The sequence below is a fragment of the Vitreoscilla stercoraria DSM 513 genome (assembly GCF_000382305.1).
GTDB lineage: Bacteria > Pseudomonadota > Gammaproteobacteria > Burkholderiales > Neisseriaceae > Vitreoscilla > Vitreoscilla stercoraria.
The window spans coordinates 115,343-165,146 of the sequence record NZ_KB908022.1; the positions used below are offsets into that span (position 1 = coordinate 115,343).

Consider the following 49,804-nt stretch of genomic DNA (forward strand, 5'->3'; position numbering starts at 1 on the left):
TTTTGGATTGGAATACCATAAAAATGGTTTACAGGCCGCTTGATAGCGTTTTGGGTATCTACTTGACGCGCATCTTGATAACAGATGTTATAAGTTGATTTTGTATTGGATGAAGTTGGTTTGAGTGGCCAATTGGTCATACACAATTTGTGCATGGTGATTGTCTTTGGCGGTGACCCAATACAGGCGACAACAATTTTGTTCGATGGCAATTTGTTGCGCGGCTTTAATTAAGGTTTTCCCTAAGCCTTGGGAGCGATGGTCAGGGCTGACAAATAAATCTTCTAAATAGCAACAAGGTTGGGTGCTCCAAGTATTCGGATGCAACACCAAATGCGTAAAACCTTGTAACACGCCATCGACAAATACGCCCAAGCCTAACATGGCTGTATTTGAATTTTCTGTCAGACGCTGCCAAGTATGTAGCGTCACTTCTTCTGGCAATGACGTTTCGTAAAATACCAAATATTGTTGCCACAAATTGTTCCACATTGCAAAATCATTGGCTTGTAAAACTCGGATGGTGACCATATTCAAAGCGTCCTGTAAAAAGATTTTGGGATAAAAAAAGCGTCCTGTAAAGGTTTACAGGACGCTTTTTTAGGCTTAAACCATCCATTGCCAAATCATTAAAATGGCGGCTACGGCAAAGCAATAATAAGAAAAATACAGCAATTTGCCTTTTTGCATGATGCCCATGAACCATTGCAAAGCATAATAAGTGGTGATGGTGGTGACGACAAAAGTGACTGCGTAATAAAACATTTGCTCACCGCTCACGCTCATGTCGAGCAATTTTTTAGCGCCTAAAACCAAGCCACCAATGCTGACAGGAATGTACAACATGAACGAATATTTTAAAGCAGCCGCAGGATTGAGTTGACGCGCCAAACCTGCAACCACCGTCGCACCAGAACGGCTGATGCCGGGAGTTAAAGCCACTGCTTGAGCCAAACCAATGATGATTGCATCTTTAATAGTCATGGAGTCCGTTTGGCGTTGACCACGTTGGCGGCTGATAATCAATAAGGCAATGCCTGTGATGGTTAAAGTCACGGCAATGACGCTCAGGGTGATGTCGGTTTCCAATGCATCTTTGAATAAAATGCCCAGCACGCCCGCAGGAATGGTGCCGATGATGACCCACAACACAAAGCGAAAGCTATGACGGTCTTCAGGACGCTTGTGGCTGATATAGCGTGCGCTTTCTTGGGTGATGGTCAATAAATCTTTGCGGTAAAAAAACAAAATCGCCACCAAAGAAGCGGTATTGGTTAACAAAGCAAAGAAAAAGCTGCTGTCGGCAAAGCCTAAAATATGGCTGGCAATCATCACATGACCGCTAGATGAAACGGGAATTGGCTCGGTCAGACCTTGTACCAAACCAATGATGATGTATTTCAAACTCTCTAACAAAATATCCAAAACTGCTCCTTCATACAGTCAATGCGTGTTTGACCAATGGGTTTTGGTCAAACAAAGCAGGTTGGTTTCTAGTTGAAACAGTGGCTGTATGGTGTTTGTTTTAAAAGTGCAAGTATCAGTCTTGCTGTTTTCGTGGATGACAAAGCTTTTGGTGTGAGGCACAACTGGCTCTATGCCAAGAGGAATTTGTCGATGGGTCGATATTGTAGCGGCAGGGTTGGTGAATTGAAAATATTTTGCACAGAAATAACATGACATGTGCTGAAAAATGTTTTGGGAAATGCTGCATAAAAGAGTGTATTTCCATGAAAAACCAAGCGTCCTGTAAAGATGGATTGTATTTTTTGTTTCTGGTATTGGCTATAATGAAGTATTAAATGAGCACTTAAGCAATTGATAAAAGATATTAAACATGAGTTTTGATACAGATTAACTCTGACAGAAACTTAAGTTTGGCGTAAAATAAAGCCCATTTTATTTGCGAAATTTGGGTCCATGATTTACCCCACAGTTTATGATGTGATCGTCGTTGGTGGCGGTCATGCAGGTACAGAAGCGGCTTTGGCGGCTGCTCGTATGGGTGCCAAAACCTTATTGTTAAGCCATAATATTGAAACTTTAGGTGCCATGTCGTGCAATCCGTCTATTGGCGGGATAGGCAAAGGACATTTGGTGCGTGAAGTGGATGCTTTAGGCGGCGCGATGGCCTTAGCAACCGACAAAAGCGGCATTCAATTTCGCCGCTTAAATGCATCCAAAGGTCCTGCGGTACGAGCCACTCGTGCACAAGCGGACCGAGTGCTTTATAAAGCTGCGATACGCTATATGTTGGAAAACCAAGAAAACTTGGATTTGTTTCAACAGCAAGTGGAAGATGTGACGCTAGATGGCGACCGTATTGATGGCGTGATCACGTCTATGGGCGTGATTTTCAAAGCGCGTTCAGTGGTGTTGACTGCGGGCACATTCTTGTCAGGTAAAATTCACATTGGTTTGGAAAACTACCAAGGTGGTCGTGCAGGGGATCCTGCTGCAATGGGTTTGGGCAGCCGTTTGCGTGAATTGCAATTGCCACAAGGCCGCCTGAAAACAGGTACGCCACCTCGCATTGATGGTCGCACGATTGATTTTTCACAATTGACCGAACAACCGGGTGACACGCCAACGCCGATTTTCTCGGTGCGTGGTTCACGTGCGATGCATCCGCGCCAAGTGTCTTGTTGGATTACACACACCAATTTGCAAACGCACGACATCATTCGCAGTGGTTTTGACCGCAGTCCAATGTTCACCGGCAAAATTGAAGGTGTGGGTCCGCGTTATTGCCCGTCGATTGAAGACAAAATCAACCGTTTTGCCGACAAAGAATCGCATCAAATTTTCTTAGAGCCAGAAGGTTTGGATACGCATGAATATTATCCAAATGGTATTTCTACTTCTTTGCCATTTGACATTCAAATTGCATTGGTGCGTTCAATGACAGGTTTGGAAAATGCGCACATTTTGCGTCCAGGCTACGCGATTGAGTATGATTATTTCGATCCACGCAATTTGAAAGCCAGTTTGGAAACCAAAACGATTGCAGGCTTATTTTTTGCAGGTCAAATCAACGGTACGACAGGTTACGAAGAAGCGGCGGCGCAAGGCTTGTTAGCAGGTGCCAATGCGGTGCGCTTTGTGCGTGATTTGGAGCCATTGGTATTGCACCGTGAAGAAGCATATTTAGGCGTGTTGGTCGATGATTTGATTACCAAAGGGGTGAATGAACCATATCGCATGTTCACCAGCCGTGCCGAATACCGTTTGCAATTGCGTGAAGACAATGCTGACATGCGTTTGACGGCAATTGGTCATGAGGCAGGTTTGATTGGTGAGGCGCAATGGCGTTCGTTTAACGAAAAACGTGAAGCCGTTGAACAAGAAGTACAGCGTTTGCGTTCGACTTGGTTTACACCGAAAACCTTACCGGAAGCGGATCAAGTTCGTGTCTTGGGTCAAACCATTACGCATGAATACAATTTGTATGAATTGTTGCGTCGTCCAAACGTAGATTATGCAAGTTTAATGAGTTTACCAAATGCCGATACTGAAACTGAGTTTTCAGAAGAGGTAATGGATCAAGTTGAAATTCAGGTGAAATACCAAGGTTATATCGACAGACAGAACGAAGAAATTGTGCGCCGCAAAGAATTGGAAGATTTGCGTTTGCCAAATGACATCGATTATGCCAAAGTCAAGGGATTGTCAGCTGAAGTACAGCAAAAATTGAATTTACATCGACCTGAAACCGTGGGGCAAGCGTCGCGCATTTCAGGCATCACGCCAGCAGCAGTGGCTTTGCTGATGGTTCATATCAAACGGGGTTTTCAGGAAGCGCGTTCATCATGAGTTTAGCATTACCGTATTTGCAAATGGGCTTGCAGCAAATGCAAGTTGAATTGTCATCAGAACAACAACAAAAATTATTGGATTACGTAGCTTTATTGTTGAAGTGGAACAGCACTTACAATTTGACTGCTTTGCGTCAAGAAGACCAAATGTTGACCCATCATGTTTTGGACAGTTTGACTTTGTTGCCATATTTGGATGGCATCAATACTTTGATTGATGTTGGTTCAGGTGGTGGCATGCCTGGCATTCCAACAGCGATTTGACGTCCTGAAATTCAAATTACTTTATTGGATGCCAACAGCAAAAAAACTTCGTTTTTAAGCCAAGCGGTGATTGAATTGGGTTTGAAGAACGTCAAAGTTATTACAGGACGCGTTGAAGCTTTGGAAGGTGTGCAGTTTGATGCTGTGACCAGTCGTGCATTTGCAGAGTTGAAAGACTTTGTGAATTTGACAGGTCAATTATTGCGTCCTGAAGGTTCATGGTTGGCGATGAAGGGCGTGTATCCATACGAAGAAATTGCCCAATTGCCTGAAGGTGTGCATGTGGAAAAAGTGGAAAAAATGATGGTGCCATCTTTGGAAGCAGAACGTCACATGGTCATTGTTAAACAAGGCGCAGCTGTATGACGGCCCAAGTTTGGGCGGTAGCCAATCAAAAGGGTGGGGTGGGTAAAACCACCACCGTGGTGAATGTGGCTGCCTCCCTAGTGCACTTGGGTAAGAAAGTGTTGATTGTGGATCTCGATCCACAAGGCAACGCCACGACAGGCAGTGGCGTTAATAAAACCAGCATCAAACACGGTGTTTATGGTGTGTTGTTGTGTGAGGCTGAGGTTCACGAAGCTGTGAGCCACAGCAAAACAGGTGCTTACGATGTTTTGGGTGCCAACCGAGCTTTGGCAGGTGCGGAAGTGGAGTTGGTGCAAGAAATTGCTCGTGAAATGCGCTTGAAAAATGCTTTGGCGCAAGTTGCCGATCAATACGACTATATATTGATTGATTGCCCACCGACTTTGACGTTATTAACATTGAATGGCTTGGTCGCTGCTGACAAAGTGTTGGTGCCGATGGTGTGCGAATACTATTCGCTAGAAGGCATTTCGGATTTGGTGGCGACTGTGCGCAAGATACGCATGGCGATTAATCCTAAATTAGCGATTGGTGGTGTGGTGCGGACGATGTTTGATAAGCGTAGTTTGTTGGCGCAAGAAGTGTCTGAGCAATTGACTGAGCATTTTGGCAAAGAATTGTTTGAGACGGTGATTCCACGCAACGTGCGTTTGGCAGAAGCACCTAGCCATGGTATGCCTGCTTTGATGTATGACCCGAAAGCGCGTGGTACTTTGGCATATTTGGATTTGGCACAAGAATTATTGGCTCGAGCAGAGGCGTAAATGGCAAAATTAAAAGGGTTGGGTCGGGTTTGGAGTCGTTGCTTGCCAGTGGCGATGCCGGTGCGGATGATAAATTGACCAGTTTGAATGTGGCACAAATTCGCCCAGGTCGTTATCAACCTCGTTTGGTGATGGATGATGATGAATTGGCAGATTTGGCTGAATCCATTCGAGCGCAAGGTTTGATTCAACCTGTGATTGTGCGTGAATTGGGTTTGTCTGATTATGAGTTGATTGCAGGCGAACGTCGTTGGCGTGCATGTCAATTGGCGGGCTTAACCGAAATCCCTGCGGTGATTAAGGCTGTCAATGATGAAGCGGCGTTGGCGATGGGCATCATCGAAAATATTCAGCGTGCCGATTTAAATCCGATTGAAGAAGCGATGGGTTTTAAGCGTTTGATTGATGAGTTTGGTTTGACGCACGAAGCTTTGGCGCATGCAGTCGGACGTAGTCGCAGTGGCGTGAGCAACAGTTTGCGTTTGTTGTCGTTACCCAATCAAATACAAGACATGGTGGCAGCCAATCAATTGGAAATGGGTCATGCACGCGTACTGGTTGCATTGCCGATTTTAGGACAGTTGGAATTGGCAGCTAAGGCAGTAGAGCAAGGCTGGAGCGTGCGTGAAATAGAGCAACAGGCCGCTTCTTGGAGTCAATCGACTGCGGCTTACAAAACACCAAAAATGCCTAATCAGGATTTGTTGCGTCTGCAAGAAATGTTAGCAGAACAGTTGGGTTTGAAAGTCAGTATTCAGGCCAATCAGAAACAAAAAGGCAAACTTGTTTTACATTTTAATAATATCGATGAATTTCAGCATTTATTGTCCGTGTTAAAGTTAGAGGAAATGTCCTAATTTTTGAAGCAAAGGTGTCGTTTTGTTGCAACTGCAAACCATGCCTTTGTAAGCCTCTAAATCATTCAATTTCTTGTTTTTTTCGGCATCGGGTTCACAAAAATTTACTGATTATCTTGACTAGGCAAAGTGCTTTCATTATAGTACGGGGGCTTTGAAAGGCCTACCAAGACATGAAGAAAGTAATTTCATATCAACTTGTTGTTATTGCTTGTTATGCTTTAGGCCTTTACTTGGTCTGGGGACAGGTGGCAGCAGTCTCTGGATTAGCAGGTGCATTAAGTTACGCTATTCCCAATATGGTCGCGGTGTTAATTTTAAGTCTTTTTTCCATCAATCCTGTGATGTCATATGCCGCATTTATGGTGGCAGAAGGCTTAAAAATAACACTGGCAGCAGTGATGATGCTCTTAATTATGTATTTTTTCCACACGCAAATCATGTGGCTACCATTCATAATTGGACTCATCATCTCCAGTCATATCGTTTTTATTGTTTTTTGGAAATTAAATCATGGCGAGTGAAAGCAGCGGCAACTGGGCCGCGGATTACATCAATCACCACTTGGTGAACTACACGAATCAGCCAGAAGCACAAAAAAGCATCGTTGATTTCTCTTATTGGAATATCGACAGTATTGTTGTTTCCATTGTATTGGGTGCGATTTCTTTATTTGTATTGTGGCGTGGTGCGAAAGCAGCAACTTCTGGTGTGCCAGGACGTTTTCAGGCCGCTTGTGAATTGATGGTTGAATTTGTTGATGATATGTGTAAATCGGTTATCGACAACGCAGAATCACGCAAAGCCATTGGCCCATTGGGTTTGACTTTGTTTGTATGGATCATCGCGATGAATACCATGGACTTGTTGCCATTGGACTTGTTGCCAGTGATTTGGCAAATGATTCAAGGCGATCATCATGCTTACTTGCGTGTGGTACCGACTGCTGACTTGAACGTGCCATTGGCATTGGCAATTGGCGTATTGTTGATTTGCTTCTACTACAACATCAAGATCAAAGGCTTTGGCGGTTGGATGCATGAATTGTTCTCTGCACCATTCGGTCCTGCGGTTGGTCCGATTAACTTTTTAATGCAAATTATTGAATTTATTTCAAAAACCGTTTCTCACGGTATGCGATTGTTCGGTAATATGTATGCTGGTGAATTGATTTTCATGTTGATCGCTTTGTTGGGTGGTTCTTGGGCAGTGGGTGGTTCTATCGGTATTTTGGATCCGTTCTTGTTCTTGGTACACATCTTGGCAGGTTCTGCTTGGGCAATCTTCCACATTTTGGTTATTGTTTTGCAAGCGTTCATTTTCATGGTTTTGACTTTTGTTTACATTGGCCAAGCCCACGACCATCACTAAGCTTGAAGCTGGTGACGAGTTGAATAGAATTTTTGTATAGAATTTCATTAGTTGAAATATTTTGTAGTTTTTTTTGATCCCTTTCTTTATCTAGGAGTTTTAAAATGGGTTTGATCGCTATCGCTTGTGGTTTGATCGTTGCTTTTGGTGCTATGGGCGCTGCTATTGGTATCGCTATGGTTGGTTCTAAATACTTGGAATCTTCTGCACGTCAACCTGAATTGATGGGTCCATTGCAAACTAAATTGTTCTTGATCGCTGGTTTGATCGATGCTGCGTTCTTGATCGGTGTTGCTATCGCATTGTTATTCGCATTCGTTAACCCATTTGCAGGCTAATTCAAATAAGTGTTTCTAAAAACGCTATTTTGATTAACACTACCAAAAGGTTAAGACCGTGAATATTAATGCAACCTTATTCGCTCAGATAATCGTCTTCTTTGTATTGGTGTGGTTTACGATGAAATTCGTATGGCCTCCAATCGTGCAGGCGTTGGACGAGCGTGCCAACAAGATCGCTGAAGGTTTGGCTGCGGCTGAACGTGGTAAAAGCGATGCTGAAGCGGCAGAAAAACGTGTTGCAGAAACTTTAGCCGAAGGTCGTCAGCAAGTTGCCGAATTGGTAACCAACGCTGACAAACGTGCAGCTCAAATTGTCGAAGAAGCTCGTACACAAGCTCAGGAAGAAGCGGCTCGCATCGTGGCTCAAGCCCGTGCAGAAGTGGAAACTGAAACCAACCGTGCACGTGAAGTATTGCGTGAACAAGTAGGTTTATTGGCTGTGAAAGGCGCAGAGAAAATCTTGCGTCGCGAAGTTGACGCGGCAAAACATGCTGACATTTTGAGCACCTTGAAACAGGAGCTGTGACCTTATGGCTGAGTTGGCAACCGTAGCCAGACCGTATGCGAAAGCGCTGTACAGTTTGGCAATAGAACACAATAAGACCAGTGATTGGGTCACTGTCTTAGAAAATCTGGCTCAAGCCGTTGCGGTGCCAAAAGTAGCCGCTGCCATTGATCGACCTGAACAAAGTGCTGATGCGAAAGCGGAAGTTTTGTTGGGTTTATTGCCTGAAGGTGCTTCAGATGAAAGCTTTAAAGCGTTCTTGAGCACCGTGGCTGAAAATGATCGTTTGAATGCTTTGCCAGAAATTTTCACTCAATTTCAAGCCCTGTATCTGTCTGCCAGTAACATTCAACAAGCTGTTATTTACAGTGCTTTCCCGTTAACGGAAGCACAATTTTCTCAATTGGTATTGGATTTACAAGCCAAATTGGGCAGCAAATTGAATGCAAAAGTAGAGGTAGACCCAGAATTAATCGGCGGCGTAAAAGTTGAAGTGGGTGACCAAGTGCTGGATCTGTCCGTACAAGCTGAATTACAAAAGCTGTACGCGGCAATGACTAATTAGGAGACGTTTCATGCAGCTTAATCCTGCTGAAATCAGCGATTTGATTAAAGCCAAAATCGAAAGCTTGTCTGTTGCAGAAGAAATCCGTACCCGTGGTACTGTGATTTCTGTGACTGACGGTATCGTTCGTGTACATGGCTTGTCAGACGTAATGCAAGGTGAGATGCTTGCATTCCCAGGTAATACCTTCGGTTTGGCGATGAACTTAGAGCGCGATTCTGTTGGTGTGGTAATCTTGGGTGAATACGAGCACATCAAAGAAGGTGACGAAGTAACCTGTACAGGCCGCATTCTGGAAGTTCCAGTAGGTCCTGAATTGGTTGGTCGTGTTGTCAATGCATTGGGTCAGCCTATCGATGGTAAAGGTCCAATCAATGCAACCGCTTCTTCACCAATCGAAAAAATTGCCCCTGGCGTGATTGCACGTCAATCTGTTGACGAACCAATGCAAACTGGTTTGAAAGCCATTGACTCTATGGTTCCAGTTGGCCGTGGTCAACGTGAGTTGATCATTGGTGACCGTCAAACAGGTAAAACGGCAGTGGCTTTGGATGCGATTGTGAACCAAAAAGGTACAGGCGTTATTTGTATCTATGTTGCAATCGGTCAAAAAGCTTCTTCTATCGCCAACGTTGTGCGCCAATTGGAGCAAAACGGTGCGTTAGGCCATACCATTATTGTTGCAGCGACTGCTTCTGAAGCAGCTGCATTACAATACATTGCACCTTACTCTGGTTGTGCAATGGGTGAATATTTCCGTGACCGCGGTGAAGATGCTTTGATTGTATACGATGACTTGTCTAAACAAGCCGTTGCTTACCGTCAAATTTCTTTGTTGTTGCGTCGCCCACCGGGTCGTGAAGCTTATCCTGGTGATGTATTCTACTTGCATTCTCGTTTGTTAGAACGTGCTTCTCGCATCAACCCAGTTGAAGTAGAGAAATTGACCAATGGTGAAGTAAAAGGCAAAACTGGTTCTTTGACTGCGTTGCCAATTATTGAAACCCAAGCAGGTGACGTTTCTGCATTCGTACCTACCAATGTGATTTCGATTACTGACGGTCAGATTTTCTTGGAAACTGACTTGTTCAACTCTGGTATTCGTCCAGCAATCAACGCAGGTATTTCGGTATCTCGTGTAGGTGGTGCAGCGCAAACCAAAGTCATCAAAAAATTGGGCGGTGGTATTCGTTTGGCATTGGCTCAATACCGTGAATTGGCAGCGTTCTCTCAGTTTGCTTCTGATTTGGACGAAGCGACTCGCAAACAATTGCGTCATGGTGAAATCGTGACTGAATTGATGAAACAAAAACAATTCAACGTTTTGTCTACGGGCGAAATGGCATTGACTTTGTGGGCGATTAACAATGGCTCTTACGATGGCGTTCCTGTGAGCAAAGCTTTGGCATTTGAAGCTGAGTTCTTGTCAAATGTTAAGACTCAATTGCCTAATGTAATCAAAGACATGGATGCTTCTGGCAAAATGTCTGACGCTGATGAAGAAGCTTTGAAAAAAGCGGTCGCATCTTTCCGTGCGTCAACTGATTACGTTCAAGCGTAATAAGCTAAAAGGAGTCTTAAGATGGCAGTAGGAAAGGAAATTCTCACCCAGATTCGCAGTGTTCAAAATACCCAAAAGATCACTAAAGCGATGCAAATGGTGTCTACTTCCAAAATGCGTAAGACTCAAGAGCGGATGCGCCAAGCGCGTCCGTACGCAGACAAAGTTCGCAGCGTCATGGCTCACTTGGCTGATTCCAACAATGAAATTACGGTTCCATTGTTGGAAAAACATACAGGTTCAGGCCGTGTTGGTTTTATTTTAATCACCACTGACAAAGGTTTGTGTGGTGGTTTGAATGCCAACTCACTCAAACGTTTTTTCGCAAAAGTCAGCGAATTTGACGAGCAAGGCATCCAAAGTGATGTCGTGTGTTTGGGTAGCAAAGGTTTGGCTGCATGCCAGCGTGCGCAAGTGAACGTGGTTGCCAGTGAAGTGGCTTTGGGTGATACGCCTCGTATGGAGCCTTTGTTGGGCGCCATTGGTGTGTTGTTCGAGCGTTATAAAAAAGGTGAGTTGGATTCAATTCACTTGGTGTATTCAAAATTTGTGAACACCATGCGCCAAGAGCCTCGTGTAGAACAGTTGTTGCCTTTGTCTGACGATGTGTTGGAAGAGGGCGATACAGCTTCTCACAACTGGGACTATAACTACGAACCTGACCCTTTGTCTGTACTTGAATTCTTAGTACGTCGATATGTAGAGTCTGTGGTGTATCAATCTGTAAGTGAAAACATGGCATCTGAACAAGCTGCGCGTATGGTTGCGATGAAAGCTGCAACCGATAACGCAGGCAATGCCATCAAATCTTTGCGTTTGGTATACAACAAGTCGCGTCAAGCGGCTATTACCACAGAGTTGTCAGAAATTGTGGCGGGTGCAGCTGCTGTATAAGCGGCCTGTAAACGCATTAAATTAGGATACGATAATGAGCCAAGGCAAAATCGTTCAGATCATTGGTCCTGTAGTTGACGTGGAATTTCCACGCGACTCAATTCCAAATGTATTTGACGCCCTGAAATTGGTTGAAACTGATCTGACCCTTGAAGTCCAACAGTTGTTGGGTGACGGCGTGGTACGTACCATTGCCATGGGTAGTTCAGATGGTTTGAAACGTGGTTTGACAGTAACCAATACCGGTAACCCAATCAGCGTACCTGTAGGTGTAAAAACCTTGGGTCGTATTATGGACGTATTGGGTAACCCAATTGATGAGGCTGGCCCTATTGGTGCTGAGGCTGATTGGGCTATTCACCGTTCTGCGCCAAAATTCGATGAGTTGTCTAGCGCATCTGAATTGTTGGAAACTGGTATTAAAGTGATTGACTTGCTTTGCCCATTTGCAAAAGGCGGTAAAGTAGGCTTGTTCGGTGGTGCCGGTGTAGGCAAAACCGTAAACATGATGGAATTGATTAACAACATCGCTAAAGCTCACAGTGGTTTGTCTGTGTTCGCTGGTGTAGGTGAGCGTACTCGTGAGGGTAACGACTTCTACCACGAGATGAAAGACTCTAACGTCTTGGACAAAGTGGCGATGGTTTACGGTCAGATGAACGAACCTCCTGGTAACCGCTTGCGCGTTGCTTTGACTGGTTTGACCATGGCTGAATACTTCCGTGATCAAAAAGATGCTGAAGGTAAAGGCCGTGACGTATTGTTGTTCATCGACAACATTTACCGTTACACATTGGCTGGTACTGAAGTATCTGCATTGTTGGGTCGTATGCCTTCTGCAGTGGGTTACCAACCGACTTTGGCCGAAGAAATGGGTCGTTTGCAAGAGCGTATTGCTTCTACACAAACAGGTTCTATTACTTCGATTCAAGCCGTTTACGTACCTGCCGATGACTTGACTGACCCGTCTCCAGCTACTACGTTTGCTCACTTGGATGCAACTGTCGTATTGAGCCGTGACATCGCTTCTTTGGGTATTTACCCAGCAGTGGATCCATTGGACTCAACTTCACGTCAATTGGACCCAGCAATTTTGGGTGACGAACACTATGCAGTGGCTCGTGGCGTACAAGCTACGTTGCAAAAATACAAAGAATTGCGTGATATTATCGCGATTTTGGGTATGGACGAGTTGTCTGAAGAAGACAAATTGACTGTGATGCGTGCTCGTAAGATCCAACGTTTCTTGTCTCAACCTTTCCACGTTGCAGAAGTGTTTACTGGTTCTCCAGGCAAATATGTATCATTGCGTGACACCATCAAAGGCTTTAAAGCTATTTTGTCTGGTGAATACGACCATTTGCCAGAACAAGCATTCTACATGGTAGGTGGCATTGAAGAGGCTGCAGCTAAAGCTGAAACCTTAAACTAAGGAGGCAAGCATGAAAACCATGCAAGTTGAAGTGGTGAGTAACGAAGCCACCATTTATTCGGGTGAAGCCAGTTTTGTTGTGGTTCCAACCGAAAACGGTGAGTTAGGTATTTATCCACAACACGTGCCGATTTTGAGTATGGTTCGTCCAGGCGTTTTGCGTATGCAAATACCTGGTCAAGCTGGAGAAACGACAGTAGCGATTGCTGGCGGTTTGTTAGAAGTTCAACCTTCTAAATTGACTGTTTTGGCAGACGTGGCTGTGCGCAGTGAAAACTTAGATGCCGAACGTGCGAAGAAAGCTTTGGACATCGCTCAGCAACAATTGAAAGCCGCAACAGATGACAAGTCAACTGCTGCAGCGCGTGCCGCTTTGGCCGCAGCGATTGCTGAGTTGAAAACCTTGGAATACTTGCGCAATCGTCGCTAAGACTGTGTTGCTTGAAAAAACCGCCTTCGGGCGGTTTTTTGCTATGTATCACACCATCAAAATTGGAGTAATCCCATGTCAGAACAAGATTTACATGACCATATTATGGAGTTGGAAATCCGCTTGGCTTTGCAAGACGACACCATTGATGTCTTGAGCAGACAAGTGAGTGAGTTATACCAACAATTAGAATCACAGCAACTGCAATTGCAATTGTTGTATCGCAAAATGAGTGAAGCCTCAGAAAACAATATGTCTACCAGCGGCCACGAACCACCACCGCATTACTAAAAAGGGCAAGACATGGCACAAACAAGCAGTTGGAAAGAAGCATTGCGCTTAAGCATGCCTGTGGCTATGGGTTATATTCCCGCAGGGATGGCATTTGGTGTGTTGAGCAGCGCGGCTGGTTTGCCTTGGTGGTGGTCGGTTTTGCTGAGCGTGTGTTTGTATGCAGGTGCCGCGCAATATGCCGCCATTCCGATGTTGGCAGCTGGTGCGCCGACGGTGTCATTGAGCGTCAATACCTTGGTGATTAATTTGCGTCATATTTTTTATGCATTGCCTTTGCTAGAGGCTTTGCCTAAAAACAGTTTGCGTCGTTGGTATGCTTTGTTTGCGCTGACCGATGAAAGTTTTTCGGTTTTAACCACGATTTTGCCCGAGCAAGCCAAACGTTTGTTTGTGAAAATCGTTTTGCTCAATCAATCGTATTGGATTTTAGGAACGGTAGTGGGCATCGGTTTGGGTGCAGGACTCAATCAATTGATTCCTCATTTGGATTTTGCATTGCCATGCTTGTTTGTGGTGTTGGCATACGAGCAATATCAAGCTAAAAAAGTGTGGTGGCCTTGCGTGATTGCGGCAGCGGCATTTGTGTTTGCCAGCTTGTTGACGGTGAATTATTTGCTGCTTTTGGCGGTGGCAGGATGTGCGGCCTGTATTTTGCTGTGGGAAGCTTCAGGACGCTTAAAAACCTCTGATAAAGGTGGAGTGGCATGAACGATACCACGTTTTTAATCGCTTTATTGTGTATGAGTGCGTTGACGTTTTTTTTGCGTGCCGCACCAACTTTATTGCCTAGAAAAATTCTCGAATCACGTTGGTTAAGTGCGTTGAATTTTGCCCTGCCTTTGAGCGTGATGGTGGTGTTGATTTTGGCTTCTTTGTCATTTAATAACGCCATTAAGACTCAAGAATGGACTTTTTTAATCTCACAAATCATGGCTTTGGTATTGGTTTTGTTGATTTATATGCGCAGCCGCAATGTTTTGGTCGCGATGGTTGTGGGCGTGGCTTCTTTGAATGGCTTGCTATATTTATTAACTTAGATTGATGAAATAAGAGACAAGCGTCCTGAAGGCTTCCGGACGCTTTTTTTGCGAAATTTAAACCATTTTATTGATGAAAATTGCATAAATTGACTTTTTTTTACTTAAAAATCCCATTTTTTCTCAATATGAGAAAAGTTTTATTTTTGAGTTATTTTTATATTAATAAAAATTTTATGAAAATTTCGCTGTGCGGAAATAGGACAAATAGACTGAAAAATATTGTTCAATGAAATCAATCTCGTTTCGCTTTGCGAAATGATATTTTGTATTTCGGAATATATTAATAAGGGATTTTTCATATCATATTGATATTGCGTGTTTTTTTATTGGTACGTATATTGGCTTCTCAAATTTGAGACAGTAAATGGCACTACCAGTTGGTTTTGAAATAGATTTTTTAAGAAATATGTATTTTAAGCAAGGCTTCAGACACACGTTTTAGGAGTTTCGGTATGAGCGGTTCTAGTCAATTACAAGGCGGATTGAAATCTCGCCATTTAACCATGTTGTCGATTGCAGGCGTAATCGGTGCAGGTTTGTTTGTTGGTTCTGGCAAGGTGATTGCCAATGCAGGCCCTGCTGCTATTTTGGCTTATTTGGGTGGTGGTATTTTGGTGGTATTGGTGATGCGCATGCTGGGCGAGATGGCTGTCGCGCAACCTGATAGTGGTTCGTTTTCAACGTATGCCGACCGTGCGATTGGTCGTTGGGCTGGTTTTACCATCGGTTGGTTGTATTGGAGCTTTTGGTCTTTGCTCATGGGCTGGGAGGCATATGTTGCAGGCGCAATTTTGAATCAGTGGTTCCCGATTATCCCGCTTTGGGGTTATATGACCATCGTTACTGTGGCTTTGATGTGTGTGAATTTCTTACCTGTTAAAAGCTATGGTGAGTTTGAATTTTGGTTTGCATTGGTCAAAGTGGTGGCGATTGTCGCTTTCATCATCATCGGTTCTTTGGCGATTGTGAATTTGTGGCCTTTGGGCGATGCAGTTGGTGGTTTTACCCATTTGACCAGCCAAGGCTTTATGCCTAATGGTTTTGATGCTGTCGTCGTCGCTTTGCTCGGTGCGATGTTTGCGTTTATTGGCGCTGAGATTGTGACTGTGGCTGCTGCAGAATCTCAAAATCCAAGCAAAGAAATCATTCGTACCACCCGTTCAGTGGTATGGCGCATTTCTTTGTTTTATGTAGGCTCGATTTTCATCGTGGTATGTTTGATTCCTTACACCGATCCTGGTTTGAAATTGTCGACTGAAGGTACATATGCGGTGACCTTGAAAGCTTTGGGCATTCCATATGCCAATACGATTGTAAATTTTGTGGTATTGACTTCGGTTTGCAGTTGCTTTAATTCAGCGTTGTATACTTCTAGTCGTATGTTGTTTTCTTTGTCTCGCCGAGGAGACGCACCAAAAGCTTTCCAAATCTTGGGTCAAAGTTCAAAAGCACCGTATATTGGCGTATTGGCATCAACCGTTTTGGCATTCATCACCATCGTATTGACTGCAACCGACCGTATGGATGTATTCGATGTATTGATGGCGGCTACGGGTTCTATCGCTTTGTTGGTTTATTTGTGCATTGCCGTATCGCAATTGAACATGCGCCGCAAATTGGATGCTTCTGGCAAAGAGGTGGTTTTGAAAATGTGGTTGTTCCCATGGTTAACTTATGCGGTGATTTTTGTCATCATTGCATCTTTGATTACGATGGTGGTAGAGGGCACGTACCGCACTGAAGTGGTTTACACCAGTATTTTTGGCGGCATCTTGATTGTGATTGGTGCGTTGGCACAAAAATACGGCTGGGGTCGTGAGCAACGTGAGAAATTAGAACACGAGCAAGCGCAAGTTCGTTTACAGGCCGCTAAACAAGAGTCTTAATCGAATACCATCCCAACCAAAGCCCGCTTGAAGCGGGCTTTTTTAATGTTTATCGATGTTCAAATGTGTTCGCCAAACCAAGCCAATTGTTCATGCAAAGACACCACTTCACCAATCACAATCAAAGCAGGTGATGGCGCGTTGCTTGTCAATTGCGGCAAATCTTTCAGGACGCCTTTGTTGGTGCTTTGATTTTCGCGCGTGCCATTGCTAATCACTGCGACAGGTGTATCGCTGCTGCGTCCGTGTTGTTGTAATTGTTCGGCAATAGTCGCTGCATTAATCGTGCCCATGTATACGACCAAAGTGTGGCGGCTCAAAGCCAAACTTTGCCAATCGATATCCGAACCATCGGCTTGGCAGTGACCTGTGATGAAGGTTGCAGTTTGTGCCAATTTTCGATGTGTTAATGGAATGCCTGCGTAAGCCGTCGCACCCAAGCCTGCGGTGATGCCCGGAATGACGCGGTAAGCGATGCCTGCTTGCTGCAATACTTGCAATTCTTCGCCACCACGACCAAATACAAATGGGTCGCCGCCTTTAAGACGCACCACGCGTTTGCCTTCAAGGGCGTACTGCACCAACAATTCGTTGGTTTTTTCTTGCATCACGCTGTGATTGCCTGCACGTTTGCCCACGCTGATGCGCTGCGCATCTTTGCGTATTAAATTCAAAATGTCATCGCTGACCAAAGCGTCATACAAAACAATGTCAGCGTCCTGTAAAGCTTGTAAGCCTTTGAGCGTCATCAAACCCACATCACCCGGACCTGCGCCCACCAACACCACTTGACCATTTTGTTGCGGTGGATTTTGCAATTGCGTTTCGATTTCGTTTTCCGCTTCAGTGAGTTTGCCTTGTGCCGTCAAGGTATCAAAACGGCTGTGAAACAAGCGTTCCCAAAATTGGCGGCGTGCGCTCATTGAATGAATGCGCTCTTTGACTTTGCCACGCCAACGACCTGCAATATTGGCTGCATCAGACAAATGTTCAGGCAATAAAGCTTCGATTTTTTGACGCCAAATGCGTGCCAAAACAGGCGCTTTGCCACCTGTTGAAATCGCGATTTGCAATGCGCCTCGGTCAATCAACGCAGGGACAATAAAATTGCAGTTTTGTAAATCATCCACCACATTGCACAAAGTATGCGCCGCTTCCGCTGCTGCGAAAATCTGTTGGTTTAATGCTGCATCATTGGTTGCCGCAACGACCAAAAACACGTTTTGAATGTGTTCTGGTGCAAATTCGGTTGCAATGTGTTCAATGCGTCCTGCATCTAGCCATTGTTGCAACACCGCATTGAGTTCAGGCGCAACGAGGCGTACGATGGCACCGCTTTGTAGTAAACTGTCGACCTTGCGTTCAGCGACTTGACCTGCGCCCACTACCAAAACAGGGCGTTGTTGTAAACGAGCAAACAATGGGTAGTAATCCATAAATCATCCTTTAGAGCATGACGGGCATTGTAAGTGATGCACCTTGAGAAATGGAAAGAAGCAATATTTGTGAACTTAGTCAGAATGGTTATAAAGCCTGTGAAATCACTTCCTGTTTCTCGGGCGTTTAAAACAATGGTTTGGTGTTTGGTGAGCGGTTTGGTGTTGAGTGCTTGCGCCGACAGCAGTGAAGTGACGGCTCAAGCGCCTTCCCATAGCAGCCAAGTGACAGCGTCAGCATCAACGCCTTTGTCACAAGTGTCAGAACCGAACGCTACACAAGTTTCTGCTGAGATTTTGTCCAGCAGTGCTGTTGCCAATATACAGACGGAAGAGTCGCGCAATGTGAGCGTGCGTGAATTCAATCCTGCTGATTTTCCCGATGCGTGTAACGACTATATTGATGAAGTGTTGCAATGTATTAAGGTGATGGATCAAGCGGGCATGGAAGGCACGGCGAGCATGCAAATGCAATTGTCAGAAATGCAAGCGTCTTGGCTCAATACATCTGATAGCAATGCATTGAACCAAACCTGCAAATTGGCTTTGCTAGACGTAGAGCCTGTCTTGCAGGATTTGGGCTGTTAAGCGTCCTGTAAACAAGGACAGCGAAAAAGTAAGGAAAACAAATGATGAAATCAATCAGCTGGGTGTGTGTGAGCTTGATGTTGGCAGCTTGTAGCGGTGCCGATGAAGCAGCGAAAACCAATGCCAAGCAAGCTGCTTCTGGTGTGGCAGCATCGACACCTGTTGCGGTGGCCAGCGCGCCTGTGGTGGCGTTGCCTGCATCGTGCCAACAAATGATCGCCAATATTGAAAAATGTGTGGTCAAATACGAGAAAGAAAATCCTGCCGAAGGTTTGGCTTTGCGCACTGAGTTGGAACAATTGCGTGGGCAAATCAGCAGCGGTACCGATGCCCAAGCTTTGGATCAAGCTTGTAGCGAAAGCAATCGCCAAAGCGCACAAATTCCCGAAACCCAATGTTAAGCGTCCTGTAATATTCTGTGTCGCTTAGATAAATTGGCTATAAAGACATAAGCAGATATTCTTTCGTAATTTCTGAGCACATTGTTACACTGAGCCCCATCTGTACATATGGGGCTTTGTCATGTCTTTTTTTCAAGGTTGGGTCATTCCACAAGTGGATGATGCCACACGCCAAAATGTGTTGTCTAAAACGGCTGTTTTAGAACAACGTCTACAAGACATTGCCCAACGTTTTGATGAGGCACGTTTTGCCTCTAGCTTGGCAGTAGAAGATATGGTCATTACCGATGTCATTGCCCGCTTGCAATTGCCCATTCAAATTTTCACTTTACAAACAGGCCGCTTGAATGTGGAAACTTCAGCCTTGATTCCACAAACCGAACAGCGTTATGGCATTGCATTAAAAGTGATGGAACCTGTGGCTGAGGCGGTGAGTGAATATGAGCACACACACGGTCGTGATGCGTTTTATGAAAGCGTAGATTTGCGCCGTGAATGTTGTCGCATTCGCAAAATTGAGCCGTTGAACCGTGCGATTGTGGGTGCGGATGCTTGGCTCACCGGTCAACGCCGTGAGCAATCTGCCACGCGTGAAGAATTGCCATTGGAACAACACGATGCCAACCACAATATTGCCAAATTCAACCCGATTTTTGATTGGACGGAATTAGACGTATGGGCGTATGTGGCCGCTTATGATGTGCCTGTCAATGATTTATACCATCAACATTATCCAAGCATAGGCTGCGAGCCATGCACCAAACCTGTGCGTTTGGGCGAAGACATTCGTGCAGGACGTTGGTGGTGGGAAAACAAAGACACCAAAGAATGTGGTTTGCATAAATAAAACCATTTTAAGCGTCCTGTAAGCTTTACAGGACGCGCTTCACAACCGATTTAACTTGAATAAAGAAGCAAACATGAGTGATGCAATCAGTAACAAACATTTGGATTGGCTCGAAGCGGAGTCCATTTATATCATCCGTGAGGTGATTGCCGAATCGAAAAATCCTGCCTTGTTGTTTTCAGGCGGCAAAGATTCGGTGGTGTTGCTCGCGTTGGCATGCAAAGCGTTCACATATGGTGAGCGTGCGTTGCAATTGCCATTCAAATTATTGCATGTGGACACAGGTCACAATTACCAAGAAGTGATTGATTTTCGTGATCAAACCGTGGCACGTTTGGGTGTGGAATTGGTGGTCGGACATGTGGAAGATTCGATTGCCAAGGGTACGGTGGTGTTGCGCAGTGAATTGGATTCACGCAATGCAGCGCAAGCGGTGACTTTGCTTGAAGCAATCGAAGAACATGAATTTGACGCTTTGATGGGCGGCGCACGTCGTGACGAAGAAAAAGCACGTGCCAAAGAGCGTATTTTTTCGTTCCGTGATGAGTTTGGTCAGTGGGATCCCAAAGCTCAGCGTCCTGAATTGTGGAGTTTGTACAACACGCGTTTATTCAAAGGCGAAAACATGCGTGTGTTCCCGATTTCCAATTGGACGGAAATGGACATTTGGCAATACATCGAGCGTGAAGGTTTGGCTTTGCCACCGATTTACTTTGCGCATGAACGTGAAGTGGTGGAAAAAAATGGTTTGCTCGTGCCTGTGACACGTTTGACACCGAAAAAAGACGGTGACGTGAGCGAGATTCGTTCGGTGCGTTTCCGTACTGTGGGCGATATTTCGTGTACTTGTCCTGTGGCATCGACTGCGGCAAATCCTGTCGACATTATCGCCGAAACCGCCCAAACCACGATTTCAGAACGCAGCGCCACGCGCATGGACGACCAAGTGTCTGAGTCTGCGATGGAAGAGCGCAAAAAAGCCGGTTATTTCTGATTATTGCACTGAATATGAATGTTTTTCAGGACGCTTCTATCCATCATTAAGCGCCCTGAACAAAGGATGACACAGCATGACAACCCCTGTTTCTGTATTGCGTTTTATCACCGCAGGTAGCGTGGACGATGGCAAATCGACTTTGATCGGTCGCTTGCTTTACGACAGCCAAGCCTTACTTGCCGACCAAGTGGCACAATTGAACAAACGCAGCGCTGGTGGCACGTTGGATTTGGCCAGCCTCACCGATGGCTTGGAAGCCGAGCGTGAGCAAGGCATTACCATTGATGTGGCGTATCGTTATTTCAGCACGCCAAAACGCAAATTCATCATTGCCGACACACCCGGACACGAACAATACACGCGCAACATGGTTACAGGTGCATCGACTGCGGACGCTGCGATTGTATTGGTCGATGCCACCCGTTTGGATTTTGAGCAATCGCCATTGCAATTGTTGTCACAAACCAAACGCCATTCTACTTTGCTTAAGCAAATCGGTTGCCGCCATATTATTGTCGCGGTGAACAAATTGGATTTGCTTGATTACAGCCAAGAAAAATTCAAACAAATTGTCACAGCTTACCGTCAATTGGCTGATACTATTGGTTTAAAAGATGTGTATTACGTGCCCATCTCGGCTTTGAATGGTGACAATATTGTCAATTCATCTGAGCACATGCCTTGGTTTGAAGGTGCGCCTTTGTTGACTTTGCTCGAAGGCTTGCCTGCGGCAGCGGATGAACAAATTAGCGATACGCCTGAAGAAGCTTATTTGCCTGTGCAACGTGTGGCACGCCAAGATGGCAGCGCAGCAGATGATTTCCGTGGTTATCAAGGTCGCATTGAGGCGGGCGTGTTCAGTGTGGGTCAAGCGGTGCGAGTGGAACCTAGCGCACGCACCTCAACCATCAGTGCCATTTATGGTGTGCAAGGTGAAGTCGCACGAGCCAGTCGTGGCGATGTGGTGACCATCACTTTAACCGATGACGTAGACATTTCTCGTGGTGATGTGTTGGTAGCATCGGACAGTATCGTTGTGCCAACCAAATTCTTATCCGCTACATTGAGCTGGTTGGATGAGCGTCCATTGAACACGGCACGCAAATATTGGCTCAAACACGGCACGCAAACCGTGTATGCCAAAGTCAAAGCGATTGATTATGTTTGGGACATGCAAACTTTGGGTCAAACGACTGAAGCGAATGATTTGAAAATGAATGACATCGGTCATGTGCGTTTGAGTTTGATGAAACCGATTGCCGCTTTAGAATATGCCAACAATCGTGCGGCAGGTGCTTTCATTTTGATTGATGATGCTACCAATCACACCGTGGCTGCGGGCATGATTGTGGCGACACAAGACCAAGATGATTGGGCGATTTGATTGCTTGATGAACCAAGAGCGTCCTGTAAATGTTTACAGGACGCTTCAAAATAAAAAAGTTTGAATTAAGGAACGCACGATGCAAACTGTATTACCGTTGACACCTGAGTGGCAGCAACAACTCGAGCAATTTTCGCCAACGCAATTGGCATGGTTGTCAGGTTATTGCTGGGCAAAAAGCCAAGACAGCAATGCCGTAGCCGCTGCCACAGGCGTAGCGCCAAACGCCATTGCGACTGCTGTGGAAGCTACTGCGGCTGCACCTGCTCGCAAAATCACTGTTTTGTCTGTGTCGCAAACAGGCAATGCGCGCCGTGTGGCAGAACAATTATTGGTGCAATTGCAAGAAGCGCAGTTGGATGCACAAATCATTGCTGCGGGCGACTACAAAGCCAAAAACATTGCCTCTGAAGACATTGTTTTGATGGTGACGTCGACTCAAGGCGAAGGCGAAGCGCCTGAAGAAGGCGTGAGCTTGCACAAATTCTTGCATGGCAAAAAAGCGCCACAATTGAATGGTGTGTCGTTTGCAGTGTTGGGCTTGGGTGACAGCTCGTATCCGAATTTTTGCCAAGCAGGCAAAGATTTTGATGCTGTGCTAGAGAAATTGGGCGCAACCCGTTTGGCGCCTCGTGTAGATTGTGATTTGGATTTTCAAGCTGCCGCAGATGCATGGCGCAACGATGTGGCGCAAACCGTGGTCGCTTTGGCGCAGCAAACATCGGTTTCAGCCGCAGTTGCCAGCAGTGCCGCGGTCGCTGTAGCCGTCACTGAGCAGCATTACACCAAAGAAAATCCATTCACAGCGACTTTGTCTGTGAGCCAAAAAATCACGGCCAATGAAGCGAACAAAGATGTGCGCCACATTGAAATTGATTTGGGCGATTCTGGTATTCAATACACCGCAGGCGATGCTTTGGGTGTGTGGTTTGGCAATGATGAGGCTTTGGTCGATGAAGTATTGCGTTTGTCGGTGTTAGAAGGCAGCGAAAACGTGGTGTTGAGCAATGGTGAAAGTGTCAGCATTCGTGAAGCTTTGCTTCATCAAGATGAATTGACACAAAACACGCCACAATTTATCAAAGGTTTTGCACAAATCAGCCAAAATGCCGATTTATTGGCTTTGATTGAAGACAATAAAGCTTTACAGGCCGCTGTCGATTGCACACCGATTGTGGGCATTTTGAATGATTATCCACATCCATTGACTGCCGAACAATTGCACGGCTTGCTCCGTCCATTGACACCACGCATGTATTCGATTGCATCTGCTCAAGCTGAAGTCGATGGCGAAGTGCATTTGACGGTCGGGCGTGTGGCGTATGAGCACCATGGCAATGCGTATACAGGTGGTGCATCGGGCTTTTTGTCTGACCGCTTGCAAGAGGGCGGTGATGTCAAAGTATTTGTTGAACCGAATAAAAACTTCCGTTTGCCTGAAAATGGTGACACGCCGATTATCATGATTGGTGCAGGTACAGGCGTGGCACCGTTTCGTGCGTTTATGCAACAACGTGATAACAATGGCGACACTGGCGCGAACTGGTTGGTGTTTGGCAATCAAAAATTCACCGATGACTTTTTGTATCAAGCCGAATGGTTGCAATACCGCAAGAGTGGTTTGTTGACGGCTGTATCGACTGCTTGGAGCCGTCAAGGTTCTGAGAAAGTGTATGTGCAACACAAATTGCGTGAAAATGCGGCAGCGGTATGGCAATGGTTGCAGCAAGGCGCGCATGTGTATGTGTGTGGTGATGCTTTGCGCATGGCAAAAGACGTGGAACAAGCATTGCTCGACATCATCAGTGAGCAAGGTCAAATGAGTTTGGACGACGCGGACGAATATTTGAGCCAATTGCGTGAAGACAAGCGTTACCAACGTGATGTTTATTAAATTTGAATTTGAATAAAAAATGAAGATTTTACAGGACGCTTGTAATGTCAGCGTCCTGTAAACACAAGGAACACAAAATGAGCACAAAAGACCCTCGCGCCAAATTGCCCGATGCACCGTTGTCTGACAATGAACGTTTGAAAAGTCAAAGCCATTTGTTGCGTGGCACCATCAAAGAAGATTTGGGCGATGAATTGACAGGCGGCTTTAATGGCGACAATTTCCAATTGATTCGTTTTCATGGCATGTACGAACAAGATGACCGTGACATTCGTGCCGAGCGTGTTGAGCAAAAATTAGAGCCGTTGAAAAACGTGATGTTGCGTTGCCGTTTGCCCGGCGGCATCATTCAGCCACAACAATGGTTGGGCATTGATGCGTTTGCTACCGAACACACGATGTATGGTTCGATTCGTTTGACCAACCGTCAAACATTTCAATTTCATGGCGTCCTGAAACAAGACATCAAACCAATGCACCAATGGCTTAACCAATTGGGCTTGGATTCGATTGCTACCGCAGGCGATGTGAATCGCAATGTGTTGTGTACATCCAATCCTGTGGAATCGTCTTTGCACCAAGAGGCGTATGAATGGGCGAAGAAAATTTCGGAACATTTGCTGCCTCGCACGCATGCGTATGCGGAAATTTGGCTCGATGGCGAAAAATTTGCGTCCAGCGAAGACGGTGTGGAGCGTGAGCCGATTTTGGGCGAAACCTATTTGCCACGCAAATTCAAAACCACCGTGGTGGTACCACCGACCAATGACATTGATGTACACGCCAACGATTTGAACTTTGTGGCGATTGCTGAAAATGGCAAATTGATCGGCTTCAATGTGTTGGTCGGCGGCGGTTTGTCGATGGAACATGGCAATACCAAAACGTACCCTAACACCGCGCGCGATTTGGGTTATGTGCCTTTGGAATACACTTTGAAGGCCGCTGAAGGCGTGGTGTCGGTACAGCGTGATTGGGGCAATCGCTCTGACCGTAAAAATGCCAAAACCCGCTATACTTTAGAACGTGTGGGTGTGGATGTATTCCGTGAGGAAGTGGAAAACCGCATGGGCGTGAAATTTGAGCCAACACGCCCATACGAATTCACGCATCGTGGCGATCGCATAGGTTGGGTTGAAGGCGAAGACAAAAAATGGCATTTGACTTTGTTCATTGAAAACGGTCGTTTGCTCGATTATCCAAACAAACCATTGAAAACAGGCATGCGTGAAATTGCCAAAATTCACACAGGCGATTTCCGTTTGACTGCCAACCAAAATTTAATCGTGGCGGGCGTGGCGAAAAAAGACAAAGCCAAAATCGAAAAATTGGCGCGTGAACACGGCTTGATGGCGGACAACATCAGCCGCCAGCGTGAAGCGTCGATGGCGTGTGTGTCTTATCCGACTTGCCCATTGGCGATGGCCGAAGCGGAGCGTTTCTTGCCTGACTTTACCACAGCGATTGAGCAATTATTGAGCAAACACGGTGTGGCGGACGAAGCGATTATTTTGCGCATCACCGGTTGCCCAAATGGTTGTGGTCGAGCCATGCTCGCGGAAGTGGGTTTGGTTGGCAAAGCGCAAGGTCGTTACAATTTGCATGTGGGCGGCAACACAGCGGGTACACGCATTCCACGTTTGTACAAAGAAAACATCACGCCTGATGAAATTTTGTTGATTTTGGATGCGTGGATTGGCGCGTGGGCAAAAGAGCGTTTAGATGGTGAATGTTTTGGTGATTTTGCCATTCGCAGTGGCATTGTGAAACCTGTGGTGAATGCACCCGTAGATTTTTGGGATGTCAGCCAAGTGACGGTGTAAGCCATTTGATGATGTGTCACAAGCGTCCTGTAAGTATTTACAGGACGCTTGTTTTTTTAGCGTTGCGCTGTGGTGACATGAAACAAACGTGTGGCAACGCTTTGGTCTTTGCGTGTGACTTCGTCGTGAAAGCTTTTGGTGGTGATATTTTGAAAGCCTGTTTGCGTAAGCAATGCTTCTAATTTGTTGGGTGCATAAGGCTTAAATTGATGACCGACAAATGGCAAGGTTTGCAAAAATTCAGGATCCATATACACCAAAGCCAAGCGACCTAAAGCGCTCAATTGTTGTTTGAGCTGGAGCAGCAAAAATTGGGGTTGATCCCAAAAATAAATGGTATTGACGCTCAAAATGCCATCGAATGCTTGTATGAACGAAGGAATATATTGACCATCGTAATGCCAAAACGTGGCGCGGTAATGGTTGACCATTTCTTGATTGAGCAGATGCGCTTGTTCGCACATCAATTCGGAAATTTCCAAGCCTGTGTAATGGATGTCGCTGCGTTTTTTTAATAAAGGCGTGACATGGGCAGCATTGCCATGTCCGAGTTCTAAGACACGCCCATTGGGCGCCAAACGCATGCATTGCCAACCATTTAAGGTCATATTGATGTTGGTGGCGTGCATCATGTCGGCGATGTCTAAACCTTGTTCGCCTTGAGGGCAGGCTAATTGTTGTTCGATGGCTTGTAATTGTGGGGTGGTGGCCATAATGATGTATTCTAAAAAATGATGATAGTGGGCATGATGCGGTGGTTGGGTTATTGTTATGATAACAGAATGAAGGCGGAGGTTTGGATGAAAGCAAGCTTATTGGTGGTGTATTTGTTCCACAATGAGGTAAAAGTTTTGGCTTCAGACCAAAAAGCTTGGAATTTGGCATTGGCGTTTGCCCATCCACGCAGTTTGGTAGGGAATGTTCCTATTTTAGAACAAGGTTTGCGTTTGTTGTTGCAAGATTATTGGCATGAGCAGACTTATTTACAGCGTTATGTTGGTGTACAGAAAATAGTGTGGGTGTTACCGCCACAAATAGGTGGTTTGAGCTTTTTGGAACTGCGCGTATTAAAAGAATTGTCGCATGTTTTGTTGGGTGGGCGAATGTATGCTTATGTAATTGAGTCTGAGCCATTGAATTATGCGTATTGGCAGGCGAAAATACCCACTTTAAAACGGCTTTGAACTAGGGAAGAAGGTAAGGGGCATGAAGCAAATATTGGCAGCAGGTGTGTTGATGGTGGCAACGGCGTTTGCCCAAGCACAAAACTATAACAATGGCGAAGATTTATCGCGTTTTGTCACCAGTGAAGCGTTTGGAAAAATGTCGGCAGCTGAATTGAAACCGATACAAAAAAAAGTACAAGCGCATTTGGACAAATGTGTAGCGGCAACGGTCAAGCATTTACAGCAAGATTCTAAAAGCCATGATGGCGTGACAGCAGCGATGGTGCAAAAACACTATCAAGTGTGGGTGCCATATTACAAAACTGGGTGTGAAATTTATGCTGCTGAGCATGAAGAAGAGGCACAAAGCCGTGCTAATTTGCAAATGCGCTGCGAAGTGTTTAGCCAATCGTCTTTTTACAGCAATTTATTGGCTTATCAACACAAACCATTGGAATCTTGCCAATAATAGCGTCCTGTAAAGATGAAAAAAGATGCCGATCAAGCATCTTTTTTATTTCGATGAGGTTCATGGTATAGATTAACGCAGGAATACAGACAAAATCACATTGCTTAAGGTGTTAATCAAAATATAATTTTGATCTACTTTGACCCAGCGTTGGTTTTTACCTGCTTTGGGTAAATGACGTTGTTCTTTGCTATCTGCCCAATATGCTTTGCCACGGTAGTTTTTGTTTAATACCTGCCCACGCTTCCAAGTTTGGTGTGCTTGTGTTTTTTTAGGTACAATTTTTTGTTGGTCTTGATATTGATTGTTGTTTTTGTGTGAGTATGATGGGTGGGGTTTTGTATGTGACGAATGAGATTGGCTGTGTTGTGGCGCGGCCATGGCAGGTATGGCAACCATGCTCATTAGACTGGCAATGATAGCGGTGGTGATCAATTTCTTCATGAGTAACTCCTTAGGTTCTATCTGCTGTGGATGGAAACCATCTTAAGCGGTGAAACTTAGAGTTCACTTAGAGAAATATAAAACTAGGTTAATCAATGCTGCATAAAATTTACATATTGTGCAGATGATTTTTTTGGCTCATGGGTGGGTCAATTTATTGTTTTACTTAAAGCGTAAATTTCAATATTAAATTTATCTAAAATAGGATATATTGAAAAAACATAACAATATCATGCGCAAATGACAGATTGAGATGAAATGAATAATAAGCTTTATCGTAAGCAAGTGCCTTCAACGCATGCGATGCGTTGCTTTGAAGCTGCTGCGCGACATTTGAGTTTTACCTTGGCAGCAGAAGAATTGAATATGACGCAAAGTGCGGTTAGCAAACAAGTTGCCATGCTCGAGTACACCTTGAAAATTCAATTGTTTATCCGAGTACGTCAACGTTTGCAACTGGCGCCACCTGGACAATTGTATTTTCAAGAGGTCACACGTATTTTGGCTTTGATTGAAGAAGCTTCTTTGGAAATGTTGTCTTATGATGATCGTGCTGACAGCATTCGCATCGCGACCCATCCTAGTTTTGGTACCAATTGGCTGATTCCCGCCTTGCAAGGCTTTCGAGAGCGACATCAGTATATTGAATTGACTTTTCAGGATTATGTGGATCCAAGCGACTTGGGCGCCGCAGACATTGATGTGGCATTCATTCATGGTGAAGGACATTGGGAAAATCTGAAGACCATCAAATTGTTTGATGAAGTGATGGTGCCGGTGTGTTCGCCTGATATGTTAGAGCGATATGGCTCAGATGGCATAGAGCAATTGTATTTAGAACAGCCTTTATTGCAATGTCGTACTCGAGTGGATGCTTGGTCAGAGTTTTTTGATTGTATGGATTTGGAGCATCCTAATGGTTATCGTGGCCCACGTTTTGAAACTTGGTCATCGTTGATGGCTGCGGCAGAGCATGATTTTGGCGTGGGGTTGGTGCCAGAATTTTTATTGCAAAAATATTTGAAGACGGGGCGTTTGGTGAAAATGTCGGCGCACAAATTAGAAAGTGCTGGTGCTTATTACATGGCGTATCCAGAACATTTTGCGGCAGAACCGAAAATCATGGCGATTGCCGATTGGATTCAAGAACACTTGTATGAAAAAAGCGCATGAACCAAGCACTAAAATTCGTTTGAAGACTGTTACAGGACGCTTGATACTCTTTGTTCACACATGATTAAAACAAACGGACTCAAAATGAATATCGTGGTAGTTGGAGCGGGAATTGCAGGCGTGTGTACGGCTTGGTATTTGACCAAAGCAGGGCATCAAGTGACGGTGGTAGAGGCTTTGTCAGAAGTGGCACAAGAAACCAGTTTTGCCAATGCAGGTATGTTAACGCAAGGTTATGCAGCCCCTTGGGCAGCTCCCAATGTGGTTAAGCAATCGTGGAAAATGTTGCGTGAGCCGAGCAAGCCTTTGTGTATCAAGCCCGATGGCAGCTTGGAGCAAGTCAAATGGTTGTGGAAAATGTATGGTTATTGCAATGCCGAAGACTTTTCTCGCAACCGTCAACACATGTATCAATTGGGCAAACGCAATTTGCAATTGTTGCATCAATTGAAAAATGAATTGGCATTGGATTATGCAGGTCGTGCGCAAGGGACGTTGGAGGTTTTTCGTGCCAGCGGCGATTATCAAGCTTGTGTTGATGACACTGATTTTTTAAACCAACAAGGCATTGCCCATGTATTGCTAGAGCCGCAAAATTGCAATGAGTTTGAGCCTGCCATCGCCACTGACCAATTCAGTGGCGCTTTGCGTTTGAATGAGGATGAAACGGGCGATTGTCATTTGTTTGCGCAACAATTGAAACAATATTGTGAGCAGTTTGGCGTCAAATTTTTGTTTGAACATGCCGTCAGTGCCATTTTAAATGATGGTCAAAGTGTCACAGGCGTGGTTGCAGCTGGCAAAACCTTATTGGCAGACCATGTGGTCTTAACCACAGGTTGTCAAACCAAGCGTTTGTTACAAAGCATCGGTTTGGATGCAATGATTTATCCTGTGAAAGGTTATTCGATTACGGTGCCGATTAAAGATGAAAGTCGCGCGCCACAATCTACTATTTTAGACTATCAATACAAAGTGGCAATTACACGCATGGGTGACCATATTCGGGTCGGTGGCATTGCAGAAATTTCTGGTTGGGACAAAATCAAAATCAGTCACAATGAAGAGACTTTGAAAATGGTGTTGAACGATTTGTTTCCCGGCTCGGCAGATTTGGAAGAAACCCAATTTTGGATGGGCATGCGTCCGATGACACCTGATGGTCCGCCTTTGATTGGTCGAATGCCATTGGCAGGTTTGTCGGTGAATGCAGGTCATGGTACGTTTGGTTGGACGTTTGGCTTGGCGGCAGCAAAATTATTGCAAGAATCTTTGTCGGTGGATTATGCCGTACAAAAGCAAAGCCCGTTTTATCCTAGTCGTTATCAAGCGTGATGGTCTGAGTTGGTAAGGTTTACAGGACGCTCTAAGCGTCCTGTAATGTTTTAAATAAGCGTATTAGATTTTTTACAGGACGCTTTAAGCGTCCTGTAAATTGAATCTTAATTGACCAAATTCAAACATTGACCCAAATGGTATGCGCTGAAGCTGGTTTCATAAAACAAAGATTTCAAATTGCTGTTTTTGCATTCGCATTCGCTCACGCCTTTGAATGGCAATGGCAAAATATCTGGATTGCCTTCGATGACGTATTCTGCCATCAAGCGACCCATTAATGTGCCTGTGGTGACGCCACGACCGTTATAGCCTGTGGCTGCAACCACGCCTAATTCAGGTTCAAACAAGCGTGGAATATGGTCGTCGGTAAAGCCAATGCGCCCACTCCAAACATATTCCCATTCAACATTTTTACCCAGTTGTGGGTAGTAAAATTGTTGTACGCGATCGGCCCATTTCTTTAAGAACCATTCAGGTTTGTTGTCGCCACGACCCAAGCTGCCCAAAATCAAACGGCCGTCTTTATCACGACGAATGCTGGATAAAACGGTGCGTGTGTCCCAAGAGCCTTGTTTGTGCGGCAAAATACTGTCGGCAGCTGCGCCTGTTAATGGTTTGGACGCAACTTGATAATAATAGCCTGGATACAAAGCCGAGGTGATATTGGTCCAATCGCCTTCGGTGTAAGCATTGCTGGCAATGATGATTTTGTCGGCTAAAACGCTGTGGCCATTGGAAGTTTGTACCAACCATTGAGAACCTTGGCGTTCAATTTTAACCACTTTGGTGTGTTCGTGTAGGTGTGCACCCAATTTGTGGGCAGCTTCAGACAAAGATTTGGCATAAGCAAATGGATTGACCGTACCACAACGCAAATCCAATAAGGCACTTGGAATTTTATCTGTGCCACAATATTCTTGGCACTCAGCACCTGTGAGCAAGCGCATGTTTGCACCACGACGCGTCCATTGATGATAGCGGTCTGCAATGTCGGCAGAGCCTTTGGCATTGTGCGCCATGTGCAAGGTGCCTGTGTGGGTGTGTTGCGCATCAAGTTGGTATTTTTCAATCATTTCAAATACCAAATACGGCACTTCGCCAAAGGCTTTATTGAATTTTTGACCTGCTTTTTCACCTAAGATTTTTTCAAATTCGTCAGGTTTAATCCAAGAGCCTGCATTGACCAAGCCGACATTGCGTCCTGAACCACCATAAGCCAAATGGGTGGCCTCCAAAACGCGAACATCTTTGCCCAATTCACGCAAGCGAATGGCAGCGTTCAAGCCTGTAAATCCTGCACCAATCACGCAAACATCGGTGCGTACGTCTTCTTTGAGTGCTGCATAAGTAGGAATGTGGTCTACCAAATCCGGCCACAAACATTTGTGTTTCAAGTCCATTGAGTGTTCCTTCTACTGCATAGATTGCGGTGTGTCAGTTGGCAAGTGTCAGTAAATTTTGTAAATCGGCATACAAATTGTCATCCAATTCAATATAGCCTTGTTGTTGGTTTTGGGCGCGTGCTTTGAAGCGGCGTTGTGAAGGCAAGCGTGCACCTGAGGCATTGAATTGGTTTAAGAAGTCTTCGCCACGCTGTTGGTGGGCAGTCCAGTCATCGCCTAACAATATTTTAGGATCAATGGCGATGATGATTTCACCACCATAAGGCAATGTTGGCGTGCCATCGGCAAAAGCCATCGATTCTTGACTGGTCATGTCGCCAATGGCAATGCCTGCGAGCAATTCCACCATGGTCGAAATGGCCGAGCCTTTGTGACCACCAAAAGTCAGCATCGCCCCTTGCATCGCAGCAGCAGGGTCAGTAGTGGGATTGCCTTGGGCATCAATGGCCAAACCTTCAGGCATTTGGGTGCCATGGCGGTGGTGCAATTGAATTTCGCCGCGCGCGGTGGCACTGGTGGCAAAATCAAATACATAAGGCTCTTGTGGATTGATGCGTGGAAAGCCAAAACCCAATGGGTTGGTGCCTAATAAGGGTTTGGTACTGCCAGCAGGGGCGACCCACGCATGGCTAGGTGTGGAATTGATGGCAATCAAACCTGCTTGGGTCAATTGCTCAATTTCTACCCATAATGCTGAAAAGTGGACGCAATGGTTAATGGCCAATAAAGCGATGCCATTTTGTTGGGCTTTTTCGATCAGACGTGGCAAACCCACAGAAAATGCTGTGGTAGCTGAACCCATGTGTGCATCGATTTTGACAATCGAGCCGACATCTTGTGTGATAGTTGGGGTGGCGGTAGCGGAAATTTTGCCATGTTTTAACGTGTCAATCAGACCTAATAAACGCCAAACGCCATGTGAATGGCATTGATCTTGTTGGGCAGTGACCAAAGTATGGGTAATGCTTTTTTGGTGCTCTGGTGTGAAGCCGTAAGCCGCCAGAATATCGTGACTTAATTGTGTTAATTGCGTTGGGGTGATGTGCATATTATTGTCCTTAGTGTTACAAAACCTTCCCAAACGTAGTTTGGGAAGGTTGCTTCATCAGCTGATTAAAGACTCTGCGTGACGAGCTGTTTGCAGTTGCTCTTTGGAAACAGGCTCCGTACGTGGTACAAACCAACCAGTTAATGCATATAAAATACCGAATAAAGGCGACAACCAACAGAAAATAGCGAATGGTGCGTACACAATGGTTGGAACACCTAAGGTGGCAGTCACAAAACCACCGCCCATATTCCAAGGAATCAATGGAGATACCAAGGTGCCACAATCTTCTAAGGTTCGAGACAAGGTTGTGCGGTCATAACCCAGCTCTTTGTATTTTCCTTGCAACAAGCGACCTGGCAATACCAAGGAAGTATAAACCTCACCCAAAATCAAGCTCACAGCCAAGCCACTACCATAAGTGGCTGACAACAAGCTCATGCGAGATTTGATGATGTTTTCCAATTTACCCAAAATCGCATCAAACGTGCCATAAGTTTCCAAAGCACCAACAAATGCCAATGAGAACATGGTCAAAGTCACGGTCCATGTCATCGACATGACACCACCTTTAGACAGCAAACTGTCAACGGTGCTGATGCCTGTTTGCGCTTTGTAACCATTTTGTAAAATATTAAAGATATCCTTAACTGGAACATCTTGAACAAATATTGCAATCAATGCACCCAAAGCCACACCCAAACAAATGGTACCCATGGCTGAGTATTTGCGGTAACCCATGTAAATCACTACCGCAGCAGGAATCAAAGTTAACCAACCCAATTGGAAATTGGCATTCATGGCGTTTTTGATGGTGTCAGTCGTGGTTATGGCAGCATTGGCTTCACTGTAACCTTGACCAATATAAGCATAAATCAATACTGAAATCACCAAAGCTGGAACGGTACATGGCAACATACCACGAATGTGATCCCACAGATTCACATCGGCCACAGCAGGCGTTAAATTGGTTGTGTCAGACAAAGGTGACATTTTGTCACCAAAAAAGCTGCCTGAAACCACCGCACCAGCTGTCCAATATAAAGGGATGCCCATTGCATCCCCAATACCCATCATCGCCAAGCCAACAGTACCGACTGTACCCCAAGATGTACCTGTTGCTAAGGATACCAAACATGCCAAGATACAGGTCGCAGGCAAGAAAATACTTGGTGACAACACTGCTAAACCAGCATTGACGATGGTTGGTACAGTGCCAGCAGCAATCCAAACCGAAATCAACATACCCACACACATCAAAATGAGTACAGCAGGTAAGCCTACTTTCATGACGGTGAACATTTGTTTTTCCATATGGCTCCAAGTTTGACCTTTTAGAGCCATGAATAAGCCAGTAATGCAAATACCAATAATCAAAGGAATATGGGGAGTGAAATCTTTAAAGATGAAAAATTGCACTGCCATGATGGCAGTGGTAATAAGTAAAGGTGTGACATCAAACCAAAAAGGATACTGCTTAAGATGGTGATACTTCTTAATCATGTGATGCTCCTTAAAAAAGGACAATACCATTCCTAGGCTGCTGTTTTTGAAGACAGCACCCTGAGGTTTTTTGTGAGAGAAATGGGACTTACAGGCCGCCTAAATCCATGATTTAGTCAAATTTGATGCCTTGTGCCAATGGCAACTCACGTGAGTAATTGATGGTATTGGTTTGACGACGCATATAGCCTTTCCATGCATCAGAACCTGATTCACGGCCGCCACCAGTTTCTTTTTCACCACCGAATGCGCCACCGATTTCAGCACCGCTGGTACCGATATTGACGTTGGCAATGCCACAATCGCTGCCAACTGCGCTTTGGAAGATTTCTGCTTCGCGTACGTCAGTGGTGAATACGCAAGAAGACAAGCCTTGAGGCACTTCATTGTTCAAGCGCAAAGCATCTTCAAAGTTTTCGTATTCCAACACATACAAAATTGGGGCAAAGGTTTCGTGTTTCACCACGTCGGTTTGCGCTGGCATTTCTGCAATGGCAGGTGCCACATAGTATGCATCTGGATACACATCCGCCAATTGACGCTCACCACCGAATACTTCACCACCTTGTTCTTTGGCTTGAGCCAAAGCGTCCTGCATGGCGTTGAAGCTGGCCTCATCTACCAATGGACCGACCAAATTGTTTTCAGTTGGATTGCCAATGGATACGGTTTGGTAAGATTTTTTCAATTTTTCCAATACTTGGGCTTTAACGTCTTTGTGAACAATCAAGCGACGCAAAGTAGTACAACGTTGACCCGCTGTGCCTACTGCGCTGAATAAAATCGCACGAGTGGCCAATTCCAAATCTGCGCTTGGTGTCAAAATCATGGCATTGTTGCCGCCCAATTCCAAAATAGAACGACCAAAGCGAGCAGCTACTGCTTTACCTACTTCACGACCCATGCGAGTGCTGCCTGTTGCGCTGATTAATGGTACGCGTTCGTCATTAACCAAAGCTTCACCAGCATCACGGTCACCAACAATCAAGCTAGACAAATTGGCAGGCGCATCACTGCCAAAACGAGCAACTGCTTTTTCAAACAAGGCTTGGCAAGCGATGGCTGTCAATGGGGTTTTTTCAGATGGTTTCCAAACAATAGAGTTGCCTGCAATCAAAGCCAAGGCTGCATTCCAAGACCAAACGGCAACAGGGAAATTGAATGCACTGATGATGCCGACAGGGCCGACTGGATGCCAAGTTTCACGCATGTGGTGACCTGGACGTTCTGATGCGATGGTCAGACCATACAATTGACGCGACAAACCGACTGCGAAATCACAAATATCAATCATTTCTTGCACTTCACCCAAAGCTTCTTGAGTGATTTTGCCTGCTTCTAGTGTGACTACTTGTGCCAAATCTTCTTTGTGCTCACGCAGAACCTCACCCAATATGCGTACCAATTCACCACGGCGTGGAGCCGGGATTTTACGCCATTGTTCAAATGCCGCTTGTGACTGGTCGATCACAGCGGCCACATCAGCTGCAGGTAAATAGTTAACCAAGCCGATGGTGCTGCCATCAATAGGACTGCGTACGATTTGATCACCGCCTTGGTAAATGTTTTTATCTACGTTTAATGCACTGAAAAGGGTGATATCGACAGTATTTAATGTGGTTTGCGTCATGTGTGTCTCCGTGATGTGAGTCAAATTAAATTTGGTCTTTGAAGCATGTATGAATTGGCTTGAAGCCATCATGGTTTGATGGACATCAAATTTTCTGCCTAAGCAGAGTATTACAGCCGTATTTATTTTCGCAAACGAAGTATTAGACTGTACTCATTCTTTTTTGGAATGGCGATAGGATATTTTCTATTGGCAGTCGGTACTTTTTCTACTTTGTGTATTACAACATTTTTTGAGTATTTATCATGCCATTAAATTTATTTTTCATCAGCATGAAATGTAGGTTTATTTAAATTATTTGGATGGTACGGTCTTATTTTGTGTATTGGCTTTAAAAATGATGAGATTGTTTCAATATTAAAAACATAAAAAGCAATATGGAAATATGTTTTTAGAATTTTATATAAAGGTTTTGTTCGATTTTAATATTCATTTTGAGTTTTATAAAAATTAGAAATAGGAAAAAATAGAATGAAGTGAGGTTTTATTTTCGTTTGTCATCTGATGGGTAATTTTGGTTTGATAACAGTCCACACAAGAGATTGACTCAGATAACAGACCGTATCCACGCCATCGGTCAAACCCATCAAGGAAGTTTTATGCAAACAGCAATTTGTTCGGCTTTGTCTATTGTTCATCCTATTGAATTGATTAAAGGTCAAAATGCCCATGTTTGGGATGTATCGGGTAAGCAATACATTGATTTTGTCGGTGGTATTGGCGTATTGAATTTAGGACATTGTCACCCACGCATTGTCGCTGCGATTCAAAATCAAGCCTCACAATTGATTCATTCTGCTTTTAATGCTGTCCCACATCAGCCTTATATGCAACTCGCACAAGCATTGAGCAATTTCATTCCAAGCAAGACACCGTTTGATGTGTTGTTGGCCAATAGTGGCGCTGAAGCCACCGAAAATGCCTTGAAAATTGCTCGTTTGAAAACTGGGCGTACAGGCGTGATTGCATTTGATGGTGGTTTTCATGGCCGTACTTTGGCTGCGGTGAATTTGAATGGCAAAGTTGCGGCTTACAAAACCAAATTGGGATCTTTGCCGGGTCCTGTTTACCACATTCCATATCCAAGTGAAGACAACGGCATCACAGCCGCGCAAGCAAAAATCGCTTTAGAGCGTGTTTTGAGTGTGGAAGTAGACATCAATAATATTGCTGCCATCATCGTAGAACCAATTATTGGTGAAGGTGGTTTTCAATTGTTAAATCCAGAATTTGCGGTCTATTTGCGCCGTTTTTGTGATGAAAATGGCATTGCGCTGATTTTTGATGAGGTGCAATCAGGCTTTGGTCGCAGCGGCAAACGCTTTGCGTTTGAACATTTGAATGTGGCGCCAGATTTATTATTGATGGGTAAAAGTATTGCAGGTGGCGTGCCTTTGGGTGCTGTGGCAGGTGATGTTAAATGGATGGGCGATTTGCCTAAAGGCAGTTTGGGCGGCACATATTCAGGCAATCCTTTGGCGTGTGCGGCGGCATTGGCAACAATAGACATCATGTCGCAAGAGGATTTTTTTGCACAAGTGGCACACAACTATTCTGAAGTAGTGAGTGCTTACCATCAAAAATGGCAAGAGCAAGGTTTGCCTGTGGGACGTTTGACCGGTGTCGGCTCGATGCGTGGCATTGAATTGGTGGATGCTGAGGGTCAGCCCGATACAGATTTGTTGGCGAAAATTTTGCCAGCAGCGCGTGAGCAAGGTTTGTTGTTGATGCCATCTGGTAAATACCGCAACGTGATTCGCTTGTTGCCGCCTTTGACGATTGAAACCGATGTGTTGGTTGAAGGTTTGGAATTGCTGGGTCGCTTGTTGGCAGAGCAAACTGTCGCAACGCTTGCATAAGGTAGCACTGCGATGATTCCGATTCATGTGGCAGCAAAACCATTGACCGAACAGTTTTTAAGCGTCCTGAAACAACAAGGATTTGATGGCGACATTGAAACCAGCGATGCACAACGGACGGTTTATGCAACCGACAATTCGGTGTATGAGCGTACGCCACAAGCAATTGTGTTGCCCAAAACCACGCAAGACTTGCAGGCAATCACACGTTTGTTGGCACAGCCACATTTTCAAAGTGTGACCATCACGGCTCGTGGTGGTGGTACGGGGACGAATGGTCAGTCTTTGACCGATGGCATTGTCGTGGATGTGTCGCGTCACATGAATCAGATTTTAAACATTGATGTGGCCAAGCGTCAGGTTACAGTACAAGCAGGTGTGGTCAAAGACCAATTGAATGCGGCCTTAAAACCATATGGCTTGTTTTTTGCGCCCGAATTGTCCACCTCCAACCGCGCCACCGTCGGTGGCATGATCAATACCGATGCCAGCGGTCAAGGCAGTTGCACATATGGCAAAACGCGTGACCATGTTTTGGGTTTAAAAACCGTATTGCTTGGCGGCGAAGTTTTGGAATCCAAAGCTTTGTCGGTTTCATCTTGGCAACAAGACATTGTGCAGTTGCCTGAGTCATTACAAAACAAATTCAAATCCTTATATGAATTGGTCCATCAAAATCAGCAAGCGATACAAGACGCTTTTCCTGAGCTCAATCGCTGTTTGACGGGCTACGATTTGCCGCATGTGTTGGAGCGCGATCAATTCAATATCAACAGTGTGTTGTGTGGCGCAGAAGGATCACTTGGCTTGATCGCCGAAGCCACGCTCAACGTGTTGCCCATTCCAACTCAGCGCATATTGGTCAATATCAGTTATGCCAACTTTCAGGACGCTTTGAACGATGCCAATGCATTAATGGCCAAGCAGCCGTTGTCGATTGAAACAGTAGATTCCAAAGTATTGGGTTTGGCTAAAGCCGATATTGTTTGGAACCAAGTAGCGGAATTTTTCCCTGAACAAGCAGGCAAAGCGGCGGTGATGGGCATCAATTTGGTTGAGTTTGCAGGCGATGATGCGCCGCAATTGCAGCAAACTGTGCAGAAATTTTTACAGCATTTACAGGACGATTCAAGCGTTGAACGTTTGAATGTGACGCAAGCGCAAGGTGCGGTAGCGATTGAGCGGGTATACAGCATGCGCAAGCGTTCGGTGGGTTTGCTTGGCAATGTGCAAGGCGAGCGTCGTCCGCAGCCATTTGTGGAAGACACCGCTGTACCACCACAAAATTTGGCCGCTTACATTGCCGAATTTCGCCAAGTTTTGGATGACATGCAAGTTGAATATGGCATGTTTGGGCATGTGGATGCAGGCGTGTTGCATGTGCGTCCTGCATTGGACATGAAAAATTCAAGCGATGCGGCCAAAATCAAACCGATTACCGATGCGGTGGTGGCTTTGGTGCACAAACACGGTGGCGTGTTGTGGGGCGAGCATGGCAAAGGTTTGCGTTCTGAATATGCGCCGACGTTTTTTGGTGCGGTGTATCCGTTGATTCAACAAGTTAAAGCTTTGTTTGATCCACACAACCAATTTAATCCGGGAAAAATCGCCACGCCTACCACGCAACCACACGCGCGTTTGACGGCAGTGGATGAAGTGACGTTTCGAGGTGAATTAGACCAAAAAATTGCCACGCCTGTGTGGAACAGTTTTCACAATGCGGTGCATTGCAATGGCAATGGTGCGTGCTACAACTACGACACCCATGATGCGATGTGTCCATCTTGGAAAGCTTTGCGTGATCGTGTGCATTCGCCCAAAGGGCGTGCAAGTTTGATGAAAACGTGGTTGCGTGAGCAAGGCGATGTGTTGGCGCAAGAAAACCACATTCAAAACCAATCGACTTTTCAATCTGTCATGCATCAAATCGCTTTGCGCTTTCAGGACGCTTCTAAAGGCAGCGATGATTTTTCGCATGAAGTGTATGACGCGATGAAAGGCTGTTTGTCGTGTAAGTCTTGCGCAGGACAATGTCCTGTCAAAGTGAATGTACCAGACTTCAAAGCGCGTTTTTTACAGCTTTATCATCATCAAAATCCCCGTCCATTGCGTGACTTTGCCATCGGACAATTGGAAACAGGTTTGCCGATTCTGACGCGTTTTCCAAAAGCTTACAACATGGTGATGGACAACGCTTGGGTGCAACGTTTGCAAGAAAAAGTGTTGAAATTGGTCGATGCACCACGCATGAGCGATGAAGCGGTGCTCGATTGGGCACATTTCAATGTGACGGTTTTGGATGAAAAATCTTTGGCACAGTTTGATGCGCACCGTTTTAATTCTAGCAACAGCGTGTTGTTATTACAGGACGCTTTCACACGTTATTTTGATACGCCTGTATGGATGGCGTGGTTGCGTTTGTTGCAACGCTTGAGCATTAAAGTGTTTGTGTTGCCGTTTGCTGCCAATGGCAAGCCCTTGCAAGTGCATGGTTTTTTGGGCCAGTTTGAGCGTTTGGTGCGCAAAAATACCGCATTTTTAGAACGTGCGGCACAAACAGGTTTGCCGCTAGTGGGTTTGGACCCTGCGATGACTTTGGTGTATCGCCAAGAATATCCCAAAGCTTTGAACATGCGTGAATTGCCATTTGAAGTGTTGTTGCCGCAAGAATGGTTGGCGACGCGTTTGGATGAATTGACTTTGCGCTCGCCACATCCGAATGAAGTCTTCACATTGGCAGGGCATTGCACCGAAAAAACCAATGCACCGAACGCCACACGCCAATGGCAGCAAATTTTCACCCATTTTGGTCTGACCTTAAATACTGTCAACACAGGTTGTTGTGGCATGTCAGGCACTTATGGTCACGAAGCCGAACACCAAGACACTTCCAAAAAAATTTACAGCCAATCTTGGCAGCCAATGTTGGCACAAGCATTGGATACCAAACGGGTTTTGGCAACAGGCTATTCTTGCCGCAGCCAAGTCAAACGATTGAGCCACACCCGTTTGCAACATCCCGTAGAAGCTTTATTGAAACACCTTTCGTAAACCATAACGACATTGATTTTTCAGGAGCCACCCATGACACAATTGACCGCTCAACGCAGCGATACCATTAGCCCAGACCAAATCCGTGCGCGTTTTTCGCAAGCGATGTCGGACATGTACCAACAAGAAGTGCCTTTGTATGGCGATTTGATTCAGTTGGTTGCGGATGTGAATGCCGATTATTTGACCAAAAATCCGCAAGAAGAATTGATTTTGGCCAATAGCCAAGAGTTGTCACGCTTAAATTTAGAGCGTCATGGCGCCATTCGTGTGGGCAAGCCTGAAGAATTGTTCAATATTCGCCGTGTGTTTGCGGTGATGGGTATGTATCCTGTGGCGTATTACGATTTGGCTTCAGCGGGCGTGCCTGTGCATTCAACGGCTTTTCGTGCGGTAACGGCTGAAGCCATGACTGAAAGTCCGTTTCGTGTATTTTGTTCGTTGTTGCGTTTGGAATTGATTGATGACGAAGATTTGCGTGAACGTGCGCAAGCGATTTTGGACAAACGCAATATCTTTACTGAAGAAGCTTTGCGCTTGGTCGATGTGGCGGAACAAAATGGTGGTTTGACAGAAGAAGAAGCGAATGTGTTTGTCAATGAAGCTTTGGAGACATTCCGTTGGCATTCAGATGCCACCGTTACCGCAGATGAATACGATGCGTTGAGCAGCCAGCACCGTTTGATTGCGGATGTGGTGGCATTCAAAGGACCGCATATTAATCATTTGACCCCGCGCACGTTGGACATTGACGAAGTGCAGCGTTTGATGCCTGAGCGTGGCATTGATGCTAAATTGTCAGTAGAAGGCCCACCACGTCGTCACTGCCCGATTTTATTGCGCCAAACCAGTTTCAAAGCGTTGAACGAAGACATCCGCTTTACCGATCAAGCTGAAGGTGAAATGGGCAAACATTCGGCGCGTTTTGGTGAAATCGAACAACGTGGTGTTGCGTTGACTGCCAAAGGTCGTGCGCTGTATGACCAATTGTTAGAAGAAGTGCGTGTGAAAATTGGTGGTGCGCCAACGGCGGCCAATTTGGACACGTATTACACGGAATTGGCACAGATTTTCAGCGTGTTGCCTGATACGCATCAGCAATTGCATGACCAAGGTTTAGCGTTTTACCATTATCGCGCCACTGCCAAAGGCATCGAGGCAGCAGGACAATTGGATGCGTCTTTGAACAAAGCGCAATTGTTGGAACAAGGTTATTTGAGTATTGAACCGATGACTTATGAAGACTTTTTACCAGTGTCTGCGGCAGGCATTTTCCAGTCGAATTTGGGCGATGCGGCACGTGGTTCGGCTTATGGTTCTATGTCAAACCAAGATTTGTTTGAGCGCGATTTGGGTCAAAAAGTATTGAGCGAAATGGATTTGTACGCACAAGACAGTGCACAATCTTTACAGGACGCTTTGAAAGTTTTGGGTTTGTAAGACTGAATGGATTTTTTTGCTTGGGTCCCTTAATTCTTTAAGGGTTGGTAGCACAACAGTGGATGACATCACGCTGTTGTGCTTTTTTATCTGTTGTGCTTATTTAAAATGAATCAAGCGTCCTGTAAACATTACAGGACGCTTGATCATGTGCTTAATAAAAATTGGATGCTGTTTTATTTGTTACAGGATGCTGCACTGTGACAAGCGGATTTTGGTCGCCATTTGCGCCAAACGGTATCGCCAAATTGAATACATGCTACGCCAATTAATAAAATCAAAATACCGATGCTTTGCATCAAATTGATGGTTTCGCCTGCAAACATATAGCCTATCACCAGAGCGACCACAGGCGGCAAGTAAGTCGAAGTCGATGCCAAGACTGCACCCATGGTTTCAATCAAATAATAATAAGCCAAATAAGCGATGCCTGTGCCCATCACGCCCAAGCCTAAAATTAAGGCGATGGTGGCGTGGGTGGATTGGAACACATTGCCCAAATTGGCAGTGGGTGTGGTGAATAATAAGCTGAGAAAAGCAAAAACCATTTGATAAGCTGACAAAGCGATGGGCTTGATTTTCAAAGGTGCCAAATATTTGCGTGCGTATACAAACGACAAGCCAATGAGCAAAGAGCCACTTAATATCGCTGCCACGCCTAATATATTGATACCACCTTCGGCCTTCCAAGGTTCTGCAATGAAAACGATGCCCGCACTTGCCCAAGCCATTCCCAACATGGCCGCACGACTCACACTTTCTTGGCGCAAGAAAATCATACTGCTGATAAAAGTAAACAAAGGAATTGATGCGCTCAAAACACCTGCAATGCCTGAAGGCATGAGTTTGGTGCCATAAGCATATAAGATGTAATACAACGAAGTTGCCAGTAAAGACATGATAAAAAAGTGATGCGCATAGCGCAAATGTTGCCAAGACATGGCTTTGCTGATGATGGCAATGATTAACAGTGGCACCATGCCACACAAAATTCGCCACCAAACCAATTCGATGGGACTCAAATATGGCAGTGCCATTTGTGTGAAATAGGGATTGCATCCCCATACAAGACCTAAAATGACAAAAATAGTCCAAGTCTGTGTTTTCATGAAAAACTTATCCTGTGAAAATAGTCAGATACAGTTAAAAAATACATGCTCACAGGATAAAGGTTTTTGGTTTAGTTTTAATGCGAGTTTTGTTTAGTTTTGCTGTTTAAACCACGCAATCAATTCTTCAGGTAATGGCTTGTGTTTGTCATGAATCAAATAAAAAGCATCTTGTTGAAAATCTGGAAAACTGTCTAAGATTTTCAAGCGTCCTGTTTCTAAGTGTTCTCGGATAAAAAATCTATCTATCAAGCACATACCTAATTTATTTAAGCATGTGTGCATAGATAATGCTGCGGTACTCATGCGAATAGAGCGCATGTTTTGAATCTTCATGGACAAATCGGGAATGTGGGTTTCAAAGTGGTGGCTGTCACCGATAAAAGTTAAGTTTAAATATTTTTCCTCAGCGATATTTTGGTGGTAGACATCGTATAAATCAGCATGACATACCAAAACCCAATCACGATGGTATAAAAGATAAGAGGAGTGCGCCACGCTAAACGGAGGATTGTCTTGGCGAATGGCGATGTCTACGCCATCTTCAATAAAATTGGCACGTTGTGGTGAGGCGATAATGCGGATAGGACCTTGTAAGAGCTGTTGTAAAGATGACAAACGTGGAATCAACCAACATTCGGCAAAAGTGGGCGTACAGCTGATAATCCATTCGCGTTGGTTGATTGTCAGACGTTGGGTAGATTGATCAATCAAGTCGAAAGCACGCCGCAAATCGGCTAAATAAAATCGACCTTGTTCGGTGAGGGACAATTCTTTGCCATGACGTTCAAAAAGCTTCACGTCTAATGTTTGTTCTAATTTATGTAAGTGCTGGGAAACGGCACCTTTGCTAATGCCTAACTCATTGGCAGCACGAGTGATATTGTGAAAGCGACCGACTGAGGTAAATACTCGCAGTGCGGTTAAGGAGGGATGTTGGGATTCATAATTGCTCACATATACCCTTAAGGTTAAGGCACCTTAAAATCAGGTTTAAGGTGCCTAAAGTGCTGAGATGAAGTCTGTTAAAATTGCATCTTTATGGTAAATGCATTATTACATAGCCACTTCCCATTTGTCGCCTTTGGCGATGTAAACGGTTTGAGCGCTGTCTTTTAAATCACCTTTTTCATCAAATGCAATCGCACCAGTGATGCCTTGCATTTGGGTTTTGCGAATCAATGGCGCGTATTTGGCAGGGTCGGCACTTTTGGCTTGATCCATAGCTGCAATGATGACATGGGTAGCATCGTAAGAGTAAGGTGCAAATGTGGCAATCGGTTGGTTGTAAGCGGCTTGATAGCGTGTAGCAAACTCGCTGTAACCAGGCATTTTGTCCGTGGTCGCACCTGCTGTTGAGGCGTATACACCATCAATTGGACCAATCATCTTCAACATTTCTTCGCTTTTAATGCCATCAGAACCCATAAATTGAGCAGTCACACCTTGTTTGCGCAATTCTTTTGCCAAAGGACCAGCTTGTGCATCCATGCCACCGTATAAGACAAAATCAGGTTGTTTGGTTTTAATCGCAGTTGCAACCGAGCTGAATTCAGCCGAGGTTGTGGTGGTGAATTCGGTTGACAACATTTTGGCGCCTAATTTTTCAGCTTCTTTACCAAAGTCAGTTGCCAAACCTTCGCCATAAGCACCTTTGTCATGTACCAAGCTGAAGGTTTTGATGCCTAATTTTTCAACCGCAAATTTAGCCATGCCAACAGCTTGTTGCGCATCACTGGCAATCACACGATAAACATGTTCAAAACCTTGTTGGGTGTATTTGGCACCAGTGACAGAATAAGTGATGTGTGGAATTTTGGCAGTATCATAAGTCATACTCGCAGGAATGGCAGTACTGGAAGTAAAGTGACCTACCACCGCACTGACTTTTTTGTCGACCAAACGATCTGCCATTTGCGTGGCAACACGAGGATCTGCCATATCGTCTTCTGAAATCAATTCAAATGTGACAGGTTTACCATCCCAAACCAATTTTTTGTTGTTGGCATCTTCAATCGCCAATTTAATACCATTGGCAGAATCTACGCCCCAGTGAGTCAATGGGCCTGTTAATGGATTCACCGTACCAATCAAAACTGTAATGCCTTCTCCTGAAGTGGCACTAGCAGGCTTAGCATCTGCTGACGCAGCAGCTTTTTCTGTGTTTTGACCACAGGCAGCTAAAGCCAGAGCCATGATACTTAAACTACCCAAATACAATCCTGATTTGATGATGTGCATAGCCTGTCTTCCTATTACATTGAGGGTTGTTGTTTGGATTCAGGCTAATATTCTAAACAATTCAATTCAAACGAAAAAATAGACAATACTCATTCCAATTAGGAATCATAAGACATGCATATGTATTTATTCATTTTGAAATAAATTGACTAAGGATTGATTTGTATGGTGAAGGCATTTATTCATAGATTATTAAGATTTTTTTAAAAATAGATATCTGCTAAAAAAAAAAGTCAAAATAAATGTTATTTTTTGTTAAAAAAATCAAAATTAGTCGTACATAACGTGATGTTTGGCGAGGTATATTTGAGGTAGATGGTATGGTGAATGTCGAGTATTGGAAGACAGCTTGTCTTGAGCTGTGTTATTTGGGTTGAATTTTCCAATTGTTTCATCTGTTGCAATCGATAGCAAGCCGCCTGATTGTCAGTCACATCGGAGCTGTCAACAGATTGATTCATGTACCCACTTTGGGGTGTATTGCTGCTCATTGACCATAGCAACAATGGCTGTTCATTGTATCGGATGTTCAATCATTGCGCTGTTTGGGATCAATACGAGCCACTCGCTGTAATATTTCAAATGAGTAAGTATGATTCATTTGAATATGTTCTCAGAAAACGAGGTTTCTGAGAACATAGGGATGGTCATTCTGTAAACACCAAATAAGCTCTTTCAATGTCTTTCAGGACGCTTGTAAATACTGATTCAACATGTCTTTGATGTCTTGTTGCAAGCTGCGTGGGCTGATAATGGTGATATGTGGCAACCAGTATTTCACCATAGGCAATACCTCTACAGGATTGATGTCTCGACATTGAATAATCAAATCACCATTGGGCAAGGTTTCGAGTATATCTTGATTGGGAAACTGTGCTTGGCGGCGAAAATACGGTGCAATATTGTGATTGACCTGTAAAGTGATTTGTTGAATTTGATTACCATGATACAAACTGTCACTGTGACGCAGTTTTTCTTTCAAATTTTGGTCACATTCAAAAGTTGTCGACAAAATTTCAACATTGGATATTTGTTTGAAATTGTAGGTTTTTTCTTTGTCTTGATCAAGACCGATGACATACCAAATGCCGTTTTTATTCACCAAGCCATATGGGGCGATGGTATAAGGTTTGGCTTGTTTTTCATTGATTTTGCAATAATCAAAATACACCATATGACACGAATCAATGGCTTGTTCTAATTGTAAAAACTGTTGTTTTAAACCTTGAATATTTTCATATTTTAGACCTTTGACCAAGATGTGGTCTTTCAGCAAATTGTCTAAGAATGCTTGGTCTATGGGTGGAAACAATTCTTTAATTGCAGCAAACCGACAAAAACGGGTTAAGGTTTCCAAATTGGTATGCTGCATTTTTTGGGTGTCGAGGCGATAAAATTGCGGACCTGTTTCCAACCATGGCAGATTATCGAGTCGCTGACCCAAATCGCGCTTGATGGTTTTGAGGGACACTCCATATTTTTCTGCCAAACCGTGGGCAGATAAGCGCTGGCCAGAGTGCAAATCCACCAAGATGGCACTCAATCGCTCCGCTAGTTTTTTGGTATTGGCTGACATAGATTTAAAGTTTTGATATGTATTGTTCAAACAGCTGATCTAATATGTGAACAGGCTGGCGTTCTAATGGTGTGTTATCACAATTGAAGCATTCTAAAGGTCCAGTGATGGTCTCTGATTTTTGAATGGGACCACGCAATTGACATTTTGGGCAAGTTAATTGAAATGAGTGAGCGCCGAATGACATGTTATTTACTCCCAATGGTAGTGAAACAAATAAAATGAACCAATTACTTTAAATATTAGCTCATTATTCAGCATAATACTTTCTTGTAAAGAATTTTTTATGACAAACAGGAAAATTTGTCATAAAAATTTAGCTTTTATGTCGCTTAAGCAGGTTATTTAACATAGAAATGTTTTATTCAATATTTTTAGGATTGGAGCCGAATTGGTTGTCATCTGGTGTGCCATCGGTACACATTAAAATAATGAACCAAATACCGCCTACCAATGGTATTAAACCAATCAATATCCACCAACCTGATTTGTTGATGTCATGTAATCTGCGTACGCTGACCGCAAGTTGAGGTAAAAAAACTGCCACACAAAATAACCAATAAGGTAAAGATAAGACACTTGCAGTTTCTTCGGAAATGGTTGACCCGACCAGAACCAAATACAACAACCCTAAAGAAATCAGATTGAAAAATAAGAAAAATCCCCAGTATTCACGGCGACGTGAACGTCCTGTAAATTGGGTGTATTTGTCTTTGACGGCGGTCACTGCATGTTGCCATAGGCTGATGGCATCGGGTGTGGTTGTGGCTGTGCGAGTCGCTGTGTGTGCAAATTGAATTTTTTGAGTTGGCTCAGGTGAAGGTTTTTTTATGGTCAGAATAGGGTGTACTTGAATGGCAAATTTTTCATCCGCTGCCACAAACTCAACCACCTGCCCCGCGGATGGATCATTGGTATGCTGCCATTCAGAGGCACGAAACAAATAGCGTTTGCCATCTTCGGCTTGAATCAAACCGCCACCTTTTTGTAGTGAAAAATCTAAAATTTGACCTTTCATAGAATATCCTTTTGTGTTGTTAAAATGCATATGGCGTTTTTATAGATGGCGTGTTGATATGGCGGTAGCAATGCCGTATGAAAAAAGTATTTTAATGGTTCGTCTTTTGAGAAGCGATTGAAAGGCAGTGTAAGAGCAACGTTGGACAAGATGTGTCCATGGTGATGACATGAATGTTAAAGGCATGAAAAAAGCGTCCTGTAAGTTTACAGGACGCTTTTAGTAATATTGGCAGAGAGGAAGTCTGTCGAACCTTTGTAATCAATCATTGATTTATAAGGGTTTTATTTTATTATTTACGATTAGTAACCCAACCTGTAACCCAAAAAATAAAAATGCCTCCAAAACAGGAGGCTTTTTGTTGCAATTAGGCTTCAATAGGATATGGTATAAATTCGTTGGTATCGTTGATTAGTATATCAACTAATTTGGGGTGAAGAAATAATTTATCTCTACCTTGTTGAACTTCACGCAATACACCAATATTTACCAATTCTTTTAAATACTTAGATGCCGTTTGTCTGCTTACAATTTCTAGTTTTTCTAGATAAACGATCCTTGTGTAAGGTTGTTTAAATAATAAATTTACTAGCTCATAGGTATATATCTTAGGACTGGTTTGTTTAATATATTGAACTGTATGTTCTTGCAAGGCACGAATCGTTTCTATTTTAAGTCTTGTCCAATTAGCAGTTTCTTCGATGCCTTTGAGTATGTATAAAATCCATTCTTCCCATGCTTGATTTTGAGTTACATTTAACAGGCCTGAATAATAATCATTTTTTGTTTGGATAATATAACGACTTAGATAAAGGATAGGCAATGTTAATAATCCTTTGTCTATCAGCATTAGACTATTAAGTATTCGTCCGGTGCGTCCATTGCCATCTGAAAAAGGATGGATGGCTTCAAATTGGTAATGGGCAATAGCCATGATGATAAGGGGGTCTAACTCTTCATTCTCATTAATGAATTTTTCCCAATCAGATAGTTTATCCCTTATGATACTTTCACCCTCAGGTGGCGTATAAATGGTATGCCCATCTTGGGTAGACTTTAAAGCAGTACCTGTTACCTTGCGAATATCCATGTCAGCACCTTTGATTTCACTACAAACCAAAATGGCTGTTTGAGTACACAAAGGTCTCTTGTCTAATGATTTAAAGCCTTTGAATAGAGCTGTTCTGTACCTTAATGCTTCTTTTGTTACGGGGTCTGCTTGAGACTCAGAATCCATAAATTGAAAAAGTTTATCTGTGGTTGTCACAATGTTTTCAATCTCAGAACTGGCTTGAGCTTCCATGATAGGAAGGGTGTTAATAAGCATACTTTGATTGGGTATTAATTCTGCTGCTTGTTTTAACTCAGCTAATGCGGCTCTAGATTTAACCACTTGTTTAAGAATTGCCTTCGTTTCAACATCTTGTGACGGTGGAAGACAAGGAAGGGCATTATAGGGCTGATTTGCATTCCAATTAGTCATGTTGAAAATTCCTATTTTTTAAACATGTTTTCAGTATATGTTTACAGCGTGTACATATCAATCAAACATAGTTAATTTTTGGCATTTTTTAAACA

Annotated in this window: 45 protein-coding genes and 1 pseudogene; 31 read left to right on the forward strand and 15 right to left on the reverse strand. The window is 44.4% G+C overall.

Going from position 1 to position 49,804, the window contains the following annotated elements; translation table 11 throughout:
- Nucleotides 1–87: 87 nt before the first annotated feature.
- On the reverse strand, nt 88–531 hold the full coding sequence (locus H150_RS0105045; protein WP_019957967.1) for a GNAT family N-acetyltransferase: 444 nt from the start codon (nt 529–531) through the stop codon (nt 88–90).
- A gap of 75 nt (nt 532–606) precedes the next feature.
- Complete coding sequence (locus tag H150_RS0105050) at nt 607–1,425, reverse strand: undecaprenyl-diphosphate phosphatase (RefSeq protein ID WP_019957968.1); 819 nt, start codon at nt 1,423–1,425, stop codon at nt 607–609.
- Between the two features lie 495 nt (nt 1,426–1,920).
- Between H150_RS0105050 and mnmG the strand changes: the two genes are divergently transcribed.
- The 17 genes and pseudogenes from mnmG to H150_RS0105135 all read left to right on the forward strand — a co-directional run bounded on the left by mnmG (nt 1,921) and on the right by H150_RS0105135 (nt 16,388).
- Nucleotides 1,921–3,813 (forward strand): tRNA uridine-5-carboxymethylaminomethyl(34) synthesis enzyme MnmG, encoded by a 1,893-nt coding sequence (mnmG, locus tag H150_RS0105055; protein ID WP_019957969.1) that lies wholly within the window; start codon nt 1,921–1,923, stop codon nt 3,811–3,813.
- A pseudogene (gene rsmG / locus H150_RS13775) lies at nt 3,810–4,445 on the forward strand (16S rRNA (guanine(527)-N(7))-methyltransferase RsmG). Before mnmG ends, rsmG begins: the two are co-directional and overlap by 4 nt.
- Nucleotides 4,442–5,212, forward strand: a complete 771-nt coding sequence (locus H150_RS0105065; RefSeq protein ID WP_019957972.1) for a ParA family protein — start codon at nt 4,442–4,444, stop codon at nt 5,210–5,212. Before rsmG ends, H150_RS0105065 begins: the two are co-directional and overlap by 4 nt.
- Nucleotides 5,213–5,241: 29 nt before the next feature.
- Nucleotides 5,242–6,069, forward strand: a complete 828-nt coding sequence (locus H150_RS0105070) for a ParB/RepB/Spo0J family partition protein (protein WP_019957973.1) — start codon at nt 5,242–5,244, stop codon at nt 6,067–6,069.
- 173 nt (nt 6,070–6,242) lie between these two features.
- Nucleotides 6,243–6,593: an ATP synthase subunit I gene (locus H150_RS13780; RefSeq protein WP_019957974.1), complete on the forward strand. Its 351-nt coding sequence runs from the start codon at nt 6,243–6,245 to the stop codon at nt 6,591–6,593.
- Entirely contained in the window at nt 6,583–7,440 is an 858-nt protein-coding gene (gene atpB / locus H150_RS0105080; protein WP_019957975.1) for a F0F1 ATP synthase subunit A, read from the forward strand. The genes H150_RS13780 and atpB overlap by 11 nt, the downstream gene beginning before the upstream one ends.
- 104 nt (nt 7,441–7,544) lie before the next feature.
- Nucleotides 7,545–7,778 (forward strand): F0F1 ATP synthase subunit C, encoded by a 234-nt coding sequence (gene atpE / locus H150_RS0105085; RefSeq protein ID WP_019957976.1) that lies wholly within the window; start codon nt 7,545–7,547, stop codon nt 7,776–7,778.
- A 58-nt stretch (nt 7,779–7,836) separates the two neighbouring features.
- On the forward strand, nt 7,837–8,307 hold the full coding sequence (locus H150_RS0105090; protein WP_026353493.1) for a F0F1 ATP synthase subunit B: 471 nt from the start codon (nt 7,837–7,839) through the stop codon (nt 8,305–8,307).
- Between the two features lie 4 nt (nt 8,308–8,311).
- Nucleotides 8,312–8,851 (forward strand): F0F1 ATP synthase subunit delta, encoded by a 540-nt coding sequence (locus H150_RS0105095; protein ID WP_019957978.1) that lies wholly within the window; start codon nt 8,312–8,314, stop codon nt 8,849–8,851.
- A 10-nt stretch (nt 8,852–8,861) separates the two neighbouring features.
- Nucleotides 8,862–10,412 (forward strand): F0F1 ATP synthase subunit alpha, encoded by a 1,551-nt coding sequence (atpA, locus tag H150_RS0105100; RefSeq protein ID WP_019957979.1) that lies wholly within the window; start codon nt 8,862–8,864, stop codon nt 10,410–10,412.
- Between the two features lie 21 nt (nt 10,413–10,433).
- Nucleotides 10,434–11,306 carry a F0F1 ATP synthase subunit gamma gene (gene atpG / locus H150_RS0105105; RefSeq protein WP_019957980.1) on the forward strand — a complete coding sequence of 291 codons (873 nt, stop codon included), beginning with the start codon at nt 10,434–10,436 and terminating at the stop codon, nt 11,304–11,306.
- Between the two features lie 34 nt (nt 11,307–11,340).
- Nucleotides 11,341–12,738: a F0F1 ATP synthase subunit beta gene (atpD, locus tag H150_RS0105110; protein WP_019957981.1), complete on the forward strand. Its 1,398-nt coding sequence runs from the start codon at nt 11,341–11,343 to the stop codon at nt 12,736–12,738.
- Between the two features lie 10 nt (nt 12,739–12,748).
- Nucleotides 12,749–13,168: a F0F1 ATP synthase subunit epsilon gene (locus H150_RS0105115; protein WP_019957982.1), complete on the forward strand. Its 420-nt coding sequence runs from the start codon at nt 12,749–12,751 to the stop codon at nt 13,166–13,168.
- 75 nt (nt 13,169–13,243) lie between these two features.
- Nucleotides 13,244–13,459, forward strand: coding sequence for a SlyX family protein (locus tag H150_RS0105120; RefSeq protein ID WP_019957983.1), 216 nt, complete (start codon nt 13,244–13,246; stop codon nt 13,457–13,459).
- A 12-nt stretch (nt 13,460–13,471) separates the two neighbouring features.
- Nucleotides 13,472–14,170, forward strand: a complete 699-nt coding sequence (locus H150_RS0105125; protein ID WP_019957984.1) for an AzlC family ABC transporter permease — start codon at nt 13,472–13,474, stop codon at nt 14,168–14,170.
- Nucleotides 14,167–14,499 (forward strand): AzlD domain-containing protein, encoded by a 333-nt coding sequence (locus H150_RS0105130; RefSeq protein ID WP_019957985.1) that lies wholly within the window; start codon nt 14,167–14,169, stop codon nt 14,497–14,499. The genes H150_RS0105125 and H150_RS0105130 overlap by 4 nt, the downstream gene beginning before the upstream one ends.
- A gap of 455 nt (nt 14,500–14,954) precedes the next feature.
- A complete protein-coding gene (locus H150_RS0105135; RefSeq protein ID WP_019957986.1) occupies nt 14,955–16,388 on the forward strand; it encodes an amino acid permease in 1,434 nt (477 codons plus the stop codon).
- A 59-nt stretch (nt 16,389–16,447) separates the two neighbouring features.
- Here H150_RS0105135 and cysG read toward each other — a convergent pair whose 3' ends face one another.
- Nucleotides 16,448–17,824 (reverse strand): siroheme synthase CysG, encoded by a 1,377-nt coding sequence (gene cysG, locus H150_RS0105140; protein ID WP_019957987.1) that lies wholly within the window; start codon nt 17,822–17,824, stop codon nt 16,448–16,450.
- Between the two features lie 99 nt (nt 17,825–17,923).
- On the opposite strand from cysG, the gene H150_RS0105145 reads away from it, so the two are divergent.
- The 7 genes from H150_RS0105145 to cysI all read left to right on the forward strand — a co-directional run bounded on the left by H150_RS0105145 (nt 17,924) and on the right by cysI (nt 25,758).
- Nucleotides 17,924–18,412 carry a hypothetical protein gene (locus H150_RS0105145; RefSeq protein ID WP_155970418.1) on the forward strand — a complete coding sequence of 163 codons (489 nt, stop codon included), beginning with the start codon at nt 17,924–17,926 and terminating at the stop codon, nt 18,410–18,412.
- A 41-nt stretch (nt 18,413–18,453) separates the two neighbouring features.
- Nucleotides 18,454–18,813 (forward strand): hypothetical protein, encoded by a 360-nt coding sequence (locus tag H150_RS0105150; protein WP_019957989.1) that lies wholly within the window; start codon nt 18,454–18,456, stop codon nt 18,811–18,813.
- Between the two features lie 121 nt (nt 18,814–18,934).
- A complete protein-coding gene (locus H150_RS0105155) occupies nt 18,935–19,660 on the forward strand; it encodes a phosphoadenylyl-sulfate reductase (protein WP_019957990.1) in 726 nt (241 codons plus the stop codon).
- Between the two features lie 73 nt (nt 19,661–19,733).
- Nucleotides 19,734–20,654, forward strand: coding sequence for a sulfate adenylyltransferase subunit CysD (cysD, locus tag H150_RS0105160; RefSeq protein WP_019957991.1), 921 nt, complete (start codon nt 19,734–19,736; stop codon nt 20,652–20,654).
- A gap of 76 nt (nt 20,655–20,730) precedes the next feature.
- A complete protein-coding gene (locus tag H150_RS0105165) occupies nt 20,731–22,041 on the forward strand; it encodes a sulfate adenylyltransferase subunit 1 (RefSeq protein ID WP_019957992.1) in 1,311 nt (436 codons plus the stop codon).
- Between the two features lie 79 nt (nt 22,042–22,120).
- A complete protein-coding gene (locus tag H150_RS0105170; RefSeq protein ID WP_019957993.1) occupies nt 22,121–23,935 on the forward strand; it encodes an assimilatory sulfite reductase (NADPH) flavoprotein subunit in 1,815 nt (604 codons plus the stop codon).
- 77 nt (nt 23,936–24,012) lie between these two features.
- Complete coding sequence (gene cysI / locus H150_RS0105175; protein WP_019957994.1) at nt 24,013–25,758, forward strand: assimilatory sulfite reductase (NADPH) hemoprotein subunit; 1,746 nt, start codon at nt 24,013–24,015, stop codon at nt 25,756–25,758.
- Nucleotides 25,759–25,814: 56 nt separating this feature from the next.
- On the opposite strand, the gene H150_RS13785 is transcribed toward cysI, so the two are convergent.
- Nucleotides 25,815–26,471: a class I SAM-dependent methyltransferase gene (locus H150_RS13785; protein ID WP_019957995.1), complete on the reverse strand. Its 657-nt coding sequence runs from the start codon at nt 26,469–26,471 to the stop codon at nt 25,815–25,817.
- Between the two features lie 87 nt (nt 26,472–26,558).
- On the opposite strand from H150_RS13785, the gene H150_RS0105185 reads away from it, so the two are divergent.
- Together H150_RS0105185 and H150_RS0105190 are read left to right on the forward strand one after the other, a co-directional pair.
- Nucleotides 26,559–26,942, forward strand: a complete 384-nt coding sequence (locus H150_RS0105185) for a hypothetical protein (RefSeq protein ID WP_019957996.1) — start codon at nt 26,559–26,561, stop codon at nt 26,940–26,942.
- A 22-nt stretch (nt 26,943–26,964) separates the two neighbouring features.
- A complete protein-coding gene (locus H150_RS0105190) occupies nt 26,965–27,393 on the forward strand; it encodes a hypothetical protein (protein ID WP_019957997.1) in 429 nt (142 codons plus the stop codon).
- 72 nt (nt 27,394–27,465) lie between these two features.
- On the opposite strand, the gene H150_RS0105195 is transcribed toward H150_RS0105190, so the two are convergent.
- Nucleotides 27,466–27,837, reverse strand: a complete 372-nt coding sequence (locus tag H150_RS0105195; protein WP_019957998.1) for an RcnB family protein — start codon at nt 27,835–27,837, stop codon at nt 27,466–27,468.
- A 258-nt stretch (nt 27,838–28,095) separates the two neighbouring features.
- Here H150_RS0105195 and H150_RS0105200 point away from each other — a divergent pair, with 258 nt between their 5' ends.
- Nucleotides 28,096–29,010, forward strand: a complete 915-nt coding sequence (locus H150_RS0105200; protein WP_019957999.1) for a LysR substrate-binding domain-containing protein — start codon at nt 28,096–28,098, stop codon at nt 29,008–29,010.
- A gap of 84 nt (nt 29,011–29,094) precedes the next feature.
- Entirely contained in the window at nt 29,095–30,345 is a 1,251-nt protein-coding gene (locus H150_RS13790) for a D-amino acid dehydrogenase (RefSeq protein WP_051082995.1), read from the forward strand.
- Between the two features lie 107 nt (nt 30,346–30,452).
- Here the strand turns inward: H150_RS13790 and amaA are convergent, their stop codons facing one another.
- From amaA to amaB, 4 genes are all read right to left on the reverse strand, one after another.
- Nucleotides 30,453–31,748, reverse strand: a complete 1,296-nt coding sequence (gene amaA, locus H150_RS0105210; protein WP_019958001.1) for an L-pipecolate oxidase — start codon at nt 31,746–31,748, stop codon at nt 30,453–30,455.
- Between the two features lie 34 nt (nt 31,749–31,782).
- Nucleotides 31,783–32,799 (reverse strand): Ldh family oxidoreductase, encoded by a 1,017-nt coding sequence (locus tag H150_RS0105215; protein WP_019958002.1) that lies wholly within the window; start codon nt 32,797–32,799, stop codon nt 31,783–31,785.
- A 57-nt stretch (nt 32,800–32,856) separates the two neighbouring features.
- Nucleotides 32,857–34,302, reverse strand: coding sequence for a Na+/H+ antiporter NhaC (nhaC, locus tag H150_RS0105220; protein ID WP_040755689.1), 1,446 nt, complete (start codon nt 34,300–34,302; stop codon nt 32,857–32,859).
- Nucleotides 34,303–34,414: 112 nt separating this feature from the next.
- A complete protein-coding gene (amaB, locus tag H150_RS0105225) occupies nt 34,415–35,932 on the reverse strand; it encodes an L-piperidine-6-carboxylate dehydrogenase (protein ID WP_155970422.1) in 1,518 nt (505 codons plus the stop codon).
- Between the two features lie 599 nt (nt 35,933–36,531).
- On the opposite strand from amaB, the gene H150_RS0105230 reads away from it, so the two are divergent.
- Genes H150_RS0105230 through hglS form a run of 3 tightly spaced genes read left to right on the forward strand, consistent with a single transcriptional unit; the run spans nt 36,532 to nt 42,282 of the window.
- Entirely contained in the window at nt 36,532–37,791 is a 1,260-nt protein-coding gene (locus tag H150_RS0105230) for a 2-aminoadipate transaminase (protein ID WP_019958005.1), read from the forward strand.
- Nucleotides 37,792–37,803: 12 nt separating this feature from the next.
- The gene (gene ydiJ / locus H150_RS0105235; RefSeq protein ID WP_019958006.1) at nt 37,804–40,842 is read left to right on the forward strand and encodes a D-2-hydroxyglutarate dehydrogenase YdiJ; all 3,039 of its coding nucleotides are present in this window, start codon (nt 37,804–37,806) and stop codon (nt 40,840–40,842) included.
- Nucleotides 40,843–40,875: 33 nt separating this feature from the next.
- Nucleotides 40,876–42,282: a 2-oxoadipate dioxygenase/decarboxylase HglS gene (gene hglS, locus H150_RS0105240; RefSeq protein WP_019958007.1), complete on the forward strand. Its 1,407-nt coding sequence runs from the start codon at nt 40,876–40,878 to the stop codon at nt 42,280–42,282.
- Nucleotides 42,283–42,458: 176 nt separating this feature from the next.
- On the opposite strand, the gene H150_RS13795 is transcribed toward hglS, so the two are convergent.
- From H150_RS13795 to fic, 6 genes are all read right to left on the reverse strand, one after another.
- Nucleotides 42,459–43,391, reverse strand: a complete 933-nt coding sequence (locus H150_RS13795) for a DMT family transporter (RefSeq protein WP_081619548.1) — start codon at nt 43,389–43,391, stop codon at nt 42,459–42,461.
- Nucleotides 43,392–43,484: 93 nt separating this feature from the next.
- A complete protein-coding gene (locus tag H150_RS14735) occupies nt 43,485–44,348 on the reverse strand; it encodes a LysR family transcriptional regulator (protein ID WP_019958009.1) in 864 nt (287 codons plus the stop codon).
- Nucleotides 44,349–44,447: 99 nt separating this feature from the next.
- Complete coding sequence (locus tag H150_RS0105255) at nt 44,448–45,632, reverse strand: branched-chain amino acid ABC transporter substrate-binding protein (protein WP_019958010.1); 1,185 nt, start codon at nt 45,630–45,632, stop codon at nt 44,448–44,450.
- A 685-nt stretch (nt 45,633–46,317) separates the two neighbouring features.
- On the reverse strand, nt 46,318–47,208 hold the full coding sequence (locus H150_RS0105260; RefSeq protein ID WP_019958011.1) for a helix-turn-helix transcriptional regulator: 891 nt from the start codon (nt 47,206–47,208) through the stop codon (nt 46,318–46,320).
- A 361-nt stretch (nt 47,209–47,569) separates the two neighbouring features.
- Nucleotides 47,570–48,226 (reverse strand): DUF805 domain-containing protein, encoded by a 657-nt coding sequence (locus H150_RS0105265; RefSeq protein ID WP_019958012.1) that lies wholly within the window; start codon nt 48,224–48,226, stop codon nt 47,570–47,572.
- Between the two features lie 367 nt (nt 48,227–48,593).
- Nucleotides 48,594–49,709, reverse strand: a complete 1,116-nt coding sequence (fic, locus tag H150_RS0105270; RefSeq protein ID WP_019958013.1) for a protein adenylyltransferase Fic — start codon at nt 49,707–49,709, stop codon at nt 48,594–48,596.
- Nucleotides 49,710–49,804: the final 95 nt, after the last annotated feature.

Bases quoted from the DNA above. Each gene is read 5' to 3' on its own strand.
- H150_RS13795 (WP_081619548.1), bottom strand. From the start codon at position 43,391: ATGAAAACACAGACTTGGACTATTTTTGTCATTTTAGGTCTTGTATGG.
- amaA (WP_019958001.1), bottom strand. From the start codon at position 31,748: ATGGACTTGAAACACAAATGTTTGTGGCCGGATTTGGTAGACCACATT.
- atpE (WP_019957976.1), top strand. From the start codon at position 7,545: ATGGGTTTGATCGCTATCGCTTGTGGTTTGATCGTTGCTTTTGGTGCT.
- H150_RS0105130 (WP_019957985.1), top strand. From the start codon at position 14,167: ATGAACGATACCACGTTTTTAATCGCTTTATTGTGTATGAGTGCGTTG.
- H150_RS0105255 (WP_019958010.1), bottom strand. From the start codon at position 45,632: ATGCACATCATCAAATCAGGATTGTATTTGGGTAGTTTAAGTATCATG.
- H150_RS0105125 (WP_019957984.1), top strand. From the start codon at position 13,472: ATGGCACAAACAAGCAGTTGGAAAGAAGCATTGCGCTTAAGCATGCCT.
- cysD (WP_019957991.1), top strand. From the start codon at position 19,734: ATGAGTGATGCAATCAGTAACAAACATTTGGATTGGCTCGAAGCGGAG.
- atpA (WP_019957979.1), top strand. From the start codon at position 8,862: ATGCAGCTTAATCCTGCTGAAATCAGCGATTTGATTAAAGCCAAAATC.
- H150_RS0105260 (WP_019958011.1), bottom strand. From the start codon at position 47,208: ATGTCAGCCAATACCAAAAAACTAGCGGAGCGATTGAGTGCCATCTTG.
- H150_RS0105185 (WP_019957996.1), top strand. From the start codon at position 26,559: ATGAAAGCAAGCTTATTGGTGGTGTATTTGTTCCACAATGAGGTAAAA.
- ydiJ (WP_019958006.1), top strand. From the start codon at position 37,804: ATGATTCCGATTCATGTGGCAGCAAAACCATTGACCGAACAGTTTTTA.
- H150_RS0105165 (WP_019957992.1), top strand. From the start codon at position 20,731: ATGACAACCCCTGTTTCTGTATTGCGTTTTATCACCGCAGGTAGCGTG.
- atpB (WP_019957975.1), top strand. From the start codon at position 6,583: ATGGCGAGTGAAAGCAGCGGCAACTGGGCCGCGGATTACATCAATCAC.
- H150_RS0105120 (WP_019957983.1), top strand. From the start codon at position 13,244: ATGTCAGAACAAGATTTACATGACCATATTATGGAGTTGGAAATCCGC.
- H150_RS0105195 (WP_019957998.1), bottom strand. From the start codon at position 27,837: ATGAAGAAATTGATCACCACCGCTATCATTGCCAGTCTAATGAGCATG.
- H150_RS0105150 (WP_019957989.1), top strand. From the start codon at position 18,454: ATGATGAAATCAATCAGCTGGGTGTGTGTGAGCTTGATGTTGGCAGCT.
- hglS (WP_019958007.1), top strand. From the start codon at position 40,876: ATGACACAATTGACCGCTCAACGCAGCGATACCATTAGCCCAGACCAA.
- H150_RS0105115 (WP_019957982.1), top strand. From the start codon at position 12,749: ATGAAAACCATGCAAGTTGAAGTGGTGAGTAACGAAGCCACCATTTAT.
- H150_RS0105065 (WP_019957972.1), top strand. From the start codon at position 4,442: ATGACGGCCCAAGTTTGGGCGGTAGCCAATCAAAAGGGTGGGGTGGGT.
- nhaC (WP_040755689.1), bottom strand. From the start codon at position 34,302: ATGATTAAGAAGTATCACCATCTTAAGCAGTATCCTTTTTGGTTTGAT.
- H150_RS0105215 (WP_019958002.1), bottom strand. From the start codon at position 32,799: ATGCACATCACCCCAACGCAATTAACACAATTAAGTCACGATATTCTG.
- H150_RS0105230 (WP_019958005.1), top strand. From the start codon at position 36,532: ATGCAAACAGCAATTTGTTCGGCTTTGTCTATTGTTCATCCTATTGAA.
- H150_RS13780 (WP_019957974.1), top strand. From the start codon at position 6,243: ATGAAGAAAGTAATTTCATATCAACTTGTTGTTATTGCTTGTTATGCT.
- H150_RS0105095 (WP_019957978.1), top strand. From the start codon at position 8,312: ATGGCTGAGTTGGCAACCGTAGCCAGACCGTATGCGAAAGCGCTGTAC.
- H150_RS0105265 (WP_019958012.1), bottom strand. From the start codon at position 48,226: ATGAAAGGTCAAATTTTAGATTTTTCACTACAAAAAGGTGGCGGTTTG.
- cysG (WP_019957987.1), bottom strand. From the start codon at position 17,824: ATGGATTACTACCCATTGTTTGCTCGTTTACAACAACGCCCTGTTTTG.
- H150_RS0105170 (WP_019957993.1), top strand. From the start codon at position 22,121: ATGCAAACTGTATTACCGTTGACACCTGAGTGGCAGCAACAACTCGAG.
- mnmG (WP_019957969.1), top strand. From the start codon at position 1,921: ATGATTTACCCCACAGTTTATGATGTGATCGTCGTTGGTGGCGGTCAT.
- H150_RS0105045 (WP_019957967.1), bottom strand. From the start codon at position 531: ATGGTCACCATCCGAGTTTTACAAGCCAATGATTTTGCAATGTGGAAC.
- atpD (WP_019957981.1), top strand. From the start codon at position 11,341: ATGAGCCAAGGCAAAATCGTTCAGATCATTGGTCCTGTAGTTGACGTG.
- H150_RS0105190 (WP_019957997.1), top strand. From the start codon at position 26,965: ATGAAGCAAATATTGGCAGCAGGTGTGTTGATGGTGGCAACGGCGTTT.
- H150_RS0105155 (WP_019957990.1), top strand. From the start codon at position 18,935: ATGTCTTTTTTTCAAGGTTGGGTCATTCCACAAGTGGATGATGCCACA.
- cysI (WP_019957994.1), top strand. From the start codon at position 24,013: ATGAGCACAAAAGACCCTCGCGCCAAATTGCCCGATGCACCGTTGTCT.
- amaB (WP_155970422.1), bottom strand. From the start codon at position 35,932: ATGACGCAAACCACATTAAATACTGTCGATATCACCCTTTTCAGTGCA.
- atpG (WP_019957980.1), top strand. From the start codon at position 10,434: ATGGCAGTAGGAAAGGAAATTCTCACCCAGATTCGCAGTGTTCAAAAT.
- H150_RS0105135 (WP_019957986.1), top strand. From the start codon at position 14,955: ATGAGCGGTTCTAGTCAATTACAAGGCGGATTGAAATCTCGCCATTTA.
- H150_RS13790 (WP_051082995.1), top strand. From the start codon at position 29,095: ATGAATATCGTGGTAGTTGGAGCGGGAATTGCAGGCGTGTGTACGGCT.
- H150_RS13785 (WP_019957995.1), bottom strand. From the start codon at position 26,471: ATGGCCACCACCCCACAATTACAAGCCATCGAACAACAATTAGCCTGC.
- H150_RS0105200 (WP_019957999.1), top strand. From the start codon at position 28,096: ATGAATAATAAGCTTTATCGTAAGCAAGTGCCTTCAACGCATGCGATG.
- fic (WP_019958013.1), bottom strand. From the start codon at position 49,709: ATGACTAATTGGAATGCAAATCAGCCCTATAATGCCCTTCCTTGTCTT.